44 protein-coding genes, 1 other RNA gene, 2 pseudogenes and 1 riboswitch are annotated in these 57,671 nt (G+C 31.5%); of the genes and pseudogenes, 41 read left to right on the top strand and 6 right to left on the bottom strand.

The annotated features are described in order from the left end of the window. The first annotated feature begins 197 nt into the window (after window positions 1-197). The 3 genes from CC89_RS10760 (at window position 198) to CC89_RS10750 (ending at window position 2,623) form a co-directional block, all read left to right on the top strand. Window positions 198-779: a LemA family protein gene (locus CC89_RS10760; RefSeq protein ID WP_035292050.1), complete on the top strand. Its 582-nt coding sequence runs from the start codon at window positions 198-200 to the stop codon at window positions 777-779. Window positions 780-988: 209 nt separating this feature from the next. After that, window positions 989-1,840 (top strand): TPM domain-containing protein, encoded by an 852-nt coding sequence (locus CC89_RS10755; RefSeq protein WP_051931722.1) that lies wholly within the window; start codon window positions 989-991, stop codon window positions 1,838-1,840. Window positions 1,841-1,867: 27 nt separating this feature from the next. Beyond that, a complete protein-coding gene (locus CC89_RS10750; protein WP_035292045.1) occupies window positions 1,868-2,623 on the top strand; it encodes a DNA alkylation repair protein in 756 nt (251 codons plus the stop codon). A gap of 197 nt (window positions 2,624-2,820) precedes the next feature. Here the strand turns inward: CC89_RS10750 and CC89_RS10745 are convergent, their stop codons facing one another. Further along, window positions 2,821-3,858 (bottom strand): M42 family metallopeptidase, encoded by a 1,038-nt coding sequence (locus CC89_RS10745; protein ID WP_035292043.1) that lies wholly within the window; start codon window positions 3,856-3,858, stop codon window positions 2,821-2,823. A gap of 194 nt (window positions 3,859-4,052) precedes the next feature. Here CC89_RS10745 and CC89_RS19565 point away from each other — a divergent pair. From CC89_RS19565 to CC89_RS10600, 28 genes and pseudogenes are all read left to right on the top strand, one after another. Further along, a pseudogene (locus CC89_RS19565) lies at window positions 4,053-4,596 on the top strand (peptidoglycan binding domain-containing protein); the annotation flags it as partial. Between the two features lie 90 nt (window positions 4,597-4,686). Beyond that, a complete protein-coding gene (locus tag CC89_RS19560; protein WP_051931717.1) occupies window positions 4,687-5,610 on the top strand; it encodes a VanW family protein in 924 nt (307 codons plus the stop codon). A 315-nt stretch (window positions 5,611-5,925) separates the two neighbouring features. Next, the gene (locus tag CC89_RS10735) at window positions 5,926-6,885 is read left to right on the top strand and encodes an AAA family ATPase (RefSeq protein ID WP_035292038.1); all 960 of its coding nucleotides are present in this window, start codon (window positions 5,926-5,928) and stop codon (window positions 6,883-6,885) included. Continuing rightward, window positions 6,869-8,029: a DUF58 domain-containing protein gene (locus tag CC89_RS10730; RefSeq protein ID WP_207641506.1), complete on the top strand. Its 1,161-nt coding sequence runs from the start codon at window positions 6,869-6,871 to the stop codon at window positions 8,027-8,029. The genes CC89_RS10735 and CC89_RS10730 overlap by 17 nt, the downstream gene beginning before the upstream one ends. A 96-nt stretch (window positions 8,030-8,125) precedes the next feature. Beyond that, on the top strand, window positions 8,126-10,435 hold the full coding sequence (locus tag CC89_RS10725) for a transglutaminase domain-containing protein (protein WP_035292034.1): 2,310 nt from the start codon (window positions 8,126-8,128) through the stop codon (window positions 10,433-10,435). Window positions 10,436-10,602: 167 nt separating this feature from the next. Continuing rightward, window positions 10,603-11,079: a tRNA (uridine(34)/cytosine(34)/5-carboxymethylaminomethyluridine(34)-2'-O)-methyltransferase TrmL gene (gene trmL / locus CC89_RS10720; RefSeq protein WP_035292032.1), complete on the top strand. Its 477-nt coding sequence runs from the start codon at window positions 10,603-10,605 to the stop codon at window positions 11,077-11,079. Between the two features lie 18 nt (window positions 11,080-11,097). Beyond that, window positions 11,098-11,958: a DegV family protein gene (locus tag CC89_RS10715; protein WP_035292031.1), complete on the top strand. Its 861-nt coding sequence runs from the start codon at window positions 11,098-11,100 to the stop codon at window positions 11,956-11,958. Between the two features lie 169 nt (window positions 11,959-12,127). Then, a riboswitch (glycine riboswitch) is annotated at window positions 12,128-12,239 on the top strand. A 156-nt stretch (window positions 12,240-12,395) separates the two neighbouring features. Then, window positions 12,396-12,770: a GrdX family protein gene (locus CC89_RS10710; RefSeq protein WP_035293544.1), complete on the top strand. Its 375-nt coding sequence runs from the start codon at window positions 12,396-12,398 to the stop codon at window positions 12,768-12,770. Window positions 12,771-12,783: 13 nt separating this feature from the next. Further along, entirely contained in the window at window positions 12,784-13,716 is a 933-nt protein-coding gene (gene trxB, locus CC89_RS10705) for a thioredoxin-disulfide reductase (protein WP_035292029.1), read from the top strand. A 222-nt stretch (window positions 13,717-13,938) separates the two neighbouring features. Beyond that, entirely contained in the window at window positions 13,939-14,271 is a 333-nt protein-coding gene (locus CC89_RS10700; protein WP_035292026.1) for a thioredoxin family protein, read from the top strand. 150 nt (window positions 14,272-14,421) lie between these two features. Continuing rightward, a complete protein-coding gene (locus CC89_RS10695) occupies window positions 14,422-15,708 on the top strand; it encodes a glycine/sarcosine/betaine reductase component B subunit (RefSeq protein WP_035292024.1) in 1,287 nt (428 codons plus the stop codon). A gap of 74 nt (window positions 15,709-15,782) precedes the next feature. Next, on the top strand, window positions 15,783-16,253 hold the full coding sequence (grdA, locus tag CC89_RS10685) for a glycine/sarcosine/betaine reductase complex selenoprotein A (protein ID WP_081897037.1): 471 nt from the start codon (window positions 15,783-15,785) through the stop codon (window positions 16,251-16,253). A gap of 37 nt (window positions 16,254-16,290) precedes the next feature. Continuing rightward, window positions 16,291-17,598, top strand: a complete 1,308-nt coding sequence (gene grdB / locus CC89_RS10680) for a glycine reductase complex selenoprotein B (RefSeq protein WP_081897036.1) — start codon at window positions 16,291-16,293, stop codon at window positions 17,596-17,598. A gap of 309 nt (window positions 17,599-17,907) precedes the next feature. After that, window positions 17,908-19,449 carry a glycine/sarcosine/betaine reductase complex component C subunit beta gene (gene grdC / locus CC89_RS10670; protein ID WP_035292013.1) on the top strand — a complete coding sequence of 514 codons (1,542 nt, stop codon included), beginning with the start codon at window positions 17,908-17,910 and terminating at the stop codon, window positions 19,447-19,449. Window positions 19,450-19,482: 33 nt separating this feature from the next. Beyond that, entirely contained in the window at window positions 19,483-20,643 is a 1,161-nt protein-coding gene (gene grdD, locus CC89_RS10665) for a glycine/sarcosine/betaine reductase complex component C subunit alpha (RefSeq protein ID WP_502685631.1), read from the top strand. Window positions 20,644-21,025: 382 nt separating this feature from the next. After that, entirely contained in the window at window positions 21,026-22,117 is a 1,092-nt protein-coding gene (locus tag CC89_RS10660; RefSeq protein ID WP_035292011.1) for a BMP family lipoprotein, read from the top strand. 232 nt (window positions 22,118-22,349) lie between these two features. After that, window positions 22,350-23,891, top strand: coding sequence for an ABC transporter ATP-binding protein (locus CC89_RS10655; protein ID WP_035292009.1), 1,542 nt, complete (start codon window positions 22,350-22,352; stop codon window positions 23,889-23,891). Further along, window positions 23,884-24,978 (top strand): ABC transporter permease, encoded by a 1,095-nt coding sequence (locus CC89_RS10650; RefSeq protein WP_081897035.1) that lies wholly within the window; start codon window positions 23,884-23,886, stop codon window positions 24,976-24,978. Before CC89_RS10655 ends, CC89_RS10650 begins: the two co-directional genes overlap by 8 nt. Beyond that, window positions 24,971-25,900: an ABC transporter permease gene (locus tag CC89_RS10645; RefSeq protein WP_035292004.1), complete on the top strand. Its 930-nt coding sequence runs from the start codon at window positions 24,971-24,973 to the stop codon at window positions 25,898-25,900. The genes CC89_RS10650 and CC89_RS10645 overlap by 8 nt, the downstream gene beginning before the upstream one ends. A gap of 713 nt (window positions 25,901-26,613) precedes the next feature. After that, window positions 26,614-27,990: an RNA polymerase factor sigma-54 gene (gene rpoN / locus CC89_RS10640; RefSeq protein WP_035292003.1), complete on the top strand. Its 1,377-nt coding sequence runs from the start codon at window positions 26,614-26,616 to the stop codon at window positions 27,988-27,990. 152 nt (window positions 27,991-28,142) lie between these two features. Continuing rightward, window positions 28,143-29,177, top strand: a complete 1,035-nt coding sequence (locus tag CC89_RS10635) for a sugar-binding transcriptional regulator (RefSeq protein WP_035292002.1) — start codon at window positions 28,143-28,145, stop codon at window positions 29,175-29,177. A gap of 83 nt (window positions 29,178-29,260) precedes the next feature. Then, window positions 29,261-30,268, top strand: coding sequence for a type I glyceraldehyde-3-phosphate dehydrogenase (gene gap, locus CC89_RS10630; protein ID WP_035292000.1), 1,008 nt, complete (start codon window positions 29,261-29,263; stop codon window positions 30,266-30,268). Between the two features lie 331 nt (window positions 30,269-30,599). After that, the gene (locus CC89_RS10625) at window positions 30,600-31,796 is read left to right on the top strand and encodes a phosphoglycerate kinase (protein ID WP_035291997.1); all 1,197 of its coding nucleotides are present in this window, start codon (window positions 30,600-30,602) and stop codon (window positions 31,794-31,796) included. 270 nt (window positions 31,797-32,066) lie between these two features. Beyond that, window positions 32,067-32,813, top strand: a complete 747-nt coding sequence (gene tpiA, locus CC89_RS10620) for a triose-phosphate isomerase (RefSeq protein WP_035291995.1) — start codon at window positions 32,067-32,069, stop codon at window positions 32,811-32,813. A gap of 237 nt (window positions 32,814-33,050) precedes the next feature. Further along, on the top strand, window positions 33,051-34,583 hold the full coding sequence (gene gpmI / locus CC89_RS10615) for a 2,3-bisphosphoglycerate-independent phosphoglycerate mutase (protein ID WP_035291993.1): 1,533 nt from the start codon (window positions 33,051-33,053) through the stop codon (window positions 34,581-34,583). 429 nt (window positions 34,584-35,012) lie between these two features. Next, window positions 35,013-36,314, top strand: a complete 1,302-nt coding sequence (gene eno / locus CC89_RS10610) for a phosphopyruvate hydratase (RefSeq protein WP_035291991.1) — start codon at window positions 35,013-35,015, stop codon at window positions 36,312-36,314. Between the two features lie 299 nt (window positions 36,315-36,613). Next, the gene (gene secG / locus CC89_RS10605) at window positions 36,614-36,844 is read left to right on the top strand and encodes a preprotein translocase subunit SecG (protein ID WP_035291989.1); all 231 of its coding nucleotides are present in this window, start codon (window positions 36,614-36,616) and stop codon (window positions 36,842-36,844) included. A gap of 24 nt (window positions 36,845-36,868) precedes the next feature. Beyond that, a complete protein-coding gene (locus tag CC89_RS10600) occupies window positions 36,869-38,899 on the top strand; it encodes a sodium-translocating pyrophosphatase (RefSeq protein ID WP_035291987.1) in 2,031 nt (676 codons plus the stop codon). Between the two features lie 200 nt (window positions 38,900-39,099). On the opposite strand, the gene CC89_RS10595 is transcribed toward CC89_RS10600, so the two are convergent. The 3 genes from CC89_RS10595 to CC89_RS10585 all read right to left on the bottom strand — a co-directional run bounded on the left by CC89_RS10595 (window position 39,100) and on the right by CC89_RS10585 (window position 42,998). Next, window positions 39,100-39,948, bottom strand: a complete 849-nt coding sequence (locus CC89_RS10595) for an ABC transporter permease (protein WP_035291984.1) — start codon at window positions 39,946-39,948, stop codon at window positions 39,100-39,102. Further along, window positions 39,948-40,901 carry an ABC transporter permease gene (locus tag CC89_RS10590; RefSeq protein ID WP_035291980.1) on the bottom strand — a complete coding sequence of 318 codons (954 nt, stop codon included), beginning with the start codon at window positions 40,899-40,901 and terminating at the stop codon, window positions 39,948-39,950. Before CC89_RS10590 ends, CC89_RS10595 begins: the two co-directional genes overlap by 1 nt. A gap of 501 nt (window positions 40,902-41,402) precedes the next feature. Beyond that, on the bottom strand, window positions 41,403-42,998 hold the full coding sequence (locus CC89_RS10585; protein ID WP_035291977.1) for an ABC transporter substrate-binding protein: 1,596 nt from the start codon (window positions 42,996-42,998) through the stop codon (window positions 41,403-41,405). 589 nt (window positions 42,999-43,587) lie between these two features. On the opposite strand from CC89_RS10585, the gene rnr reads away from it, so the two are divergent. From rnr to CC89_RS10550, 7 genes are all read left to right on the top strand, one after another. After that, the gene (gene rnr / locus CC89_RS10580; protein WP_035291974.1) at window positions 43,588-45,798 is read left to right on the top strand and encodes a ribonuclease R; all 2,211 of its coding nucleotides are present in this window, start codon (window positions 43,588-43,590) and stop codon (window positions 45,796-45,798) included. Window positions 45,799-46,501: 703 nt separating this feature from the next. Further along, window positions 46,502-47,353, top strand: a complete 852-nt coding sequence (locus CC89_RS10575) for an IS4 family transposase (RefSeq protein WP_051931713.1) — start codon at window positions 46,502-46,504, stop codon at window positions 47,351-47,353. A 471-nt stretch (window positions 47,354-47,824) separates the two neighbouring features. Further along, complete coding sequence (smpB, locus tag CC89_RS10570; RefSeq protein WP_035291971.1) at window positions 47,825-48,295, top strand: SsrA-binding protein SmpB; 471 nt, start codon at window positions 47,825-47,827, stop codon at window positions 48,293-48,295. Window positions 48,296-48,569: 274 nt separating this feature from the next. Continuing rightward, window positions 48,570-48,923: a transfer-messenger RNA gene (gene ssrA, locus CC89_RS19990) on the top strand. Window positions 48,924-49,299: 376 nt separating this feature from the next. Continuing rightward, window positions 49,300-50,007, top strand: coding sequence for a tyrosine-type recombinase/integrase (locus CC89_RS10565; protein WP_035291966.1), 708 nt, complete (start codon window positions 49,300-49,302; stop codon window positions 50,005-50,007). 876 nt (window positions 50,008-50,883) lie between these two features. Then, a complete protein-coding gene (locus CC89_RS10555; RefSeq protein WP_035291962.1) occupies window positions 50,884-51,411 on the top strand; it encodes a histidine phosphatase family protein in 528 nt (175 codons plus the stop codon). A 771-nt stretch (window positions 51,412-52,182) separates the two neighbouring features. Then, window positions 52,183-53,496 (top strand): NUMOD1 domain-containing DNA-binding protein, encoded by a 1,314-nt coding sequence (locus tag CC89_RS10550; RefSeq protein WP_185750739.1) that lies wholly within the window; start codon window positions 52,183-52,185, stop codon window positions 53,494-53,496. A gap of 110 nt (window positions 53,497-53,606) precedes the next feature. On the opposite strand, the gene CC89_RS10545 is transcribed toward CC89_RS10550, so the two are convergent. After that, entirely contained in the window at window positions 53,607-54,017 is a 411-nt protein-coding gene (locus CC89_RS10545; protein WP_035291958.1) for a hypothetical protein, read from the bottom strand. 239 nt (window positions 54,018-54,256) lie between these two features. Between CC89_RS10545 and CC89_RS10540 the strand changes: the two are divergent. After that, a pseudogene (locus CC89_RS10540) lies at window positions 54,257-54,520 on the top strand (propanediol utilization microcompartment protein PduB); the annotation flags it as partial. Between the two features lie 92 nt (window positions 54,521-54,612). Here CC89_RS10540 and CC89_RS10535 read toward each other — a convergent pair. Next, window positions 54,613-55,506, bottom strand: coding sequence for an FRG domain-containing protein (locus CC89_RS10535; RefSeq protein WP_035291955.1), 894 nt, complete (start codon window positions 55,504-55,506; stop codon window positions 54,613-54,615). Window positions 55,507-55,701: 195 nt separating this feature from the next. Here CC89_RS10535 and CC89_RS10530 point away from each other — a divergent pair, with 195 nt between their 5' ends. Both CC89_RS10530 and CC89_RS10525 read left to right on the top strand, forming a co-directional pair. Continuing rightward, window positions 55,702-56,460, top strand: a complete 759-nt coding sequence (locus CC89_RS10530; RefSeq protein ID WP_051931711.1) for an APH(3') family aminoglycoside O-phosphotransferase — start codon at window positions 55,702-55,704, stop codon at window positions 56,458-56,460. Window positions 56,461-56,683: 223 nt separating this feature from the next. After that, the gene (locus tag CC89_RS10525) at window positions 56,684-57,520 is read left to right on the top strand and encodes an AraC family transcriptional regulator (RefSeq protein ID WP_502685630.1); all 837 of its coding nucleotides are present in this window, start codon (window positions 56,684-56,686) and stop codon (window positions 57,518-57,520) included. Window positions 57,521-57,671: the final 151 nt, after the last annotated feature.

Raw genomic sequence — 57,671 nt, 5'->3', positions numbered from 1 at the left:
ATATACTTTATAATATATAGATAATTATACAAACTTATACATACCAATTAAATATTATAATAGAATAGGGCATTGATATATTTAATATTAATAATAACTATTTATATGACAAAATAACTGCATTTTATTTATAAATGTATTATAATAGATATATTATATTTAAAATTAGGAATAGAGTATTTTGGGAGGTGTATATTATGAACAAAACTTTAAAAACAGTTCTAATAGTTTTAGCAGTGATTCTAGTAATAGCATTACCTTTGGTAGGAACATATAACAAAATGGTTTCTTTAGAGCAAAAGGTAGAGCAAAGCCAAAGTGAAATAGAAAAGCAACTTCAAAGAAGAATGGATTTAATCCCTAATCTTGTGGAAACTGTTAAAGGATATGCTGCGCAAGAAAAAGAGATATTTACAGATATAGCTGAAGCTAGATCAAAATTAGCAGGGGCAGGAAATATGCAAGAAAAGGCCAATGCAGATGGACAATTATCATCAGCACTATCTAGATTATTAGTGGTTGTTGAAAAATATCCAGAGTTAAAGTCTAACGAGAACTTTAGAGATTTAATGACATCATTAGAAGGTACAGAAAATAGAATAACCATAGCTAGAGGAGATTATAACGATAGTGTTAATAAATATAATGTAAGCATAAGAAAATTTCCTAATTCTATAGTGGCAGGTATTTTTAGGTTTGAGAAAAAAGAATATTACAAGGCTTCCAATGGAGCAAAAGAAGTTCCAAAAGTAGATTTTTCTAATGTAAAGGGGAAATAATCATTAATATAAAAAGAGAAATTTGTAAAAAATCATAAAAATATTAGATTAATAGCTCAACTTTCGCAGTTATAAAATCACAATTATCTTTTTTATTTAGTGTTATAACCAAAAGGTATGAGTAATGATCAATGTATAAATGATCATTAAAATTTATGTGCCAAAGTTGAGTAAATAGAAATTAAAATAATTAAATGGGATGTATGATTATGAAAAAATCGAAAAATAGATTTTTATTTAGTTTGCTAAGTATATTTTTTGCATGTTTTTTATGTCTTCAACCGGTATATGGAGAGGCTCGTTATCCAAAGCCTACAGAATATAAGTATGTAAATGATTATGCAAACATAATAGAAAAAGATGAGTTAGAGACTATAGTATCTATAGGAAAAGAGCTAGAGGATAAAACTGGTGCTCAAGCAGTAATAGTAACTATAAAATCATTACAAGGTCAGGACTTAGATGACTATGCTAATAAGCTTTTTAGAACATGGGGAATTGGTCAGCAAGGTAAAAATAATGGACTTTTAATACTAGTGTCTAAGGAAGATAGAAAATGGAAAGTTGAAGTTGGCACAGGATTAGAAGGAGCTGTTACAGATATACAATCTAAAAGAATATTAGAAGAGTATTTTAAGCCAGAAGGTAAGAAAGGTAATTATGGTAAAGGGTTAAAGTATAGCTATTCCGCATTGGTAGATAAAATAGCTAAGGAATATAATGTAAGTTTAGATAAAAATAAAAAAGTTAACTTGCCTAAAAAACGAGCTGGAAGTAGTTCTAAAGGCTCGAGTAAATTTATAAGTATAATAATTATACTTATATTATTAGATGTTTTTGGAAATAAGGGTAGATTTTTAGGTAAATTAATGGAATTTATGTTTTGGGATTCCCTTTTTAACGGAAGAAGTGGAAGAAAAAATTTTCATGATGATGACGATGATCACTTTGGAGGCTTTGGGGGTTTTGGTGGAGGAAGTTCCGGTGGAAGTTCTGGCGGAGGCTTTGGAGGCTTCGGCGGAGGAAGTTCTTCTGGTGGAGGCTCTTCTGGAGGATGGTAAATTAAATAAATTTTTGGGAGAGATTATATGGATGTAGATAATTTAAGTATTATTCAATGGAATAAGGAAAGTTATGCAGAATTTAAAGAATTTTTATATTCTATAAAAGATGAGGAGTATAAAAAATTTAATGAGAAAATTATTCCTAACTTAGGGAAATCTATAGGCATTAGAATTCCTAATCTAAAGAAGATAAGTAAAAGTCTTTCTAAGAATAATGATTTGATGAATTTCTATAATTTTTTGGAAGAGGGGGATACCTACGAAGAAAAGCTTATTCAAGGTATGCTTTTTCCTAATCTGCCTTATGGAGATACTAAGGAAATGTTTAATAATATAGATTTATACATTCTAAGAATTCATAATTGGGCTTTATGTGATAGTTTTGTTGGGAGCTTGAAAAAAGTAGTCAAAAAGAACAGAGAAAGTTTTTTTATAAGGACTAAAAAATATATACGTAGCACTAACCCATGGGAGATTAGATTTGGACTAGTGTTACTAAACAACTATTTTACAGATAAAAAACACATAGAAGATATATTTCTCATGATAAGGTATGTGGACAGTAAGGAATATTATGTGGTAATGGGTATGGCTTGGCTTATAAGTACTTGTTATTTTGAGGATAAGTCATTGACTTTAGAATTTATAGAAAGTGAAAAGATTTCCCGGGAAGTTAGAAATAAATCTATACAAAAAATATTAGAATCTAAAAGGTTAAGTGAAGATGAGAGAGAAAATATAAAAAATCTCAGAAAAAACAATAGAAAGTTATCAATATAAGTAGCCCCTTTCTTATTCTAATAAACAAATTTTTAAGTTTTAGATGAAGCTTTTTTACTTTGTCTAAAACTTGGAGATTATTATTTATAGGTATAGTTGCCATCAGGTCTTATGACAGCAGCCATGATAAAAAAACTACCGAGTTTTAAGCAGAATATGCATAAAAAAACTTGGTAGTTTTTTATGTGAAAGGTTGTCTAATTGCAGGAACAATAGTTAAGAACAAGCTCCACAGTAGCTAAAATAGAATCCATATGAGTTCTTTCGTAAGCATGGGATGCAAAAACGCCAGGACCTATAAGACCAGTTTTTATATCCCAACCAGCCCTAAGTGCAGCTGAGGCATCAGAACCATAATAAGGATAAGTATCTATTTTATAATCTATATTATTTTTTTTACATATATTAGTTAGCTTTTTTCTAATATCTAAATCATAAGGACCGGAAGAGTCTTTGGCACATATACATACGCTATATTCAGAGGAATTTTGGTCTAATCCAGGAGCGCCCATATCAACGGATATAAATTCCCTGGTCTTTTTAGGTATATAACAAGCACCATGACCTACTTCTTCATAATTGCTTATTAATATGTTGGTTGTGTAAGGAAGTTCTAAAGAATTTTCTAATATGTATTTTATAACATAAAGAAGAATAGCAACGCTAGCTTTATCATCTAAATGTCTTGTTTTTATAAAACCTTTTTCAGTAAATGAAGTTCTGCTATCTAAGCATATAAAATCACCTACACTTATTTCTAATTTTTCCACATCTTCTTTGGAAAAAACCTTTTCATCTAAAACTACTTCCATATTTTCAGGGATTCTCTTAAGCTCCCTGGCATCATTACCACTTATATGTACAGAAGGTTTTTTTGTTTGAATTGTTCCAGTGAAAACTTTACCATCTATAGTTTCTATAGTACAATTTTCTCCTTCTATTGAATTCATCATATATCCACCTAGTGGGGTTAAAGCCAAAGTACCATTGGCATTAATGCCTTTAACCATAGCTCCTAACGTATCCACATGGGCAGATAAAGTTCTTTGGTTTTCATCATCTTTTCCTTTAATAGAAACAATTATGGCGCCTTTGTTAGTAGTGTAATAATAGGCACCCATAATGTGTAATTCTTCTTTTATATAGTCCATTATTTTATTAGTATAACCTGTTGGACTAGGTATAGTTAGAATGTTATTTAAATAGTATTTAATTTTTCCCTCATTTAAATTCATGTCAATTCCCCCTAAAATAGTTTCAAGTGTTTATAAATTAATTTTAGCATAATTAAATATTTTTTTAAATAAAATTATTATACTCAAATTGGTAATATAGAAAAAATATTATAGTATATTTAAATATAAAAATATATTAACATTAGCGGTTTTTGTAGTATAATGATTTAGGATATGTAAAGGAGAGAATTACTATGATAACAAGAAATGAAACGAGCAGACGATTTAGAAATATAGTTGTTACATTTATAGCAATAATTATATGTTTTTTAGTAGGATTTACTAGTTACGCCTATTTTAAAGTGAAAAAATACCAAGGAGTCATTTTACCGGGAATAAAGATAGGGGGCTTAGACTTATCAGGAAAAACTAAGGAACAGGCTTTGAAGATATTAGGTGAAAAGCAAAATTCCATAGAAAGAAATAACAAAATTACCATAAAGGCAGAAGGAAAAAGTTATTATATACAATACTCTAATTTGAATATTAAATATGACATTAATTCTGCTTTAGATGAAGCGTATTCCTATGGTAAAGAAGGCAATATTTTTAAAAAATACCTTGACATAAAGAAGGCAAAAAAAAAAGAATTTTACTCTTAAATTTACTTACGACTATGAGAAAATAAGAGATATAATTGCTGAAATCTCTAAAAGTGTAGATAAAGAACCTAAGGATGCAAAAATAAACTTCACTAATGCAGGTGGGATACAAATAATCTCAGAAGTTGAAGGCAAAAAGCTACAAGCAGATAAATTAGAGAAGAAAATAAAAGAGGAGATAGAAAAAAATAATGGTGAAGATTTTGCCTTAGATGCGCCACTACAAGTGGCAAAACCAAAGGTTACTAAGGAAAAATTGAAACAAATAGATACTTTACTAGCAACTTTTAGTACAAGCTATAGAAGTTCATCCTACCAAAGAGCCACTAATGTTAAGTTATCTACTGAAAGTATAAATGGTACGTTGGTAATGCCAGGAGAAGTATTTAGTTTCAATAATGTAGTGGGAAGAAGGACAGCAGAAAAGGGTTATATGGCAGCTGGAGTAATAGTTGGAAATAAGTTGGAGTCAGGATTAGGTGGAGGGGTATGTCAAGTATCTAGTACTCTTTACAATGCAGTACTAAAGGCTGGGTTAAGTTCTGTAGAAAGAGCTCATCATTCATTTCCATCTAGTTACGTGCCTTATGGTATGGACGCTACTGTAGATTATGGAAATATAGACTATAAATTTAAAAATACATTTGAATATCCTATTTATGTTGTAGGATACACAGGCGGTAGAGTGGTTACATTCAATATATACAGCAATAAAAGTTTAAAAAATAGAACTTATTCGTTAGAGAATACTGTGTATCAAACTTTGCAAGCAACAGTTCAGACCAAAGATGATCCGAATTTAGAAGAGGGAAAGACGGAGGAGATTCAACCTGCACATACAGGTTATAAAGTTAAAGTTTATAGAAATATATATGAAAACGGAAATCTTGTTAAAAAGGAACTAATATCAGATGACTTCTATAGACCTGTAAACGGCATAGTAAAAAAAGGAACTAAGAAACCAGAAAAAAAACCAGAAGAAACTCCTAAGCCAAGTACCAAACCAGGTGTAGAACCTGCTAAACCAAGTACGGAAACTCCTAAGACAGATACTAAACCAAGTACAGAGACTCCTAAATCAGGTACAGGAACTTCTAACCCAGGTAAGGAGCCAGCAACGTCAAGTACAGATACTAGTAAAACAAATTAAAAACATGATTAAATAAATATAGTGATTGAACAACAAAAAGGTACAATGTATTGGAATTATGAAATTTCTCTTCTATGACTTGTATAAAAGCTCGGAATAATTTTAACAAAATATAATTAAAAAAATAGTACTCATATTTTTATGAGTATTATTTTTATGGAAAAAATAGAAAAAGTCAGATTAAAGTTATATAATAGATGTAAATACCTATTAAAAATTAAGAAAATTTGGGATTGGGACTGGTTACTGGAAATTAGTTACTGGAGATTAAGGTTGGTGTTTGGGAATTAATCAAAAAAAGAGGGGGTAATAGAAGTGAGTAAAGAAGTTGAATTAATAGAAAAAATAATAAATAATATGGAAAAGGTTATAATAGGTAAAAATGCTGAAATAAGAAATATATTAAAGGGTATAATATCCAATGGAAATATCCTCATAGAAGATATACCTGGTGTTGGTAAAACTATGTTGGTGAAAGCTTTAGCTAAGTCACTTAATTTGTCCTATAGTAGGATACAATTTACACCAGACTTGTTGCCTTCAGACATAACAGGAGTGTCTATTTATAATCAAAAGACTATGGAATTTCAATTCATAAAAGGACCTATTTTTGCTAATATAGTTTTGGGAGATGAAATAAATAGAACTTCCCCTAAAACTCAAGCAGCACTGCTTGAAGTAATGGAAGAAAGACAGGTATCAGAAGGAAATAATGTATATAAACTGCAAAGTCCTTTTTTTGTTTTAGCTACTCAAAATCCTATAGAGTATGAAGGTACATATCCACTTCCAGAAGCTCAACTAGATAGATTCATGATGAAAGTTAGAATAGGTTATCCAAGTCAGGATGCAGAATTAAGCATATTAAATGTATATAGAAAAAATGAGCCTATTGAAGATATTGAAGCCGTTGCAGAAGCAGAAGATATAATGCTATTGCAGCATAAAGCTAGAGAAATATATGTTAGCGAGGACATAAATAAATATATAATAAATATAATTGATGCCACTAGAAATAATAAATTTTTAGTACTAGGTGCAAGTACTAGAGCAACTTTGGCACTACTTAGAGTATCGCAAGCTAATGCACTTATGAATGGGAGAAATTATGTAGTACCTGAAGATGTGAAAGATAATGCTCTATCAGTATTAAGCCACAGAATAATATTAACCCCTTCAGCAAGGGTAAGCAATTATACATCAGATGATGTAGTCAAAGATATTTTAAGTACTATAGCGGTACCAAAGGTAAATGAAAATGGTAAAAATAAATAAAAAATTTATATTTATTCTCATAATCTCCTTTATAGTAGCAATTATATTGGGAGGAAATCTTCCTTATGCTGTTTTTTATACCTTTGTGGTTACGTTAATTATTGAGCTTATATACATATATAAAGTAATGGAAAACTTACATGTAGTTTTTAGAGGCAAAAAGAATTCTTATACAGTAGGTGAAAGTGATGATTTGGAGATATTAGTAAAAGACTATAGTATCCCATATCTTTATATATTTAATAATAGCATTAAGCTATTCGATAAAAATTATAATGGACATTGCGTGTATGTAGATTCCAATACAAGTGGAATTATAAAGCTGAATTTGACATTTAATTCTAGAGGAGTGTTTGACTTAGGAAAGTTTAATATAATAGGATACGACTTATTTAATATATTTTCTTTGAAAAAGGAATATTACGTAGAAAATAAGCAGATAAAAGTATACCCTAAAATATACTCTATAGATGGTAAATGGGTTTTTGGAGATGGAACTTGTGATAGTAGAAGTATAAACAGAAACTTTAATGAAGACACATCTTTGTTAAAAGATATTAGAAAATATGTAAGTGGAGATAGTTTAAAAAGAGTTCATTGGAAGTTAAGTGCTAAACATAGACAGCTTTATGTTAAAAATTTTGAAAGTACTAGTGGAAAGCTTGGCAATGTGTTTTTGAATATGAGTAGAGGAAGCTACACATCCGATAATGGTAAATGGGTAGAGGATAAATGTATAGAGATAGCTGCTTCATTAATAAACTACATGAACATAAATGGAATTAAAAGCAAAATATTTATAAGTGATAGTAAAAATACCAAGCTAGAAGTATATAATCTCCAGTCTTTTAATGAATTTATGGAGGATATGGTTAGAGAAAAAAGTGATGGCAATATAGATTTTTGTGATTTTATAGATATGAATATAAAATATATTTCTTATGGTGGACTTATTTATATAGTTACTTCAGAAGTTCATGAGAAACTTTGGAATACTTTATGTTCACTAATAAACAAGAATTATAAAATAGTGTTATTATATTGCTTGGTTGACACCTATAATGCCAAATACATGGAATCCTTAGAGAAAATAGGGGTTAAGACTATAAATATAAATAGTATAGTACAGAACAATTTCAATTAAACATTGCAAAATTAACACTTAATATGTATATATTCCGCAAATAGAGTTAAAACATGGATTATAAATGGTGAACTGTTAGAGTTGGGGGGAAAAGTATTGAACTGGATAAAAGAGAGAGGGGCTTTAATTTTTGGAGTTCTTGTTAACTTGCTCTTTGCAATGAAGCTATTAAAAGATACTCTAATAATAAAAGGATTTAGTTATTTCTATATTATATTTCTATTTTTAATAAGTTTGCTTATATATTGGATATATAGTTATGGTTTAAAGAAAGGAAAATATAGAATAATAGCTACGGTGGCTATATTGTTATTCTTTTTTTTAATTGTATATAAGAATGAAAGTAATTTTTATGGATTTATTGAAAGGGAGCTTATAAACAATTTCAACGAGCTTTACACATTAACTGAAAAAGCACAACCAACGGCCTTAGCTCAATATAAATTTATGTTTATATTAGCTTTTATATTTGTAGTGCCATTAGTTTTAGCCATAAGCTATAAATTTAACAATTTAATAATATTTATGAATTTAGCTTATGTAACATGCATGTGGTTTTTGGGATATACTGACGATGTTAAGAAAAATTTAAAGCTTTTCTTATTTATCACTTTATTTTCTAGTGGTATTTTTGCTTATAGCAAGATGCGGAAAAAACTTCTTAAAGATAATATTGAAGTGAAGCTTAGTTTTAAAAAAGTAGTTATATTTTGTTGTATTTTTTCATTAATCGTTTCAACTATATCTATAGTTTTACCTCAAAATTTTAAGGGGAAATACTATACTGATTATAAAGGCAATTTTAAAAATAAATTTGCACAGAGTTTCCAACATAGTCCCTTAGATAAAGCTAAGATAAGCTCATATAATTTGAGGTTATCAGGGTACTCAAATAATGATAAAAAACTTGGAGGAAGAATACTGTTAGATGACAAGGTAGCCTTTGAGATGCAGGGGAGTTATATAAAATATATTAGAGGATCTATGAAAAATTATTATAATGGTGTTATGTGGAAAACTAAGAATATATCTTATTGGAAAAAAGAAAATCAAGGCATAAGAGAGCATAGCATTTATAATTCGGGAGAAGGTGAAAGGCGCCAAGTAAAAATTATTCCAAGAGAGATAAAAACAACGTCCATAATGGTTCCAATATATCCTTATGATATTGAAGGAGTCAATGGCACAGTATATTACGATAATACTCCAGTATTTATAAATTCCGAGATACAAAATTCGTTGTATTCCGTAAAATATGTAGATGGAGCGTTGGAAAGCATAGAGGATTTTCAAAAATATTTTAAAATAAATGGGAAGAGTCATACTGCTTATTTTTTAGGTGAAATGATATATTCTCCAGATCAAGAGAAAATATTCTCTAAGAATTCAGATAATGTTAAGGAGGAAAGCTTAGGGACTAATAGTAATGTAATGGATGATGATACTATAAAGGTTAAATACAGAGACTATTTACAGATGCCTAATTCTGTTCCAAGAAGAGTTTATGAATTAACTTATAATATAGTAAATGGAAGCAAAAGCAGTGAAGAAAAAGTAGAAAGAATAATGGATTATTTAAATAAAAATTATCAATATACACTAGAAGTTTTTGATGTACCAGAGGGAAAAGATTTTGTAGATTATTTTCTTTTTGATGAAAAAAAAGGATATTGCACATATTTTGCTACAGCTATGACTGTTATGTGTAGAATAGCGGGTGTTCCTGCTAGATATTCTGAAGGATTTAAAGTGGATAAAAAGGGAGATAAAAAATCTAGTATAAGTGTAACCAATGAAGAGGCTCATGCTTGGAGTGAAGTTTTAATTGATCCAGAAAGGGATATTTGGGCCATAGCTGACTCAGCACCTACACCAGTAGAATATAGAAGAAAAAAGAAGAAAAAGACTACAAACATAAATATAGATAATGTAAAAGTTAATAATAAGAAGAATAAAGTAACAAATATGCAAAATGAAGACTCTGTATCAGATAAACAAGGAATTAAATTCACTAGTAAGCAAATAAAAGTAATTGTTACTGCATTAGCTTTTATGTGTATTTTAGCATTGAGTTATGTACTGTATAGGATTAGAAAAAGAAAAATTATAAAATCAAATAGCATTATACCTCTTTATTGTTTCACAGCTAGAAGACTTAAGAGTATAGATATAATAAGAGGAGAAAGCATAGGAGATAAAGAGTTTGTGTACAGTATAAAGGATGAACAACTAAAAAATAATCTTTTAAGTATGGTAGATGTATATTATAAAGAGCATTATGGTAATATAGTCGATGACGAATTTAACAGGAAGGAATTCATAGAATTTATAGAAAAGTACATACTTTCTGTAGAAGGAAGATTCAAGTATTATGTGAAGCTATTTTTCTATAATTTTATACCATAGGGATTAGTGGGGCGTATATTAGTGTGCTAGAGTGCCAGTGTGCTAGTGGGCTAGGGAAGGGGCATTTTTGAAGTATTTGTTAATAAACTATTATGCGCCTTTACTATTATATATAATTAGGGTAATATAAAGTGGATGTATTCTCGAATTGAGCAGGAGGTAGAAAATTGGAAGAAGATATATTAAACATAGTACTATTTCAGCCAGAAATTCCTCAAAACACAGGTAACATAGGAAGAACATGTGTACTTACTAATAGTAAGCTTCATTTAATAAAGCCCTTGGGATTTGATATAGATGACAAACAGGTAAAAAGATGTGGTTTGGACTACTGGCCTCATGTAAAGTTAGAGTTGCATGAAAACTATGAGGAGATGAAAGATAAATATAAAGATGCTAATTTTTATTTTATAACAACTCATGGTGAAAATTACTATACTGATGTACAGTTTAAAAAGGGGGATTTTATAATATTTGGGAGAGAATCATCAGGACTTCCAGATTATATAAGAGAAAGTTTCCCAGAAAGATGTATAAGAGTTCCTATGGTGGAAACTACCACTAGATCTCTTAATTTATCAAACACTGTAGCTATAGTAGCTTATGAGGCTCTCAAACAGATGGGTTTTCCACACATGAAATAAGAGAGGAGAAATAGCCGCATGGAAAAGATCAAAATTATAACAGATAGCACAGCTGATTTGCCTAAGGAGATAGTAGAAAAATACAATATAGAAGTGCTTCCTATGTTTGTAAACTTTGGGAAGGAATCCTTTAGGGATGGGGTAGACATAAAGTTAGAAGAGTTTTTAGAAAAGATGTATACTTCAGGTGTTTTCCCAACTACTACTCAAGTAAATCCGCAGAGATTTTATGAGTGTTATAAAAAATATATAGAAGATGGATACAAAATAGTTTCCATACATTTATCATCAAAAATGAGTGGAACTTGTCAATCAGCTAAAATGGCTGTGGAGATGTTATTAAGTGACTCTATACTTAAAAATGCAGAAGATATAATAGTTATAGATAGTTTAAATGTCACTTCAGGACTAGGAATTTTAGTTATAGAAGCTTGCAAACTTAGGGAACAAGGAAAGACTATAAAAGAAATTAAGGATGGAATTATAGAAAGAATGCCTCATGTAAAAAGTTGTCTTGCTTTTTCAAGTTTAGATAACCTAGTAAAGGGAGGAAGATTGTCTAAAACAGCAGGAATGATAGGGAGTATATTAGGTATAAAACTTATATTAGAAGTAAAAGATGGGGAAATGGCTGTTATGGATAAAGTAAGAGGTGGAAAAAAGGCTGTAAAGACTATTTTGAGTTATATGGATGAAAAAGGAATTAAAGAAGGCTCAACAAGTATACTATTAAATGCAGATAATAAAGATATATTAGGAGAATTAACAAATAGGATTAATTCAATGGACAGAGAATTTATAGAAGCTCATGTGGGTTGCATAGTAGGCACTCATTCTGGCGGAGGTGCCTGTGGAGTGTTCTTTATAGAAGAATATTAAAAATACATTTATTTCAATTCGGACTTTTATAATTTTATAAATTATTTAACTATTTAATAAACTTATAGTATGTATACAAAAAACCAATGAACAATTTAGGTTTTTTTGTAGAAAATTTATCAATATTCAGTTATAATGTAATCAATAGAGAACTTAATATTTATTATGGATGATGTTTATGGGAGATAACTTACTATATAGTATAGTAAGTAGCCGAAGGAGTAAGTATTGTGAGCCGAAGCAATATGAATCTCTCAGGCAAAAAGGACCTAAAACTGACATAACTCTGGAAAGCCTTATGGGCACCGACGGAGCAAAACTCTCAGGTTATTGGACAGAGAATAAGAGGCACAGACGTAGTCTTTTATTTCTCTGTTTTTTTATATACTTTTTTATATGCTTTTATATGTAAAGGAGAATTTGTTGTGGTAGAAAATATGATAGTAATTACAAACAATCCCTTAGCTAAAGAAAATTTGCAAAAGGAAGAAAGAGTTGTAGAAGTAATATTTATAAATGATAACGTTATGAAAGTTTTTGAAAAAGTTAGGGATTATATACATATAGGACATAGACTTTTGACGCATCCACTTATGAGTAGTGTAAAACCTAATGAAACACCATACAGAACTGTATGTGTGTCAGTAGTAGCTGGGAAATCTTTAGATATGCAATCGTTAACTATTATTGAAAACGCTATAGCTACTACGGATAAGTTTCTGAAAATGGGGAAAACTCCTAATTGGACAGAAAATGTATTAAATGATTTCAAAGTTATAGACTATGATTTAATATATCATGTATTAATTTAAGGAGGATGAAAGGATGGCACATATTTACGATACTATAATAATAGGCGGAGGCCCAGCTGGATTATCAGCAGGACTTTATGCAGCAAGATCAAGAATGGATACTTTATTAATTGAAAGAGCAAAATTTGGTGGTCAAGCAACAACAACTGATGAATTAGAAAACTATCCAGGATCTATTGAAGAGTGTACTGGAAGTAGTTTATCAGAAAGAATGAGAAAACAAGCAGAAGAATTTGGCGTAAATTTTGTTAAAAATGAAGTAGCAGATGTAGATTTCACAGGAAAAATTAAAACAATTAAATGTAAAAATGGCGAAAGTTACGAAGCTAAAACTATAATAATAGCTACTGGAGCATATCCAAGATTAGGCGGATTCAAAAACGAAACAGAATTAAGAGGAAGAGGAGTTTCTTACTGTGCAACTTGTGACGCTGACTTCTTTACAGATTTAGATATCGCTGTTATAGGTGGAGGAGACTCAGCTATAACTGAAGCTATATACCTAACTAAATTTGCTGAGACAGTAACAGTAATTCACAGAAGAGACCAATTAAGAGCTGCAAAATCTCTTCAAGAAAAAGCTTTCAAAAATCCAAAAATTAAATTTATATGGAATTCTGTAGTAGAAGAAGCTAAAGGCGATGAAATATTAGAAGGTTTAGTAATTAAGAACAGAGAAACAGGCGAAGTTAGTGAATTAGAAGTTAATGGTGTATTCGTATTCGTTGGATACCTTCCAATATCAGAAGTATTTAAAGGAAAGGTAAAAATGAATGAAAGAGGAGACATTTTAACTGACGTAGAAATGAGAACAGATGTTGATGGTGTATTTGCTGCTGGAGATATAAGAGAAAAATCATTAAGACAAGTTATTACAGCTGCTGCAGATGGAGCAATTGCTGCTACAAATGCAGAACATTATATAGAAAACAATTTTGCTGAGTAATACATAAAAGCAAAAAAATCTTATAAAATTATAAAACAGGTTTAAAATTTTAATCATAAAGTTCGAAATAAGTCAACTAAAAAATTTATAAAAAAAATTTCGAAATAATTTTGATTAAAAAATTTAATAAAAAAGTTCAAAATAATTAAAATAAAAATTTTAATTATAAAGTTCAAAAAATTATAAGTATTAATAATATAAAATAAATAGGAGGTCTGTAAAATGGTAGAATTAGATAAGACTAATTTTGATGCAGAAGTTATTAATTACACTGACAAACCAGTATTTGTTGACTTTTGGGGAGACAAATGCGAAATATGTAAACAATTAATGCCAGGCGTACATGGTTTAGAGGAAAAATACGCTGACAAAATTAAATTTGCTAGCTTAAACATAGGTGGAGCTAGAAGAGTTGCTATAGGACAAAAAGTTTTAGGCTTACCAACAATGAAAATATACAATGGTGGAGAATGTGTGAAAACAATAACTCCAGATAAAGTAAGCTCAATTGACGATATAGATAACTTCATAAAAGAATACTACGAAACTTTATAATTCGAGTATAAAAACATCGTCATTTGTTTAAATTACAAATAAGATGTGTTAAGAAAAATGTTTTTAAAGACTTTCAGAGGCTTTAGCCTCTGAAGCCTTTAATATAAAAAATCTAATCAGTGTTTTAAATTTTTTAGGGAGGTGAACATCTTGCGTCTTGAATTAGGCAAAATATTTATAAAGGACATGCAATTTGGTAATGAAACTAAGGTTGAAAATGGTGTTCTTTATGTAAACAAAGAAGAATTGTTAAATGAAGTAGGCGGAGACGAAAGAGTAGCTAGTATCGATTTTGATATCGTTAGACCAGGAGAGGAAGTAAGAATAATCCCTGTTAAAGACGTAATCGAGCCAAGAGTTAAAGTTGAGGGTAAAGGCGGCATAATGCCAGGCTTTATGAGTAAAGTTGACATTGTTGGAAATGGAAGAACTCATGTACTTAAGGGTGCAGCAGTAATAACAACTGGTAAAATAGTTGGATTCCAAGAAGGTATCATAGATATGTGTGGAGAGGGTGCAAAATACACTCCATTCTCTAAAACTAATAACTTAGTTGTTATCTGTGAACCAAAAGAAGGAATAAATCAACATCAACATGAAGAAGCTATAAGAACTATAGGATTTAAAGCAGCTGCTTACCTTGGAAAAGCTGGTAAGGAAATCAAACCAGATGAAGTAAAGGTATTTGAAACATTACCACTATTACAACAAGCAGCACAATACCCAGAACTACCAAAAGTAGTTTATGTATACATGTTACAAAGCCAAGGCTTACTACATGATACATATGTATATGGCGTAGATGCTAAGAAAATAATCCCAACATTCTTATATCCAACAGAAGTATTTGATGGAGCAATCGTTAGTGGTAACTGCGTATCTGCTTGCGACAAAAACCCATCATATGTTCATATGAACCATCCAGTAATTGAAGAATTATATGAAAGACACGGAAAAGACTTCAACTTCTTAGGATGTGTAATCACAAATGAAAACGTATATCTTGCTGATAAAGAAAGATCTTCTAACTGGACAGCTAAATTAGTTGAATATTTAGGAGCAGATGCAGTTATAATTTCTGAAGAAGGTTTTGGTAACCCAGATGCTGACTTAGTTATGAACTGTAACAAGATAACAGACAAAGGAATCAAAACAGTACTTATAACTGACGAATATGCAGGACAAGATGGAAGTTCTCAATCATTAGCAGACTCAACTCCAAAAGGAGATGCAGTTGTAACAGGAGGAAATGCTAACGAAGTAGTTGTATTACCTCCAATGAAAAAAGTAATAGGACATCCAGAAGCAGCTAATATAATAGCTGGAGGACACGTTGGAAGTTTAAGAGAAGACGGTTCTATAGAAGCTGAAATTCAAGTTATAACTGGAGCAACTAGTGAAGTTGGATTCAATTACTTAACTGCAAGAGGATTCTAATATCAGTTCAATAACAGTTTAAAAAGAAAAATTCAAATGTCCATAATTAAAACAGAACAGAAAGGATGATTATAATGTTACAAGGAAAGAAAGTTATCGCTATAGGCGATAGAGATGGTATACCAGGCCCAGCTATACAAGCTTGTGTAGAAAGTGCTGGAGCAGAAGTATTATTTGCATCAACAGAATGCTTTGTTTGAACAGCTGCAGGAGCTATGGATCTGGAGATCCAACAAAGAGTAAAGGACTTAGCTGAAAAGCACGGCCCTGAAAATTTAGTAGTAGTATTAGGCGGAGCTGAAGGTGAAGCTTCAGGATTATCAGCAGAAACAGTATGTGCTGGAGACCCAACTTTTGCAGGTCCACTTGCAGGAGTAGAATTAGGTTTAGGTGTTTATCACGTAGTAGAGCCAGAAATTAAAGATGAATGTGATGCTGCAGTATATGATGAGCAATGTGGCATGATGGAAATGGTTCTAGATGTTGACGATTTAATAAATGAAGTTAAAACTGTAAGAGACCAATATTCTAAATATAACAAATAAGAACCCATAACTTTAAATCCTGAAAGGGGGAGAAAAAGTGATTAAAGTAGTTCACTATATAAATCAATTCTATGCCGGAATTGGTGGAGAAGAAAAAGCTGATTATAAACCAGAAGTAAGAGAAGGATTCGTAGGACCAGGAATGGGTCTTAATGGATTGCTTAAAAAAGAAGGAATGGAAATAGTTGCAACAGTAATATGTGGTGACTCTTATTTCAATGAAAATATAGATGAAGCTAAAGCAGAAGTAATAGAAATGGTGAAAAAATATAACCCAGATCTATTCATAGCAGGTCCTGCATTTAATGCTGGTAGATACGGTGTTGCTTGTGGAACAATAGCTAAAGAAGTTCAAGAAAAATTAAACATACCTGTATTAACTGCTATGTACGTTGAAAATCCAGGTGCTGATATGTACAAAAAAGACGTATACATCGTTGAAACTAGAAATAGTGCAGTAGGTATGAGACAGGCGTTACCAGCAATTGCTAAATTAGCTACTAAATTAGCTAAAGGTGAAGCTGTAGGAACTCCTGCAGAAGAAGGATATATTCCAAGAGGAATAAGAAAGAACTTCTTCCATGAAGAAAGAGGAGCAAAGAGAGCTGTAGAATTACTTGTTAAGAAGATAAAAGGTGAAGAATTCGTAACAGAATTCCCAATGCCAAACTTCGACAGAGTAGATCCAAATCCAGCTGTAAAAGATATAACAAAAGCTAAGATTGCTATTGTTACATCTGGTGGTATAGTTCCAAAGGGAAATCCAGATCATATCGAATCTTCAAGTGCATCTCACTATGGAAAATACGATATCGAAGGCGTTATGGATTTAACTGAAGAAACTTATGAAACAGCTCACGGCGGATATGATCCAACTTATGCTAACGAAGACTCAGACAGAGTTATACCAGTTGACGTATTAAGAGAAATGGAGAAAAACGGAGAGATTGGTTCTCTTCACAGATACTTCTATACAACAGTTGGTAATGGAACTGCTGTTGCATCAACTAAGAAATTTGGTGAAGAAATCGTTGCTGAATTAAAAGCTGATGGTGTAGATGCAGTTATACTAACTTCTACATGAGGAACTTGTACTCGTTGCGGTGCAACGTTAGTTAAAGAAATAGAAAGAGGCGGAATTCCAGTAGTTCATATGTGTACAGTAGTGCCAATATCATTAACAGTTGGTGCTAACAGAATAGTACCTACAATTGCTATTCCACATCCACTTGGAAACCCAGCTCTATCTAAAGAAGATGAATATGAATTAAGAAAAGGATTAGTTAAGAAAGCATTAAAGGCTCTTGAAACTGAAGTAGATGGCCAAAAAGTTTTTGAAGACTAATCTGATAAGAAAGTGTTTGGGAACCGTGTGTTCCCAGCACTTTTGTTTAAATAGACGAAACAACTTCTAGTTTAACTAGGATAAGGTCTGTTGAAAATAAAAATTTAGTAATAAGTTAAGAAATAAAAAATTGAAAGTTGAAGAGAAAACTTCCAAAGGAGTTTTTAACAAGATATAGATTAAAAATAAGTTTTGGTGGGGCTCCAATTTAATTGTATATTTTGAATTTTGAAAAGAGATTGTTACTAATTTTTTGTTTTTAATAAAATTATTAAGAATGTATTTTTGAAAATAAGAGGAGGTATTATAATGAGTTTCCCAGTTCTAAAAAAAGCAGCTTATGTGTTAGTAAACACACCAGACATGGTAATACATAATGGTACTACACAAATGTTAGAAAGAGAACAAAATCCAGATTCAGAATACTTAAAAGCTATAAAAAGCCATTTAAGAAGCTATGAGCAGGTTGTTGGATATGCGCCAAACCAAACTTATATAGGAAACATGACTCCAGAGGAATTAGCAAACACTGCAAAACCTTGGCATGCTGCAAATGTTGAGGGTGCTAATAGATTTGGTAAATTTGGAGAAATAATGCCACAAGATGAATTCTATGCATTAATGAAAATTGTAGACGTTTTTGATCTTGTACTTTTAGAAGAGTCCTTTGTTGAAGGCGTAAAAGGAAAAATAGAAGCACATGAATTATTAAAAGATAAGGTAGCAGCTTTAAAAGGTGTAGAAATAGCTGACGTAGAAAAAGCTGTAAAACAAAACGGAGCAGAAGGATTATATCAAGATGGAAAATTAGTAGGATGTGTAAAGAGAGCTCACGAATTTGACTCTAACCTTTCTGCAGAATTCATGCTTGAAAACTTAGCAGTTAAAGCTTCAGGAGTACTTGCTGCTATGTACATTATAAAAGAATTAGATGTACCAGCTGAAGAAGTTGGATACATTATAGAATGTTCAGAAGAAGCTGTAGGAGACATGAACCAAAGAGGCGGCGGAAACTTAGCTAAATCTGTAGGAGAAATAGCTGGCTTCAAGGGAGCTACTGGAATAGATATGAGAGGATTCTGTGCTGGACCATCTCATGCTCTAATTAATGCAGCATCACTTGTAAAATCAGGTATGTTCAAACATGTTTTAGTAGTAGCTGGCGGATGTACAGCTAAGCTAGGTATGAATGGAAAATCACATATAGGTAAAGATTTACCAGTGTTAGAAGATTGTTTAGGAGGTTTTGCAATATTAGTTTCTGAAAATGATGGAGTTAATCCAATCATAAGAACAGATGTTGTAGGAAGACATACTATAGCAAGTGGAGCTTCACCACAAGCAGTATTAGATGCATTAGTACTTAAGCCATTAATTGATAATGGATTTACAATACCACAAATAGACAAATTCTCACCAGAAATGCAAACTTCTGAAATAACTGAACCAGCAGGAGCTGGAGATGTGCCAACACAAAACTACAAAATGATAGGTGCATTAGCTGTTAAAGCAGGACAATTAGATAGAAAAGAATTACCAGCATTCGTAAAAGATCATGGATACCCAGGATTTGCTCCAACTCAAGGACATATTCCATCAGGAGTTCCAATAATTGGTCATGGAATAGATTTAATGAAAGAAGGAAAATTAAACAATTTCATGATCATAGGAAAAGGAAGCTTGTTCTTAGGAAGAATGACTAACCTATTCGATGGTATTTCTATATTGGTTGAAAAGAATACAGGAAAAGTAGAAGAAGAAGGCGGAATAAGCAAGGAAGAAGTTAAAGATATGGTTGCAGATGCTATGAAAGACTTTGCTAACTTCTTAGGAACAAAAGTAGAAGAATAATGCATTAATACATTATAGAAAGGGGTGTTTCGCTTGGCTAGCAACGCTACAAAGGCAATGATTGCTGAGGTGTTTAATGAAATCGCTGAAGGTATCAAAAGTGGAAGCTTTAAGAAGAAAGTAAGAATAGGCTTGACTATTTTAGGCTCAGAGCATGGGGCAGAAGAAATGGTTAAAGCTGCTAAATTAGCTAAGAGTAAATACGGTGATTTTGATATAGTTTTAATAGGATCAAAAATTACTGATGAGTTCGAAACTATAGAAGTAAGTGATGCAGAAGAAGGCCATAAGAAAATGGTTGAACTTCTTGAAAAAGGCCAAATAGATGGCTGTGTAACTCAACACTTTGACTTCCCAATAGGAGTATCTACTGTAGGAAGAGTAGTAACTCCAGGTTTAGGAAGAGAAATGATATTAGCTACAACTACTGGAACTACATCAACAAACAGAGTTGAAGGTATGGTTATAAATGCAATATCTGGTATATCTACGGCTAAAGCCCTAGGAATAGAAAATCCTAAAGTAGGTATATTAAATGTTGATGGAGCTAGACAAGTTGAAAGAATATTAAATGAAGTTAAAAACAGAGGATACAAATTTGATTTTGCTGAATCACTAAGAGCAGATGGTGGAGCTGTTATGAGAGGAAATGACCTTCTTGCAGGTACTCCAGATGTAATGGTATGTGATTCATTAACAGGAAATCTTCTTATAAAAATATTCTCTTCATTTACTACAGGTGGAAATTATGAAACAGTTGGATATGGTTATGGACCAGGAATTGGTGACAACTATGATAAACTAGTTAACATAGTATCAAGAGCATCAGGTGCTCCACTTATATGTGAAGCTCTAAGATATTGTGCTACTTGTGCACAAAATAAAGTTTTATCTATTGCTTCTGGAGAATTTAAAGCTGCTAAAAAAGCAGGTCTTCAAGAAGAAATAGATAAAGTTACTAAAAAAGCAGCTCCAGCTGCAGCTGAAGAAGTTAAAATGCCACCTAAAAAGGTTGTAACATTTGCTATTCCAGGTATAGATATACTTGAACTTGAAGATGCTTGTAAATCTCTTTGGAAAGAAGGAGTATACTCAGAAAGTGGAATGGGATGTACAGGTCCTGTAATTCTTGTGGCAGAAGACGAAAGTGAAAAGGCTCAAGAAGTACTTAAAAAAGCAGGTTATATAGGATAAAAACAAGTAAAAAATAATTAGAAAATAATTAAAAAAACACACTACTAAATTAAATAAAAAAACATGCGTTTTAATAAATAGGAACCAAAAATAAGTGAGATTTTTGGTTCTTATTTAATTTAAAATTGAATACAATTAAAAATATTAATCGTAAATATTTAATTATATTTATGATTAGTGCTAAATTTAAAAATATATTAATAAAATATTGAAAAGGTTTAATCTATAGGTTATAATACAAATAAAGTTTATAATAATTTATAAAAAAGGTGCCGGAAAATCATCTTTTTAGGTGGAGATATAGCACTTTTAATAATCTATTTCATAGATATTAAATGGAATGGAAACATATAAATTATAGTTAAAGGGAGGTAAAAACAAAATGAATAAAAAGAGAATAGTGGCAATGCTTGCTTCATTGGCAATGGTTGCGTCTTTATTTGTAGGGTGTGGTAAAGCCGAAAATGAAAACGCTACCAGTGGCGCAAAAGAAGGACAAAAGCAAGAACAAAAGGGTAAAGACATTAAGATAGGTCTTTCTACAGATGAAGGTGGATTAAACGATAAGTCCTTCAACCAATCAGCGGATAAGGGAATAAAAGATGCACAAAAAGCAACAGGTGTTCAATATTTCCCAATAGAATCAAAACAAAAAGAAGACTACGAGCAAAACTTACAAACATTATCATTAGATCAAAACTGTGATTTAACTTTTGCTATTGGATATCAAATGCAAGAAGCATTAGAAAAAATAGCTAAAGCAAATTCTGATAAGAAATATGCTATAGTAGATTCTGTTATAGAAGCACCAAACGTTAGATCATTGATGTTTAAAGAAGAAGAAGGTTCTTTCCTAGTTGGAGTAATTGCTGCTAAGACTACTAAAACAGGAAAAATAGGATATATAGGTGGAAAAGATGTTCCAAGTATAAATAAGTTTACAGCAGGATATATAGCAGGAGCAAGAGCCGTAAATCCTAATATTAAAGTAGTTGTTAAATATGCAGATTCTTTCTCAGACACAAACAAGGGTTATGAATTTGGTAAATCTTTATATAATGAAGGATGCGACGTAGTTTACCATGCAGCTGGTGGAGTTGGAATAGGATTATTCAAGGCTGCAGATGAAATTAAAAAAGCTGGAAAATCAGTATGGGCTATAGGTGTTGATCAAGACCAAGCTGTAACAGTTTCAGAATATAAAAATGTAATATTAACAAGTATGATAAAAAGAGTTGATATAGCTACTAAAGAATCTGTTGAATCTATTGTTAATGGAACATTTAAAGGTGAAACAAAAGTATATGGTTTAAAAGAAAATGGTGTTGGTGTAGCAGATACATCAAAAGCCAATGTACCAGCAGATGTTTTAGAATTAGTTGAAAAGTATAAGAAATCTATAGTAGATGGAAAAATAAAAGTTCCAGAAACTAAAGAAAAAGCAATGAAATTTACAACAGATGCAGTAAAATAGTAATTTAACTGAATAAAGCTAGATGTAATTACATCTAGCTTTTTATCCGATGACTACCTACCGGACTACTACCAATTTCTAATAAAGCTGGAGTTGACGGTGGCTGCGTCTTTTTATAAGTTATTCTAAGTTTCAGCGGGGATAAGGTATTTTTATTAAATAAATTCACATTGGAGTTAGGAATAACTTGACAAATATCTATAGCTATTTAAGGCAAATAGGAGGAAAAATAATGGAAAAAGTAGTAGAGATGAAAGGTATAACCAAGATATTTCCTGGTACTGTAGCTAATGACGATGTAGATTTTGAACTTATAAAGGGTGAAACACATGTACTTCTTGGTGAAAATGGTGCTGGAAAAACTACTTTAATGAATATACTATACGGCTTATATCAACCTGAAAAGGGAGAAATATACGTAAAGGGAAATAAGGTAAGTTTAACAAATCCTAATGATGCCATAAAATTAGGCATAGGTATGGTACATCAGCATTTTATGCTTGTGCATAATTTTACTGTTACTCAAAATATAGTCTTAGGTACAGAACCTAAAAAAGGATTATCTATAGATATAAAAAAGGCTAAAAAGGATGTTAAAGACATAGCTGACAAATATGGTTTTGCAATAGACCCAGATGCAGTAATAGAGGATATTTCTGTAGGACAACAGCAAAAGGTTGAAATACTTAAAGCTCTTTACAGAGGAGCGGAAATATTAATTCTAGATGAACCTACTGCAGTATTAACACCACAAGAAATTGATGAACTTGGAGTTATTATTAATAATTTAGAAAAGGAAGGTAAATCAGTAATTCTTATAACTCATAAATTAAAAGAAGTTATGAAAATGAGTGATAGAGTTACTATTATAAGAAGAGGAAAAGTTACAGGAATTGTTAATACCAAAGATACCAACATAGATGAACTTGCAGAATTAATGGTAGGAAGAAAAGTTCAATTAGTAGTAGATAAAAAAGAAGCACAATTAGGTGAAAAAATACTAGAAATACAAGATTTACACGTAAAAGACTCCAGAAATATAGAAGCAGTAAAAGGTATAGATTTAACTGTTCATAGCGGGGAAATAGTAGGGATAGCTGGAGTAGATGGAAATGGGCAGACAGAATTTATTGAGGCATTAACTGGACTTAGAAAACCAGAAAAAGGGAAAATAACCTTAAAGGGGAAAGATATATACGCTAAAAACCCAATGGATATTATAAATTCAGGATTAGGACACATACCTGAAGATAGACATAAAAGAGGACTTATACTAGATTATTCATTATATGAAAATTCCATTCTTGGAAGTCATCGCAGTGAGCCTTTCAGTAAAAAAGGAATTATGAATTATAGAAATATAAGAGAATATTGTAAAAAACTCATAAAAGAATTTGATGTAAGAACACCTAATGACGAAGTATCAGCATCATCATTATCTGGAGGTAACCAACAAAAGTTAATTGTAGCAAGAGAAATTTCTAAGGATCCAGAACTTTTAATAGCATCTCAGCCTACTAGAGGAGTAGATGTAGGAGCTATAGAATTTATTCATAAGAGACTTGTAGGAGAAAGGGATAATGGAAAAGCAGTTTTACTTGTTTCCTTGGAATTAGATGAAATTTTAGCTTTATCTGATAGAATAGCAGTTATGTATGATGGATATATAGTAGATGTACTAGATAGGAAAGAGGCAAATGAACAGAAACTAGGCATACTTATGGCAGGCGGAAACTTAAAAGATAAAGAGGAAGAGGTGTCAGACAGTGAATAATAAAGAGAAAACCTCCAATGCATTAACTAGAACGTTAAAAAGTTTGTTATTTCCATTTTTAGCTGTAATATTATCCATATTTGTTGCAGTTTTCTTTGTTATGTGGGCTAAGGGATATTCTATAACTCAATATTTCACGGCTCTAGGAACACTGTTTAAACTAATATGGAAAGGAAGCTTTGCAACTAAAAGAAATGCTTTAAATACTTTAGTTTTTGTAACACCATTAATATTTACAGGTGTAGCTAATGCCATAGCATTTAGATGCGGACTTTTTAATATAGGTGTTGAAGGACAGTTTATAGTGGGGATGGGAGCAGCAGCTTTAATAGGATTAATACCCGGATTAAGTCCTGTGATTCATATACCGCTAGTAATAATAATTGGTATTATAGCTGGAGGTATCTGGGGAGGAATACCAGGATATTTAAAAGCTAAATTTGGAACTAATGAAGTTATTAATACTATAATGATGAACTTTATAGGAATGTATATTGTAAATTGGATGATACTAAGAACTAGATTTGGGGTTAAGGCAACATCAAGTACACCAGTGGTACAAAGGAGTGCTCAACTTCTTAAATTTAGTAAAATAAGTAATGCTAATGTTAGTTTAATATTAGCTATAATTATTGCTATTTTTATTTACTGGTTATTATGGAAAACTACTGTAGGTTATGAAATAAGAGCAGTAGGAATAAACCCATATGGTTCAGAATATGGTGGAATAAATATATCAAAAAACATTATACTAGCAATGGTTTTATCTGGAGCTATAGCAGGAATGGGAGGAGCTACTCATGTAGCAGGAGTTATGCATCAAGTTCAAGATATGATGGCTTTTCCTAACTTTGGATTTGATGGTATAGCTGTGGCATTACTTGCTAAAAATAATCCAATAGGATGTATACCAGCGGCAGTACTATTTGGAGCATTGAATAGTAGTTCAAAAGTATTACAGTTAAACGGTATACCTAAGGAAATAGTTGCTTTAATACAAGCAGTAATTATTATATTTGTAGCTACAGATTATATAATTAAGTATTTTGAAGATAGAAAGAAGAAAGGAGCAATGATCAATGGATAATAATTTAATTATCTCACTTATAAATGCTACACTTAGAATGGCAGCTCCTTTAATTTTTGCAGGTCTTGGAGGGGTATTTTCTGAAAAATCAGGAGTAGTTAACATTGGTCTTGAAGGTATGATGATTATAGGAGCATTCTTTGCAGTGTTAGGTTCTTACCTTACTGGAAGTCCTATAATGGGTATATTTTTCGCCATGGTGGCAGGTGGATTTATAGCATTAATTCACGCGTTCTTGAGTATAACTTTAAGAGCGGACCAAGTTATATCAGGAACGGCTATTAACTTGTTTTCATCAGCTCTTGCCAGCTTTTTAATAATGAAAGTATTCCATAAGGGTGGTCAAACAGATATAGTTAATGGACTAGGATATTCAATTCCAAAATCTATTGAAAAAATACCAGTTCTAGGGCAATTTCTAGCTGGACTTAACTGGTTTGTTATAATAGCTGTAGTACTTGTTTTTGTAGCTAGCTATGTATTATATAAGACACCTATAGGGCTTAGAATAAGAGCTGTAGGTGAGCATCCAGCAGCAGCAGATACTTTGGGAATAAATGTATATAAAACAAGATACCTATGTGTTATATTATCAGGAGTTTTAGCAGGTCTTGGTGGAGCAGCACTTTCTATAGGTATAACTCCAGTTTATAGAGAAGGTATGGTAGCTGGACGTGGATTTATAGCTTTAGCAGCAGTTATTTTTGGTAACTGGACACCTAAGGGGACTATGTTAGCCAGCTTGTTATTTGCATTTGGTACTGCATTCCAAATGGTAGCACAAAGTTTTAGTTGGAATTTACCAACAGAGTTCTATTCAATATTACCTTATTTACTAACTATGCTTGCGCTAGCAGGTTTTGTAGGAAAAACTACAGCACCAGCAGCAGATGGAAAAGCTTATATAAAGGGAGAAAGATAGACAATATCTTAAGATAATATGTGCAAGTAATCCTTTAGTACAGTATAATGAGAATTAAATAAAAGCCCTAGCATAAATGGTATAATATAAGCTAGGGCTTTTTAATTATAAACTACAAACTCACTTTTTTATATGAAGTACAAGTACTATATTAAATTAATAACGTAAATGTATATATAGTTTTTAATTGAAAATTTAGAATGTAAAATTAAAAATAAAGTTCAAATTCTTAGAGAATTTCTTAAATTCATATTTAAAAAAACCTAAAGAAGTTTTATCTTTAATTTTTGATTTTTGATTCGTAAATGAGAAAGTTGAGTTATAAATTAAGCATCTAGAGCTATATTTGTTTAGTGACTAAGTAACTATATACTAGTTATATAATTGGATTTTATGTGCCAGTAGAAGTGGTTAGGGATTAGTGAGTAAAGAATGGTTATTAAGAATTATAAGATTTAATATTAACAATTTACAAAAATAACCCTAAATATATCAGTGGAATTTAATTAATACATAATGATATAATAAATTATAATACTATAAATGAGAAGGAGTATAATATAATTTTATAAACATAGTGCATAAATAAAGTTTTTATTAAGGGCTAGAAAACAAGAATTTGTAAGAAAAGTTTTTTCTGAACAGATTGTGCAAATATATATAGTTAATTTTTGTTTATAGTTATAATAGTAAAAAGACTGTGTGGTGAAAAAATGAAACTAGATTTTAATTTAAAGTTAACGCAAGAACAAAAGTTAGTAATGACACAGCAGATGCAGTTATCTATAAAGATGCTTCAAATGTCGGGATTTGAATTACAACAATATATAGGAAAGGAACTCCAAGAAAATCCTGTGCTAGATGCAACTTATAATGAGGAAAATTCTATAGAAAATAATAGGGATAAAGTAGACTATAAAAAATTTATAGAATATTTGGAATTTGACAATTATAGTAGTAAAAATTACGTAAATAATGATGAGGAAGAAGTATCACCTTTTAATTTCATATCCAATGAAAAATCTTTAAAGGATTTTTTGGAAGAACAGATATTAGAATTACAGGAACAAGAGTATATAAAAGAAATATGTAGATATATAATGGAGAATTTAGATAACAGGGGATATTTAGATAACACAGTAGAAAACATGGCAAAGGAGATTGATGCCAAAGAAGAACATATAGAATATGCACTTAAGATTATTCAGTCGTTGGAACCAGATGGAATAGGATGTAGGGATTTAAAGGAATGTCTTAAAATACAATTAATAAAAAAAGACATAGAGGATAAAAAGATATTTTTGCTTATTGATAATTATTTAGAACTATTAGCTGATAATAAAATAGCTGACATATCTAAAAAACTCTCTGTTTCTGTGGAGGAGGCTCAAAGGTATGCAGATTTAATTAAAACATTAGAACCTAAACCCTCTAGGGGTTTTTATACTGGAGAAAGTGTAAAGTACATTGCACCGGATGCCTATATAAAGAAAATAAATGGTGATTATCATATTATAATGAATGACAGTGTTCTTCCTAAATTAAATATAAACCCTATATATAGAAGTATAATTTTAAATGGTGAGAAAAAAGATGATACTGTGGAATATGTAAAGGATAAAATAAATAGTGCTATGTTTTTAATAAAGAGTATAGAACAAAGAAAAAGCACTATATATAGAGTTTTAGAAGAAATACTTAAACTTCAAAGAGAATTTTTTGATTATGGAAAAGAACATTTGAAGCCTATGACTCTAAAGGAAATAGCTAATGCAATTGAAGTGCACGAATCCACTGTCAGTAGAGCTATAAGAGATAAATATATATATACTAATCAAGGAACCATAAAAATAAAAGATTTATTTACTACAGCAATTTCATCCAGTTACTTAGGGGAAGACATATCTGTAATAAAAATAAAAAATAAAATAGAGGAATATGTAGATAAGGAAAATAAGAAAAAACCGCTATCAGACCAGAAAATATGCGAGATGTTAGTAGAAGAAGGCATGAATATTTCAAGAAGAACTGTGGCAAAATATAGAGAAGAATTAGGAATAAAGTCTTCTAGTAAAAGAAAAAGATTTTAAAATATAGGGATTTTCCCTATATTTTAAAATGTTAACATTTTGTTCACATTTTTTTTAAAAATATTGTTTAAAAATGTCTTCTTATATTTTATAATAGTATTGGGACATAAATTTAATATATGGGACTTAAAGTGACCAAAGAGGTGTTAAATTTGCATGATTTAATAAAGTTAGAACAAAAAATCGTTCCAGAGCTGCTGGAGGTTATAGAAAAAAGATATAACATATTAAGAAATATACAATACAATCAGCCTATAGGGAGAAGAATACTAGCAAATAATTTAGGTATTGGAGAGAGAATTGTACGTACAGAAGTAAATTTTTTAAAGAGTCAAGATTTAATAGATATAAATACACCAGGAATGACTGTAACAGAAGAAGGCATGGAACTATTAGAAAAACTAAAGGACTTTATGTATGACATAAAAGGTTTGGATGACATAGAAGATTATCTAAAGAAAAGTTTGAATCTACAGGATGTTTTAATAGTGCCAGGAGACCTAGAAGATGAACCAATAATAATAAATGAACTGGGAAAGACAGCAGCTAAATATGTAAAGGACAAACTGAAAGAAGATTTCATTATATCTTTAACTGGTGGAAGTACAGTTAAAGCTGTGATAGATAATATACCTAAGATGAGTAAATTTAAGAACATAACAGTTTTACCAGCCAGAGGAGGTATGGGTAGAAATTTAGAAACTCAGTCAAATACACTTGCAGCAAAATTAGCAGAAAAGATTGGGGGAAACTACAAACTTCTACATGTACCGGATGACTTAAGTGACCATGCATTAGAGACTATGTTAAATGAAAAGAACATAAAGGAAATAGTAGATAAGATTTATAAAACTAATATATTGATATTTGGAATCGGCAAAGCTGATGAAATGGCAGTTAAAAGAGGCATGTCGGAAAAAGAAGTGAATGAACTTAAGGAAAAAGGTGCCGTTGGTGAAGCATTTGGATATTATTTTAGTGGCAAAGGGGAAATTGTCCGCTTTACTCCTACCATAGGCATAAGAAGAGAACAACTGGAAAATATAAATCTCAGCATAGCAGTAGCAGGAGGTAAGAGCAAAGCAAGAGCAATATTATCTGCAGAGTTAAACTTAAATGCTAAAGTTCTTATAATTGATGAGGGAGCAGCTAGGGAGATTATGAAAATACTACAAGAAAATAATTAAAATTAATTTAGTTTACAATGAATTTTATATAAAGAAAAACAAAAAATAAAAAAAGATATATAAAAATCAGGAGGTAATCTGAAATGAAAAAAGTTGCAATTAATGGTTTTGGAAGAATAGGAAGAAATGTATTTAAGGCATTAGTTAAGAATTATTCAAACGAATTAGAAGTTATAGCTATCAATGACTTAACTGATCCAGCTACACTTGCACACTTACTAAAGTATGATGCATTATACGGAAAATTTAACGGAACAGTAGAAGCTAAGGAAGGTGCAATAGTTGTTAACGGAAAAGAAATAAAAATATATGCAGAAAGAGATCCTAAAAACCTTCCTTGGGGAGAAATAGGAGCAGAAATAGTTATAGAGTCTACTGGATTATTTACAAGCAAGGAAAAAGCTGCTCTTCACTTAGAAGCAGGTGCAAAAAAAGTTCTTATATCAGCTCCAGCTAAAGATGAAGATATAACAATAGTTATGGGAGTTAACGAAGAAGAATATGATGCAAAAAATCATAATATAATTTCAAATGCTTCATGTACAACAAACTGTTTAGCACCATTTGCTAAAGTTCTTGACAAAGAATTTGGAATAGTTGAAGGATTAATGACAACAGTTCACTCTTACACAAATGACCAAAAAATATTAGACGCTCCGCATAAAGATTTAAGAAGAGCAAGAGCTGCGGCAGAAGCTATGATACCAACAACTACAGGAGCTGCAAAAGCAGTTGCTAAAGTTCTTCCACAATTAAAAGGTAAATTAAATGGAATGGCTGTAAGAGTTCCAACTCCAACAGTTTCAATGGTAGACTTAGTTGTTACATTAAATAAAGCTGCTTCAGTAGAAGAAATAAACAATGCATTTAAAAAAGCTTCAGAAACCGAATTAAAAGGAATATTAGGATATAGTGAAGAACCACTAGTTTCTATAGATTATAGAGGAGATGAAAGATCTTCAATAGTTGATGGATTATCAACAATGGTTATGGGTGACAAAATGGTTAAAATAATTTCTTGGTATGACAACGAATATGGCTATTCAAACAGATTAGCTGACTTAACTAAATATGTTGCTGATAGACTTTAAAAATTAAGAATTTAGAATTAATAATTAAGAGTGAAAGGTTTTGCGTACTGAGGTCTGTATAACTTTTCACTCTTAACTTTAAAAGGAAAAAAATATATTCCCTAATTTTTGCTTGATTTTTTTCAATTAAAGACTTAAACTGACCATGGGTAAAAGGAATAGTATATCATAATACATAAAAGAGATACATTAATACTGTAAAAGGTAAAATAATATACGCTTTTTAAAAATAAAATGCGTATTTATATTAACACATTTATGTAAAAGTGGTAAAATGGTATGAGAATATTAAAATATTTTTTAATTCATCCATGTGAAAGGAGAGAAAAATATGCAATTTAATAAAAAGACAGTAGAGGATATAGAAGTAAAGGGTAGAAGAGTATTAGTAAGATGCGATTTTAACGTTCCTTTAAAGGAAGGCGTTATTACTGATGAAAACAGATTAGTTGGTGCCATGCCTACTATCAAATATTTAATTGAAAAAGGTGCTAAAGTAATACTTTGCTCACATCTTGGAAAACCAAAGGGAGAGCCAAAACCAGAACTTTCATTAGCTCCTGTAGCTAAAAGACTTTCAGAAATGCTAGGAAAAGAAGTAGTTTTTGCTAGAGATGAAAATGTAGTTGGTGAAAATGCTAAAAAAGCAGTAGCGGAAATGAAGGATGGCGATGTAGTATTATTAGAAAACACAAGATATAGAAAAGAAGAAACTAAGAACGTGGACACTTTCTCAAAGGAATTAGCTTCATTAGGGGAGATATTTGTAAATGATGCTTTTGGAACTGCTCATAGAGCTCACTGTTCTACAGTAGGAGTGACAGAATTTTTAGACACAGCTGTTTGTGGGTATTTAATACAAAAGGAATTAAAATTTCTAGGAAATGCAGTAGAACATCCTGAAAGACCATTTGTGGCTATTTTAGGAGGATCAAAGGTTTCAGATAAATTAGGAGTTATAGATAATCTATTAGAGAAAGTAGATACTTTAATAATAGGTGGAGGAATGGCGTACACATTCTTAAAGGCTTTAGGTCATGAAATAGGAAAATCACTTCTAGAAGAAGATAAGATAGAATATGCAAAAAATATGATAGAAAAAGCAAAAAATAAAGGAATAAAATTATTACTTCCAGTGGATGGAGTTTGTGCAAAAGAATTTGCTGAGAATGCAGAGCCAATAGTTTCAGAAGGAAGAGATGTACCGGCAGATTGTCTAGGATTGGACATAGGACCAAAATCATCTGAATTATTTGCTGAAGCTATAAAGGAAGCAAAAACTGTAGTTTGGAACGGACCAATGGGAGTTTTTGAGTTCCCTAATTTTGCAAAAGGAACATTAGCAGTAGCAAAAGCTATGGCAGACAGTAATGCCACAACTATTATAGGTGGTGGAGACAGTGCAGCAGCTGTTAATGGATTAGGATATGGAGATAAGATGACTCACATTTCAACTGGTGGTGGAGCATCACTTGAATTCCTAGAAGGAAAAGAACTTCCAGGAATAGCAGCACTTAATGATAAATAGTCAAGAGAAACAGAGAACAGTGTGTTAGTGTGCCAGTGGACTAGATATTAGTTTGCTAGTGTGCTAGAGTGCTAGGGAAGGAGGATTTTCCTTCGCGATGCTACGGAAAATCTTTGATTATAGTTTAGTTGGCGGGAAAAGCGGGGCTTTTCCACCAACTAGCCAACAAAACATGGGGAATTATGGGACTTGGAGACTAGAGCAAAAAGCTAGGAGAAGAAACCTAGCCCTCTAGCCCACTGACACACTAAATAAGGGAGGGTGTTTAAAATGAGAAAGGCAATTATTGCAGGAAATTGGAAGATGAATAAAACAGTTAAAGAAGCTGTTGCATTTATAGATGAGTTAAAACCATTAGTAAAGGACGCAAAATGTGACGTAGTTGTTTGTCCAACATTTGTATGCTTAGATGCAGTTTTAAAAGCTGTAGAAGGAAGTAATATAAAAGTTGGAGCTCAAAACATGTATTTTGAAGAAAGTGGAGCATTTACAGGTGAAGTGGCTCCTTCTATGCTTAAGGACATGGGAGTACATTATGTTATAATTGGACATAGTGAAAGAAGACAATACTTTAATGAAACTGATGAAACAGTAAATAAGAAGCTAAAAAAAGCTTTTGAACGTAATATAGCACCTATACTATGCGTAGGTGAAAGTCTTCAGGAAAGAGAAGCCAACATAACGGAAGAGGTACTTGCAAGACAAGTTAAATTAGATCTTCAAGGATTAACTGCTGATGAGGTAGCTAATTTAGTAATAGCTTATGAGCCTATTTGGGCTATAGGTACAGGAAAAACTGCCACATCAGAGCAAGCTAATGAAACTATAGGATTTATTAGAAAAACTGTAGAAAAAATATATAACAAAGAAACAGCAGAAAAAGTTAGAATACAATATGGTGGCTCTGTTAAACCAAATACGATAAAAGAACAAATGGGTATGTCAGATATAGATGGCGCTCTAGTTGGAGGAGCAAGTCTTAAAGCTGATGATTTTTCTAAAATAGTAAACTTTTAATCAGCAAAGGGAACAGATGTTAGTGTGCTAGTTTGCCAGTGTGCTAGAGGAGGAGGATTTTCCTTCGCGATGCTACGGAAAATCTTTAATTATAGTTTAGTTTGGCAGGAAAAGCGGGGCTTTTCCGCCAACTAGCCAACAAAACATGGGGAACTACGGGACTTAGAGACTAGAGCAAAAGCTAGAAAAAAACCTAGCCCTCTAGTCCCCTAGCCTCTAAAGAAAAGGGGTGTTCAAATGAAAAAAAAGCCAGTTATGTTGATGATATTGGATGGATACGGGATTTCAGATAAAGAAGACGGCAATGCAGTAAAAGCAGCTAATAAGCCAAACTATGATGCACTATACAATAATTATCCTCACACCCAATTAAATGCTAGTGGTGTAAGCGTTGGACTTCCAGAGGGGCAAATGGGTAACTCAGAAGTTGGACACTTAAACATAGGAGCAGGTAGAATAGTATATCAAGAGCTTACTAGAATAACTAAAGAAAGCAAAGAAGGAAAGTTTGAACAAAATGAAGCTTTCTTATGGGCTATGGATAATGTAAAAGAAAAAGATAGTTCATTACATTTAATGGGATTATTATCTGATGGAGGAGTTCACTCTCACATAGAACATTTAAAAGGATTATTGAACCTTGCGAAGAATAAAGGATTAAATAAGATTTATATTCATGGATTTTTAGATGGACGTGATGTTCCGCCATCCTCTGCAAAGGGCTACATAGAAGAAATTCAGGAATATTGTAATAAAATTGGTCTTGGAAAATTAGCTACTATAGCTGGAAGATATTATGCTATGGATAGAGATAATAGATGGGAAAGAGTAGAACTTGCGTATAATGCTTTGGTTTTAGGTAAAGGTGAAGAAGCCAATAGTGCAGTGGAGGCAATAGAAAAATCTTATAATGATAATAAAACTGATGAATTTGTTCTTCCTACAATAATATTAGAGGAGGGAAAACCTACAGCTACTATTAAAAATGGCGATTCAATTATATTCTTTAACTTCAGACCAGATAGAGCTAGGGAATTGACAAGAGCAATAAATGACAAAGTGTTTGATGGTTTTAAAAGAGAAGCATTAGATTTACACTTTGTTTGTATGACTCAATATGATAAAACTATAGAAAATGTAAAGATTGCATATAAACCACAAACCTTGGAGAATACTCTTGGAGAATATGTAAGTAGTTTAGGCAAAAATCAGTTAAGAATAGCTGAAACAGAGAAATATGCTCATGTAACTTTTTTCTTCAATGGAGGAGTTGAAGCACCTAACAAAGGTGAGGATAGGGCACTTATACCTTCACCAAAGGTTGCAACTTATGACTTAAAGCCAGAAATGAGTGCTTATGAAGTTACAGAAGAACTATTAAAGAGATTAGATGAGGATAAATATGAACTTATAATATTAAACTATGCAAACCCAGATATGGTGGGGCATACAGGCGTTTTTGAGGCCGCCAAGAAGGCTATAGAAGCAGTGGATGAATGTCTTGGTAAAGTAGTAAATAAAGTTTTGGATAAGGATGGAACAGTATTTATAACAGCAGACCATGGAAATTCAGAGCAAATGATAGACTATTCCACAGGAAAGCCTATGACAGCACATACTACAGGACCTGTACCATTTCTATATGTATCTAATAATTCCACCAGTAAGGCTTTAAGAGATGGCGGAAAATTGGCAGATATAGCCCCAACTATCCTTAAGGAAATGGGAATTTCAAAACCAGAAGAGATGACAGGAGAAGCGCTTATTTAGTGTGCTAGTGGGCTGTATTTAGAGTGCTAGTGTGCCAGTGGGCTAGAGAAGGAGGATTTTTTAGCTACGCTAAAAAAATCTACAAATTTAAATAAAAACTAGAGCCTTATTATTACCTAAACTTTAAAAATGGTGATTGGTGACTAGAGATAAGATTAAGTACGAGCACTACATATAAATTAAGTACTAATAATAAATAAGAACTAGGTGAATAATAAGTAAGTAAATAATAAGTCAGTAAAAAAATTTATATATAATAATAATTAATATTGTGGTAATTAATAAATTATTATTTCAACTTTCGTAGTCGTAAAAAAAGAATCTAAAATTAAAAATGTTTATTCATCTAATGTAGAGTTTGAAATTTATGTGTGAAAGTTGAGTTATTCACTATTAATTATTAATTAAAAAAAGCGGAGGGATAATTAAATGAAAAATTATATTGAAATCATTGATGTTTATGCAAGACAAATATTGGATTCAAGATCAAACCCAACAGTAGAAGTAGAAGTTACATTAGAAGATGGTGTAGTAGGAAGAGCAGCAGTTCCATCAGGAGCATCAACAGGTATATTTGAAGCAGTAGAATTAAGAGACGGTGATAAAGAAGTTTACCTTGGAAAAGGTGTTTTAAAAGCAGTTGAAAATGTAAATACATTAATAGCTGATGAATTAGTTGGAATGAATGTTATAGATCAAGTATCTATAGATAAAGCTATGATAGAACTTGATGGAACACCTAACAAGGGAAAACTAGGAGCAAATGCAATGCTTGGAGTTTCATTAGCTTGTGCTAGAGCAGCAGCTGAATCTTTAGGATTAAGCTTATATCAATATATCGGAGGAGTTAACGGTAAAGTTTTACCAGTTCCAATGATGAACATAATCAACGGTGGATCTCACGCTGACAACAATGTGGATTTACAAGAATTTATGATAATGCCTGTAGGAGCTGAAAGTTTTTCACAAGCGTTAAGAATGTGCTCAGAAACATTCCATGCATTAAAATCAATATTAAATAAAAAAGGATTAGCAACTGGTGTTGGTGATGAAGGTGGATTTGCTCCAAATCTAAGTAGTAATGAAGAAGCTATAGAAGTTATAATAGAAGCTATAAAAGCAGCAGGATACGAGCCAGGAAAGGATTTATTCATAGCTTTAGACCCAGCATCATCTGAGTTCTTTAATACAGAATCAAATATGTATGAATTAAAAGGTGAGGGCAAGACATTAACTCCAGCTGAAATGGTTGAATTCTATGCTAACTTAGTAGAAAAATATCCAATAATCTCTATAGAAGATGGTATGGCTGAAGAAGATTGGGATGGTTGGAAACTTATGACTGAAAAGCTTGGTAATAAAATTCAGTTAGTTGGAGATGACCTATTTGTTACAAATACTGAAAGATTAAAAATGGGTATTGAAAGAAAGACAGCTAACTCAATACTTATAAAGCTTAATCAAATAGGAACATTGACAGAAACATTAAATGCTATAGAAATGGCTGAAAGAGCTGGATATACAGCAGTTGTATCTCATAGATCAGGAGAAACTGAAGATACTACTATAGCTGACCTAGTTGTAGCTGTTAATGCAGGACAAATTAAAACAGGAGCTCCTTCAAGAAGTGAAAGAGTTGCTAAATACAATCAATTATTAAGAATAGAAGAAGAATTATGTGAAATGGGAGAATATAGAGGAATAAAAGCATTCTACAATATAAATAGATAATTACAGATTATAAAAAATCTGTTTATCTACAGGCATAGTTGCCATAATTCCCAATTCTATTGTAAATGGAAATCTTACGATATATATTTATTTTCATAGATGGTGAGAATAGTATAATAGGTACCCATGAAATAAAATAAAACGGCAATAAATATTGAATAAATATTGTATTTTGTGATATAATTGTAAAATAAATAAGAGAATAAAGGGGCACATAAGGTACCCCTTTATTGTTATTGTAATTTTATGTGGGGTGTGCTAAAATAGTCATGTGTTTTATCACACGGGGAGGTGAAGCTATGCAAAAACTATTAGTTGCCATGCAAATAATTTTTTCAATTGCAATTATAGTATCAGTAATGATGCAACCAAGTAAAGCAGATGGTTTTAACAATTTTGCAGCACCAAGTCAAGATACTTTCTATGCAAAACACAATATAAGAACATCAGAGAAAGTTTTAGCTAGAATTACAGTAATATCAAGTATATTATTTGCTATTGTTACAATAGCGATAAATATAATAAAATAAAATTTAATATAGGAGGAATAAGAATTGAATACTAATATTTATGCAGCTATTGCAGGTATTTTAGCACTAGTATTTGCTTTTATTCTAAGCGCCGCTATATCTAAAGAAGAAGCTGGTACTGATAGAATGAAGGAAATCGCAGGTTACATACATGAAGGTGCTATGGCTTTCTTAGGAAGAGAGTATAAGTCATTATCAATATTTATAGTAATAGTATTTGTACTTATAGCAGTTGCTATTGGTTGGCAAACAGCAGTATGTTTCGTAGTAGGAGCTATATTCTCAATATTAGCAGGTTACTTTGGAATGAGAGTTGCTACTAAAGCAAACGTAAGAACTGCTAATGCAGCGAGACATGGACAATCAAAAGCTCTTGAAATTGCATTCTCTGGCGGAGCAGTTATGGGAATGTCAGTTGTTGGTCTTGGAATAATAGGACTAAGCGTGTTATACATGATATTTGGTGGAAACACTGAATTCTTAACAGGTTTTGGACTAGGAGCCAGCTCAATAGCTTTATTTGCACGTGTTGGTGGTGGAATATACACTAAAGCAGCAGACGTTGGAGCAGACTTAGTTGGTAAAGTAGAAGCAGGAATACCAGAAGATGACCCAAGAAACCCAGCAGTTATAGCAGATAACGTTGGAGATAACGTTGGTGACGTTGCAGGTATGGGAGCGGACTTATTTGAATCTTATGTTGGTTCTATAATTTCAGCTTTAACTCTTGGAGCATTATTTACTGGAAGTGTTAACCTTGAAAAAGGAGCTATATTGTTCCCAATGTTATTATCAGCAATAGGAATTATAGCCTCAATCGTAGGTGTTTTAATAGCTAGAAAGAGTAAATCTTCAAACCCACAAAAGGCTTTAAATACAGGAACAACTATAAGTGGTGTTCTAGTTATAATTGTAGCCTTTATATTAAGTAACTATGTATTTGGAAACCTAAAAGCTTTTGCTGCTATAACAGCAGGATTAGTTGTAGGTATGTTAATAGGTAAAATAACAGAAATGTATACTTCTGATGAATATAAATCTGTTAAAAAGATTGGTATGCAATCAGAAACAGGTGCAGCTACAACAATAATATCTGGATTAGCAGTCGGAATGTACTCTACTGTATTACCAATAATCCTTATAGGTGTTGGAGTTTTAGTTTCATTCTTTATAATGGATGGAGCAACTACTGTAGCTCATGGATTATACGGTATATCTTTAGCAGCTGTAGGTATGCTTTCAACTACAGGTATAACTGTTGCAGTTGACGCATATGGTCCAATAGCAGACAATGCTGGTGGTATAGCTGAAATGTCAGGACTTCCTCACGAAGTAAGAGAAATAACTGACAAACTAGACTCAGTTGGTAACACAACTGCAGCTATAGGTAAGGGATTTGCAATAGGTTCAGCAGCTCTTACAGCTCTTGGATTATTTGCATCTTATGCGCAAGCAGTTAAATTAGAAACTATAGATTTATTAAATCCAGTAACACTTACAGGATTATTAATAGGAGCGATGCTTCCATTCTTATTTGGTGCTTTAACAATGGAATCAGTTGGTAAAGCAGCTAACCAAATGATAGAAGAAGTTAGAAGACAATTTAAAACAATTCCAGGAATCATGGAAGGTAAAGGAAAACCTGATTATAAGAGCTGTGTTGATATATCAACAGGAGCAGCATTAAAAGAAATGTTATTACCAGGAATACTTGCTATAGTAGTTCCTCTATTAATAGGTTTATTATTAGGACCAGAAGCTCTAGGCGGATTAATAGGTGGAGCTGTTGCAACAGGAGTTCTTATGGCTATATTCATGGCTAACTCTGGTGGAGCATGGGATAATGCTAAGAAATACATTGAAGGTGGAGCACATGGTGGAAAAGGCAGCAATGCTCATAAAGCAGCAGTTGTTGGAGACACTGTAGGTGACCCATTCAAGGATACATCAGGCCCTGCTATGAACATATTAATAAAACTTATGACAATAGTTGCACTAGTATTTGCACCAGTAATGGTTCAATATGGTGGAATATTATTAAATCTTTTTAAATAGAAATAGAAAAAGCGCACTGTGCAGTGCGCTTTTTTTATTTCTATTATGCTAGCAAATGGCACCTACTTGTAGGGAAAAGTTCATCTTAGACTTATAACAGTGCTTATTAGCCTAAGAGGGCAGTACGCTGAGAAAGTGATGAAAGATAAGGGTAAAAAATTTTCTGAATTTTAGCACTTAGGAATAGCTTTTACGAGTTATTAAATTTGTTCGTTGATTTTTGGGTCTAGAGCAATCCTAATGGTATCACCTAGTACATTAAAGCTGAGTACTGTAAGTAAAATAAACAGTCCAGGACATATAGCCATATGAGGTTTATCTGTTATGTAGCTTTGTGCATTTTGCAGCATACTCCCCCAAGAAGCCATGGGCTGCTGGACACCAAGTCCCAAGAAACTTAAAGAGGATTCTGTAAGTATGGCTCCTGCTATATTCAAGGTAGACATGACTATAACAGAGGAAATAACATCTGGTATAATGTGTTTAAAAATTATGTGAAGATTATTTGCCCCCAAGGATTTAGAACATAAAACATATTCTCTTTGTTTATAAGATAAAGTTTCGGAACGTACTACTCTAGCAACACCCATCCAACCAAATAGACCAATTATAGCTATTATATTGTTTATGCTTGGTTCTAGATAGGCATTAGCTATTAATATAAGAAAAAAAGTTGGTATACACATGAGTATGTCTATAATTCTCATAATAAAACTATCAACTATACCGCCTAAATAGCCACTTATAACACCTATTATAGTTCCAAGGGAAATGGATACTAGCATTGATAAGAAGCCAACCTTAAGTGATATTCTACCACCATAAAGTGCTCTTGTGAAATAATCTCTTCCTAGTTCATCAGTACCAAATATATGTTGAATACTGGGAGATGCCAATTTATTTGAAACGTTTATCTTATTTGGATCATAAGGAGATAAAAAGGCAAGTAGAGAGCTTAATATAATTATTGATAATATAATGGAAGAAATTAAAGCTAATTTGTTCTTTTTAAAATGTATTTTTAAATTTATAAACAATCTATTTTTCATTATTTATCCACCACCCTAATTCTTGGATCAACAATTCCGTACAAAATATCTGAAATTAAGTTTCCTAAAATAAGCAGTGAAGAAGATATAAGTGTCATAGCCATAATTACAGGATAATCTCTATTAAATATGGCTTCTACGCCAAATCTCCCCATGCCTGGCCAACCAAATATAGTTTCTGTAATGAAAGCTCCTGAAACAAGCTCTGGAAGACTCATGCCTAGTATAGTTATTAAAGGGAGAATGGAGTTTTTTAAAACATGTTTATATAGTACAGCTTTAGTAGAAAGACCTTTGCTCAAAGCAGTTACTATATAATCTTCTTTTAGTTGTGATAAGGCACTAGAACGTATATATCTTGTAAGTACAGCTATATTTGGAAAACATAGCACAGCGCAAGGCATTATGCTGTGTTTTATTAAATCTAGGGGAGAATTTACCCCTATACTTCTCATACCTGAAGAAGGTAGTAGCTTTAGTTTACTAGAGAAAAGTATAATAATAAGCATAGCAAACCAAAAACTAGGGATGGATATACCTATATAAGAAATACCTGTAATAATATTATCAGTTTTGGAGTTTTTCTTAAGTGCCGAAATCATACCTAATGGAATAGATATAATCACAGACATAAGCATGGTTACTCCCATAAGCCCTAAAGTAGTCGGAAGACGAACCCCCATTTCTTTTAGCACAGGTTCATGCGTTATATAGGAGTATCCGAAGTTACCCTTAGTACAGTTTTTTAACCATTTTGTGTATCTTATAGGTACAGGATCGTTTAATCCTAGTTCTTCCTTTATTTTAGCCACTTGTTTAGCATTCATTTTAGGGGTTATAAAGGCATGAGCAGGATTTCCGGGAGCAAAGTTCATAAGAGCAAAAGAAATTATAGATATAACAAATAACATTGGTAGAGCCTGTAGAATTCTTTTAAATATGTATTTTTTCATAAAACACCAACCTTTAATGCACATCTGAGAAGTGCAAGTTTTTAAATAATTTTTTTACAATAAAGGGCATGGATGGATATTAATCCAAGCATGCCCCTTAATTTATAATCTACTTATGAATATGATTAAACCACAATAAGGTATAATGTGATGAAATTATGAAATTTCTCCTCCATGACTTGCATAAGAGCTCGGAACAATAAATTTAATTTAAGAAATTCTAATCTTTTAGCCATATAAAATTATCTAACGCTCACATTCAGCGTCCTGCCTCAGGTTCGCTAGCCTGGCGTCCTTTTAAGGGTTACGATAATTTTATCTGTCTAAAAGAAGAATTTCTAAAATTAAATTTAAACAGTTCCTTCGCTTCTTATGCAAGTCATTCCAGAGAAATTTCATAATTCAGGTAATGTAATGCTTTTTGTGGGATAATCATGAATATAATATGTTTATAATATTACTGATTATATATGATATTGCATTGGATTCGTTTATATCATATTATTTTTCAATAAAATACAATTTAGATAAGTCTTCAAACATGTATATTGGAACTGTTTTAGCTTTTTCTACTCCACCTATATTTGCACTTACGCCTATCATTGAAGCAGAGTAATCTATATTGTATTGAACAGCATCTTCAGCTAACTTCTTTTGAATAGTTTCATACATTTCTTTTCTTTTAGCTTCATTAGTTTCTATAGCAGCTTTTTTCCATAGTTCATCTAATTCAGCATTAGAATAGCCACTCCAGTTCATAGCGCCGCCTTTTACAAATAATCCTGAATAAGCGTCAGGTTCTGTACCACAAACATAAGCATTTAAAGTTAAATCAAAAGTTTTAGGAGTTTCTCCGAATACTTGAGAGAAAAATGCTTGCTGTTCAAGTGGTACTGGTTTAACATCTATTCCTATAGCTTTTAAATTTTCTTTAATAACATTAAACTGATTTACATCTTTTTCGTTTCCAGCTATATATCCAAATTTTAAAGTTGCTTTTTCTACATTAGCCTTTTTCATCAAACCTTTAGCTTTTTCTATATTGTAATCATAATGTTCAACTTTATCTGTGTAATATAAAGTGCTTGGTGGGAATACAGAATAAGCTGGTTTAGCATTTTCGATATTTTCAAATATACTCTTTAATAAATCCTGCCTATTTATGGCGTAACTTATAGCTTGCCTAACCTCTTTTTTGCCTAGAAGCTTATTTTCAAAGTTAAATACCATATATTCTGGCATAGATTCATCAAACTTATAAGTTTTATACTTATCATCTTTTGAATAAGTGTTGAATTTTTTCTCAGTTAAATAAGTTGCATTTACTTCACCATTTTCAAAAGCTATAGCACCACTATTTTTATCAGCAGATACTTTATAAACTATTTGATCTATATGAGGTTTTCCGCCAAAATAGTCATTAAATCTTTCTATAGTTAAGTGATCTCCCTTTTTCCATTCTTTAAATTTATAAGGACCTGAACCAACTGGTTTATTATTTTTCTCTGATTTAGCTAGGTCTTTTTCACTTTCATAAACGTGTTTTGGAATTGGACGTAACCCCCCAATAACTCCTTTAAAAGGCATATAAACTTGAGGTAATTTAATCTCTAAGTTTAAGTCATCTACTTTTTTCATTTCAAATTTTTTGCCGCCAATTAAGAAACTCTCTCTATCGCCTATACATTGTTTTTCATCCCATATAGTATTTATAGAGAATATAATATCATCAGCGGTTATTTTCTTTCCATCGTGCCATTTAAGATTGTCTTTTAACTTAATTTTATAAGTCAGTTTATCGGCAGATTCTTCTACTTTTTCTGCTAAATAATATCTAGTTTCATTGCTATCCATAATAAATAGTGGACTAAATAAAGCATTGTTAACAGTAAAAGTTACTCTGTTATCTTGATAAAATGGATTTAGTTTTGTAGGATCACTACCAAATGCAAAAACCATAGTTCCACCATCTTTAATTTTTTCTTCTTTAGCAGCAGCAGTTTTTGAATCTTTTTTGGACGTAGAATTTCCACAAGCTACAAGACCTAGACTGCATGTTACTGCAAGAAGAAGACTTAGTATTTTCTTCTTTTTCATTTAGCTTCCCCCCTATAATTAATGTCGGTTTAACCCGAAATTAATTATAGATTAGGTGGCAATATTTATCAATATGAAAAACACATTATAGAAAATTTGTATGAGAACAGCGGTATCTATAGTAAAAATGTATAAATAAATCGTATTTTGCAAAACATAAGTAAAAATATTCCTAATATCTTTGGAATATTTTAAATTTTGGAATTGTTATAATAAAAAATATGAAATATAAATATTTTTAAAGTATATAAATGTGGTTGTGCTTGCAAAATGTTAATGTATTAAGAAATCTATGGCAAAGTATGTAGTATAATGGTAATATGAGAATAATAAATATTGTTTTTGAAATAATATTAATGTATAAATTAGTATCATTTACAATCCAGCGAAAGGTAAATACGAGAGAAAATAAATTTTAGCCATAAGTTACAATAATAAAAGATATGGAGAGGAGGAAAAGTTACTGATTTACTAAGATTCAATGTGAAATATAATATTATAAGAGGATTTTAGCTGTAAATTCAATGTAAATATAGTATTATAAATTGATTTCAGATATGGATTTTAGATATATAAAGTAACGATAATTATGAATATAAGAGAAATTATTCTTTCCTTTATGAAGGAAAAAGCATATAAACCAATGGATATAACAGAATTAGCTAAGGTGTTTGGCATAGGCAAGAAAGAAATAAAAGCCTTTAAAAGCACTTTAAAAAGCATGGAGAAGGATGGTCAGATAGTTAAAACCAGAACAGAGCATTATGGACTTCCAGATAAAATGGGATTATTGCCTGGGAAACTTCAAAGTCATGCTAGGGGATATGGATTTGTCATAACTGATGAAGAAGGTCCAGATGTTTTTGTATCTTCATCCAATATGAATGGAGCCATGAATGGCGATAGAGTAATGGTGAAAATAACAAAAGAAAAAGCGGAGAATAAAAAATGTGAAGGGGAAATAATAAGAATATTAGAGAGAACTAATTCAACTATAATAGGAACTTATGAAGACAGTAGAAATTTTGGATTTGTAATCCCACATGACAAGAGAATAATACAAGATGTGTTTATACCAAAAGGAGAAAAAAATGGTGCTAAAAGTGGTGACATAGTAATCATAGAAATTACTCAATGGCCAGAGCCTAGAAGAAATCCAGAAGGTAGAGTGGTAGAAATACTAGGAAAAAAAGGTGAAAAGGGCATTGATATATTATCTATAATAAAGAAATATAAGCTACCAGAGGATTTTCCGCCAAAGGTGCTTAAATACACAGATAATATAGAGATGGAGATACCGGAAGGGGAATACAAGAGAAGAAAAGATCTTAGAGATGTAAGAATGGTCACTATAGATGGAGAAGATGCTAAGGACTTAGATGATGCAGTTTCTATAGAAAAATTAGAAAATGGAAACTATTATTTAGGAGTACATATAGCGGATGTTTCTCACTATGCAAAGGAAAATTCGCCTTTAGATAAGGAAGCTTTGAAAAGAGCTACATCTGTTTATTTAATAGACAGAGTAATTCCAATGCTTCCTAAGAAGTTATCTAATGGCATATGTAGTTTAAATCCAAGAGAAGATAGATTAACCTTGAGCTGTCTAATGGAAATAAATAAGGATGGAAAAGTTGTTAATTATGAAATAGTAGAAAGTATAATTAAAACAGATGAGAGAATGACATACACTGATGTAACCAAAATACTTAGGGATAAGGACAAAGAGCTTATGGAAAAGTATGATTACTTAGTAGAAGACTTTAAGGCTATGGAAGAGCTTTGTAATATACTTTATAACAAGAGGTTAAAAAGAGGAGCTATAGATTTTGACTTTGAAGAGTGCAAAATAATATTAAATCCACAGGGAAAACCTATAGACATTAAACCATATGAAAGAGCTATAGCTAATAGAATTATAGAAGAATTTATGTTAGTTTGTAATGAAACAGTGGCTGAGCATATGTTCTGGGCTAATACTCCTTTTGTATATAGAGTTCATGAAGATCCAGATGAAGAAAAACTAATGCACTTTAGTGAATTTGCTCATAATTTAGGGGTAGCTATAAGATGGGGAAATGAAATACATCCTAAAATGCTTCAAGGTGTAATAGAGCAAGTGAAAGGAAAGGATGAAGAAGTTGTCATAAACACACTTTTACTTCGTTCCCTAAAACAAGCTAGATATTCACCAGAATGCATAGGTCACTTTGGTTTGGCAGCTAAATACTACTGTCACTTTACATCACCAATAAGAAGATACCCAGACCTTATAATTCATAGGATTATAAAGGAATTTATAAATGGAAGATTAGATGAAAAGAAAACTAATAATTTAGTAAAAGCTGTAGATTATGCATCTATGCAATCTTCAGAAAGAGAAAGGGTAGCTGATGAAGCAGAAAGAGAAGTAGACGACTTGAAGAAAGCTGAATACATGAGTGAAAGAATTGGAGAAGAATATGATGGCATAATTTCCTCAGTAACAAACTTTGGAATGTTTGTAGAGCTTCCTAATACTGTAGAAGGACTTGTTCACATAAGTACATTAGATGATGACTATTATATTTATGATGAAAAACATCTTTGTCTAATAGGTGAAAGAACCAAAAAAACCTATAGATTAGGCAACAAAGTAAAGATTAAAGTAGAAAGCGTTGACTTAGATGCCTACGAAGTTAACTTTAAATTATTAAAGGAAGAAAAGCCTGAGGAAGAGTCAACAGAGTCTAAAGAAGAGGCTATACAATCTTATGAATATAAAATAATATCACTAGAAGATCTCGAAAGCGAAGAGTAAGAATATATTGAGAAGCAAGTGCCATAAGAAAAATCTGTCTTTAAGTTCACAATAAATATATTTTTTAGACTGTTCGCAATACGCCAAGAAATTCTAATGTTTTCAAATTTCAATACCCTAAAGCTTTCAAACTCGCTTCTGACGGCGCTCAAACATGAAAGCTTCTTAACGGGTATTGAAATTTGAAAACAAAGAATTTCTAAGGCTAGCTCAATAGTCTAAGAAAATATATTTATTGTTACCTTAAAGACAGATTTTTCAGTTCATGCATAGGCTATCAGAGGAGGAACACAGCTGACTAAAGGATGATTTTCCTCCGCTTCGCTATGGAAAATCTTTAATTTATAGATAGGAAAGGGTTCATAATCTTTTTTAGGCGGAGCCTTTCGTTTTAGTCCTTAGTCTCTAATCCCTAGTCCTCAATCACTCGTTATAAATCAACGGGCTCACGCCCAATGTCATTAAGTTAAAATGTAATAAAAAGTAAAAAATTCCTTTCAAAAACACTTTACATTTTAAAATTATCACAAATAATCAAAAAGAGCACATAAATTTTGTGTATTTCTAATGATTAAAGGTGATAAAAATGAAATTAAAAAAAAGCTTTAAAAAAGCCATGTTATAAAGTCAAATAATGATTGAGGACTATATATTTAAATGTTCGAATAGAACAAGTCCATCATACTTTACGAGGGCAGGAAAAATGGGATTTAAAGAAACAATGCTATTTATGCTAAATATGATAAACAAGTCTTTACAAGTAGAATTAAACAATTTTTTTGAAGTGATTTTGAAAAGAGAAGATACAATTTCAAAACAAGCTTTTTCAGAAAACAGGCAAAAAATTAATCCTAATGCATTTATTGAGCTAAATGATAAAATAGTAGATGTTATTTATGAAGAATGTGATGAATACAAGCTTTGGAATGGATACAGATTAACTGCCATTGATGGTACTACAATAGAGTTACCTAATACAGAAACCTTGAGAAATGAGTTTGGATATGCAAAAAATCAACACACTAGCGTAGCCATTGCTCGCGCAAGTGCTTCATGTCTCTTTGATGTGCTAAATAAGATTGTTATAAAAAGTAAAATATATCGTTTTGAAACTTCTGAAAGAAAAATAGCACTAGAATTAATTTCTGAAATAAAAAAAGTTTCTTCAATAAAGGACTTGATATTATTTGATAGGGGATACCCAAGTATTGAGCTGATGTCTACGTTGATTGAAAGCAATATTTATTTTGTCATGAGACTAAAAAATAATGTATTCAAGAAAAAAATTAATGTAGAAAAGCAGGATCAAATAATAGAAATTACACATGATAAAAAAACATATAAAGTTAGAGTTATAAAATTCTATCTTGACTCAGAAACTGAAGAAGTTTTAGTAACTAATTTATTTGATGAATCTATGAAAATTCAAGAATTTAAAGAATTATATTTTAAAAGATGGGGCATAGAGATAAAATATGATGAATTTAATCATAAAAACTTCTTGAGTTTTATCATTAACTCTTACTTCTTACTTTTTACCTCTTACCTGTTCTAACTTACAAATTTTCATTTATACAAATAACTGCCTTACGGCAAAATGAATTGAATTTTAGTTGTTATTTTATTTTAATAGGTACCATATAACTTTTCGAAAGGCTCCGCCTAAAAAATATTAGGAGCGCCTTTCTATCATAAATTAAAGATTTTCCATAGCGTAGTGGAGGAAAATCATCCTTCTTGTTTGAGGGATGCAAGGAGCGAGTTAAGGTTTTAGGGGATTGAAATCTGCAAACATGTAGAAGTTCTTAGCGTATTGTGATTAGTCCCAAATTACAATTGTTTCACGGACTTAAAGTGTGATTTTTCTTATTGCACTTGCTTCACAATATTCTTATGTTGCTAATTGAAAAGTGTACTACAAAATGATATACTATATAATAGACTAAAAATATACAAATGAGTTGCTCAGATGTGAGTTGTTCACATGAAGTGGCACAATTCAACTAAAATTTTAGGGGTGAGATAGATGCCTAAAGAAAAAGGAACGAGAACCTTAGCGGAAAATAGAAAAGCAAGACATGATTATTTCATAGAAGAAGTCTATGAAGCTGGAATAGAATTAGTAGGAACAGAAGTAAAGTCCATAAGAGAAGGAAAAGCTAATTTAAAAGATAGCTATGCTGATATAAGAAATGGAGAAGTGTTTGTAGTAAATATGCATGTAAGTCCATATGAAAAGGGAAACATATTTAATAAAGATCCATTAAGAGATAGAAAACTGCTTCTTCACAAAAATGAAATACTTAAATTAATAGGATTTACAAGCCAAAAGGGATACACACTAGTGCCATTATCTTTATATTTAAAAAATGGCATGGTAAAAGTAAGCTTAGCAGTGGCAAAAGGTAAGAAAAACTACGATAAAAGAGATGCTATGCTTGAAAAAGCTGCCAAGAGAGATATTGATAGGCAGATGAAAGAAAGAATGAGATTATAGGCATAATGTAATTGCTTTTTACAAGTATTTATACTTGATTAATTATTATATATATTGTATTATAATAACGTATCATGATTTTGACAGTTTGCTATATATAGGTGTATAATAATAGATACATTTTATTTATAGTGTAGTCGAAGTTATGCTTATGTTTTAAAAACTAAATATCGGTGGCGTTTCTATGTAATACATTTGGACTATAAACAGTAGGTTATGTATTTAGGCAGTAATTGCTTATTTTAAATGTTTATTGTTCAATATAAATTATCATGGGGGCGTAATGGTTTCGACGGGGGTACGTAGCTCCTGGGAAGCGAGTCGAGGGACCCATGGGCCCGCGTTAAAAAACTATGGATTTAAATATAAACGAAAACGATAATTTAGCATTAGCAGCTTAGTATAGTTGCTCGTCAGCCTAAGAGTCCCGCGACTTAGGGTCTGGCGTCGACAGCGGGGAAACGAGCCCTACAAAGCTTTGAGTAGGGAACGGAAATTATGAAGCTACCAAAACCAAAAGCCTGTCCTTAGGCGTTTGGCAGAGGGAATTTTAAAATAAGGACTGCACTCGGAGATGCTCAGGGGATGCGGCTTTCGGACAGGGGTTCGATTCCCCTCGCCTCCACCAAATACATAGTGTTATCAATGGTTTATAGCACTTTAATGATTAAGATTACTAGTTCGATTCGGAAGAAATTCTTCTGTGTCCGATACCTGTAATCTTTTTTATTTGAGGTGTTAAAATGGCTAAAAGACTACAATTAACAAAAAATGTTACTCCGATAGGGTTTGATAACGAGGTAACAGCAGAATACTTCTCCGTACAGGACTTTATTGAAAAACAGAAAGATTTTATCATCTGTAAGAGGTCACAAAACCTGTCTACAAGGACTTTGTATGATTATGACAGGGCATTTCTTTACATGAATAACTATATTTCTGAGTATTATTCGGACACCCAAATTCGATATGATATAACGCTGATAAGAGGGTATATTTCGTTTATGTTGGAGAAGGTAAGTCCTAACACTACCAATATCAGAATACGCTATTTAAAGGTATATCTAGCCTTTTTAGAAGATGAAGGATTTGTTAAGGATAGAATCAATGAAAGAGTAAAAAAGGTTAGGGAAGTTAAGAATGAAAAACAACCTTTAACTCAAAGTGATATAAAAAAGTTACTCAAGGTAATAAACATGACTTCATACGCAGGATTAAGGGATTACGTTATAATACTTCTCATGCTATCCGTAGGTACAAGGGTAAATGAAACTGTGAATATAAGGGTTAAAGATGTGAATTTAAAGGATAAGTACATCATCATAAACGGAGAAACTGCAAAGAACAGGACTCAAAGGATTGTACCATTGAACAATAAGTTACAACCATATGTTAAGAAGCTAGTGGAAATTGCTAATGATGTTAATAGCGAGTATTTGTTTTTATCAAGTGTATCACATAGCAAAGTAGCTTTATCTCATATTAAGAGTCAACTAATAGAGTATGGAAAGAAGGCAGGTTTGGATAAAAGTACCTCGCCCCATAAGTTAAGGCATACAGCATTAACTAACATGATAAAAAATGGAAGTAATCCATTAGATGTCTGTAGAATAGCGGGACATTCTTCTTTAGAAATAACCATGGCATACTATCATAACAGCATAAATGATTTACATAAGGCTATACAAAAAGATACTTTATCTGATTTATAGCACAAAAAGCCATAAAAAAGAGTGGTTAAGGATTTTATTTCCTCACCACTTTTTTACTATTGCTGTTACTATATATAGACAGAGTTTTGGTGACATATATTGACATTTGTAAAACCATTAGGAATACTCATTCTAGAGGGGAATTGTGTTGATTTTATAGTGGGAAAAATAGGACTTTCCTTGAATACAAATCCGTAAATTTTCCATTCATTCATACCAACAACAGAAAAGGGAAGAATTTTAGACATCCCCCTCCTATTTAAAAGAATAGTCCCATTAGTATTAATTAACTTGTTAAACTATTATAAGACAGGTTTTATTAAGAGGAGTTTTAATACTTATCTGCTTCGTTATCACTCAGCAATTACCTATTGCTTAAATTAATTTCTAAAGTATCTGAATCCGTCAAGATTCTATGTATTAACTAAGGGGCTTGCTAACCAATGCTTAATTACTAAGTGCTATATAACGGAGATTCTATTTAATGAGTATTAACCTATTTATAATTTAGCCATCCAATGAAGTAAAGGGGACATAGCTAAATCCTCATTCCCCAATAGCACTCCTGCTATCTTCTCCCATGTTTGTTTTAAGGTCAATTCCTTAGGGTTCAATCCATGTAAAAACCCAACACCCATTCAATAAGAATGAATCCGTAGAAGTTATTGCATCGGCATCTACGATTACCTTGGAGTTTTATAGGAAACTCTCAGCTTCTAACCTTTATAAAAAAACTTCTTCCTACTATATATAACAAGTTAATGCACTGTAAATGGGACATCCTATTTCAATTTGAACTATTGTAATTATATGGTATAATTTAATCAATATATTGATTCGACTTTGTAAAAAAGTGCGTATTAAAGGGGGAGAATTATGACAGTATTTTATTTAATTAGGCATGGAGAACCAACATATCAACCTGTTAATGATAGAAATTTTATTGGACATGGGTTGGATTTAGCACCATTAACTGAAATTGGAATACAGCAATTAAAAGAAACATCAAAAGACAATCGACTTAAAAATTGTGAAGTTATTGTTTCATCACCTTATACAAGAGCACTTCAAAGTGCATCAATTTTATCCAAGGAATTAGGAATAGATATAGAAGTTGATGTTGACTTACATGAATGGATACCTGATATAATAAACTTTCAACATAGAACCTCAGAAGAATGTTTTTCCTTGAGTAGAGATTTTGATTTACATAATGGAATACATCCTAAGGGTGAGGTCAAAGTGTGGGAAACTAAGGAAAATATGAAGAAAAGAATAAATGGGGTATTGGAAAAGTATTTGAAGTATAACAGAGTGATTGTAGTTTGTCATGAAATGGTTATAAAAACAATTGAGTATCAAGAGAAAGTTGCATATGGTGAAATTATTGAATATAGCAGATAAATAAGCAATAAAAAAATAATAAACTTGATGAACAATTTTCTTATAAGATGCATCAAAGTATAATTGCAGAAAATAGGTGAAAAGTCTATCCGTCAATGGCTAGAAGAAAATGGGGTTGATTATACACCTCTCAATACGGAATGTTTACTGGGTGTTATATTCGGCTTACTATACTTACATTTTTATAAGATATTTCTACGCATTTAGACCTATTGGTTTACTCCAAGTCTACGTTATGATAAAATGAAAATTAACAGCAAATCGGATACTCCGAATGGGACTTTTGATGAATAACTGCTACAAGCATTGATATAACTAGAAAAGTTAAGGCAAGTGGAAGCTTTCGGACAGGAGTTCGATTCTCCTCGCCTCCACCATGAAAACCACGACAGCTTTGACGTGGTTTTTTTTAATGCTTTTTAAACCTAATAAATGCTTAAAAGCATTTTATATTTTAGGATGTAATTTAAATAAAATAATATAAATTGGGTAATATTCCCATATAAAATCTTTCTTATATTCCTTTTCAGTTAATAAATCTTCTTAAATTTTTTATGATTTTATATCTTTTAAATATGTAACTTTTTGTTGGCTTATATATTTACAAGTATATTATTTGTGTATCTTATACGGTATTTCCTCTAAACTTATTTATATTTTCAGAAAAATTCAAGCGTTAAAAAATACCTTTGCTTAATAATATATAGCTTTATTAGTGGATACAAAACGTAATAAAGAACTGTTTCAAATTAATATACATGAATAATTTATATGATTGTACAAAAGATAATAACAAAAATATTATTAGGTGATAGTATGTCAAGATATATTCAAGATGATTCATATTTTGAAAAAATAGATAACGAAAGAAAGGCATATTGGTTAGGACTTTTATATGCAGATGGTTGTGTAAGTGAAAAAAGTGAAAATAATAAAATTATTATAATACAACTACATCCAGATGATAAATATATATTAGAGCAACTATTGAAAGATGTAAAGTCTAATAGGCCATTATATGTAAGTAACAAAGGATATGTTTCTATTAATATTAGTAGCACTAAAATGGCAAATGATTTAATAAAATTAGGTTGTATACCAAGAAAATCATTAGTATTAAAATTTGCAAATGAAAATATAGTTCCCAAACAGTTAATTAAACATTTTATTAGAGGATATATGGACGGCGATGGATGCATATCAACTTATATGAAATTAAGAAAAAATAGGAAAAGTCCAATGCTCATTTGTGAGATAAAATTTATTGGAACATACGATATGCTTTATGGAATAAAAAAATTCTTTAATTCAGAAAAAAATGTTTTAATAAATAAACATTCACCAAATATTTGTCAGATAAGCTTTACAGGTAGAAAATACAGAGATGTAGTAGATTCTTTATATGATAATGCTACTATTTATATGAAAAGAAAAAGAGAAAAATGGGAGAAATTTAAAAGATGTATAGATAGTAAAGAATGTAAAAGACAAGAAAAGTTGGGGAGAAAAATAGTTAAATTAGATAAAGATGCAAATTATATAGGAACATATGCTTTAAAAGATTTAAAAGAAGAGTTTGATATAGGTTCGATTAAAAAATGTTGTGAAAAAGAAAATCATAAATCACATAAAAATTTTATATGGCTATATTTAGATAAATATAATGAGTTTTTGGCAGATGAAATAGATATAAAAGCTAGATTAGGATGTAATAAAAAAACTATTAATAAAAAGTCAAGACAAATTAAAAAGGTAGAGCAATATGATTTAGAAGGAAATTTAATTAATACTTGGGATTCAGTTAATTTAGCAGCAGAACACTATAACACGACACCTAAGGCAATTCGCAGGGTTTGTACGGGAGAAAGAAAAACTTGCTGTAATTTTATATGGAGATATGTTGGCAAAATAGAAACTAAAAAAAATAGAGAGGTAATGCAGTATGATGTAAATGGAAATTTTATTAAAGAATGGAATAGTTTAAGGGAAGCAGCAGCTTTTTATGATGTTACATTTCAAGCTATTGAAAGAGCTATTAGTGGAAAATATAAAACTTCTTGCGGCTTTATTTGGTCTGATAAATGATGTGGACTATAAAGGTTACTAATTTAAGTATTTACTAAATTTGTACATTTTGAAGAGTGCGATTTGTCTTCAACAATAAAAAACCCATCACAAAAACGTGATGGGTTTTCCTATTTTATACTTATAAAATCTTCATAAAATTGTTCTTTTGCTTTAAGCATTTCATTAGAATATCTTCCATTTCGAGGAGTAACTGCTTTGTATTTCTCTAATATTAGTTTAGCTTTTTTCTTTTTACTTTTAACTATTAAATAGGGTTCAATTTCTAGTAAAAGATTTATTGTATCATTATGCTTGATTGTATAAATAAAGGAATTAGCATGTTTTTCTGAGTTACTATTTTCCTTATTTTTTATTGAACCCATTTTTGATACATCTTTTATCCATTTTAATAATTCAATTGAGGTTGAACTTATGCTTATGCAAGGAGACGGAAGTTCATTATTATTAGACTTTAAAAGCATAATACTACCTTTACTATCTATAATCCCACCTATATAGGCTTTTTCTTTAGAAGTCATATATATCATCATCCTTATTGATTTTATATTAGTATTTGCAAATATATATATAAATATAAGTAATTGCAGGAAAATAAGATAAAATTTTTTAGGATGTTTGAAGGGAACTATAGTATTATAATATGTATTTTGAAGTAAAAGAATTAAGTAACAAAGAAAATTTGACTCTAAAGAATTAAATTAGTAAAATTATAAAATCAACAGATAAAAAATTAATCTCAAAAGGGGAAAGATAAGTAATGAATAGACCAGCACCAATAACTGAATTTGTAGGAATAGTAAAATATGGAAACACAGTAGGGCTTGTTATAACAAATGTAGATAGCGTTTTGCGAGATAAAATGGGATTAGACAAAAGCCATAGAGCCATAGGCATTATAAGCAACAGGACTGGAGCAGGCTCCCAAATTATGGCTACTGATGAAGCAGTAAAAGCTACGAATACCAAAGTAGTAAGTGTTGAGCTTCCAAGACATACAGTGAATTTTTTAGGTATAAATTGTTTATAGCTATATTGAAAATAAGGAAAGGCTATCCCTAAGTGTTAATACTTAGGGGTAGCCTTTAAACTACTAAAATAAAAATTTTATCTTAATTAAGCTGAAGGTATCTGTCCTTCTTGTATTAGCTGGAGACTAATCTCCTCTGCTATATTGCAGAGGTCTGGAAACAAGGCAAATCTTGTTATACCATAACGTGTTAATTGGCGCTTGATGGAATCGATGCTTTCTGCAGCAATGCAAATCTTTAACAAATAATTAGAAGCGTCAGTGAACAGGTTCAAAGGCGTAACATCCTCAATACGAGGGAATACTGTGAAAGTTCCCCTTTGGGCTACTATCCTAGGGTTGTTCATAGGGCCAATTACGGCAGCAGGTTTTGTAGTGCCGAGTATTTGTGCATTAGGACCAAAGTAAAGGTCCACCACTGGTTCATCCACATTAGGGATATATCCAGGATTTACGAAGCTGTGGAATGAAAAAGCTTCATTCAATATTACGGGGTTGAGTACCCATACTGCAGCATCGTTTCCTACATCAGCAGCCGCTTGGGTAACGGCAAAAAACAAGCCTACAAATGCATCACGGGACCAATCCATTAGCCTGGTGGGTACGCCATAGTGCTGCATCTGGAACAGCCAGTGCCAGTAAGCCGCAGGTCCGTTGGGAATAGGGAATGATGGTAAGAACTGGACATCAGGTATTGCAAGAGATTTAAATTTCGATAGAAACAATATCTCATCCTTTGGGTTTAAAGGTGATCTTGCAATTCTTGGTATAAGATTAAATGACGCCTGAGGTTGACCACGGTACCATAATTCACAGTTTCTATTGCTTGGACAAATATCTCTGAATGTTGTGTCTATTATTCTCAAATAGTCCTGCACGGAGTTGGCACGGCCTATACATTGAACAACAGGGGCATCTATATTAATTTCATTGGAGCATTTTTTAGATTCAATTTCTATAGAATTTTTTAGATTACTCACTTTTGCACCTCCTCTAGTATCAGAATATGTACTACATGTCTATATTGCTACTGGGTTCAATAAGTTTAGACTGAAGTTTCATGGAAAGGATATTATTTTGGCACAATCATGAAATAAGGTATATAATAGATAAATAAAATAATATTTGGATAGTTTAAATTTATATGCTAAAAACATTAAGAAAGGTTGAGTAACATGTACTTACCAGAAAATATTCGAAATTTTATTAAGGGTATGGAGTTTCATAATGACAACGAAGGAATGTCAAAAGCAAAAGTAATAAAATGTAATGGAGAAAACAAAGAACTATATCTAAAGATAGAAAAAGTATCTGATGAGACAGAGAGAGAATATGGTATTTATAAGTGGCTTCAGGGGAAACTTCCAGTGCCAAAGGTCATTTGCAGGGTTATTGAAAACGGTACTTCGTATATGCTGATTGAAAAAGCAGAAGGTATTATGCTGGAAAACAATCTGTATAGAGACAACCCTCATTTGTTAATTAAGCTTGCAGCAGATGGAATAAATAGATTACAAAGTATAGATATATCTGAATGCAAATTTGACAGCACAATTGATTATAAACTAAAAAAGGCAAAAAAACGTGTAGATAATGGTCTTCATCTAGAAGTGGATCATAATAAATACACTGAGGGCATTGAAAATACAGATGAAGCATATGAGTATTTAGTGAAGAACAAACCAAAAGAGACATTGGTATTTAGCCATGGTGATTATTGTTTTAATAATTTCTTTACTGATGGAAAAAACATAACAGGATATATAGATATGGGACGCGGTGGTATTGCTGATAGACATCAAGATATTGCATTGTGCTTGCGTGAACTTTTAGATTTTCCTCCGGAATATACAGATAGATTTTTAAAAAATCTTAAATTTAAGCCAGATATGAATTTAATAAGATATTATATATTACTTGATGAATTGTTCTGATTATGAACATACTTGGAAACTATTGATATATACAAAAGAAAACGCATACGTGTACAGAGGAAAGACATATACCTATAAAGGGAAATACATAGGGTTGCAAAATGAAACAAGTATAATTATTTTTATGTTCTGTCAGCACATAGCATAGGAAGACAGGTATTTACTTCCTAAATATATTAACATTAGATATGAAAGGAGAGGGGATATGGATTGGTTAAACTCTATGAATAAAGCAATAGATTATATTGAGGACAATATTACGGAAAAAATAGAGATAAAGGAAATTGCAAAAATAGCTTTGTCCTCAGAATTTCACTTTCAAAGGATGTATTACATGATAACAGGGGTTACAATAAGTGAATATATAAGGAGAAGAAGGTTGTCTTTAGCCTCACAGGACCTATTTATGGGGGCGCGGGTAACTGATGTAGCTTTTAAATATGGATATGAATCCTTGGAGTCATTTTCAAAGGCATTTAAGAAAATGCATGGAATAAATCCGTCTAAGGTAAAAAAGCAAGGAGTAAAGCTAGTTTCTTATCCTAAGCTATCCTTTCATATTTCAATTAAAGGAGATAAAAGTATGGATTATAAAATTGAAAAGAAAAAGGGGTTTAAAGTAATAGGTAAGCAGAAAAAAATTAATATGAATGGAGGAGAAAACTTTAAGGCTGTTCCTATGTTTTGGGATGAATTAATGAAGGATGGAAGTTTTAAATTTTTTGATGAAAAAGCTGGGCAAATGGGCGTTTTAGGCGTATGTAAGGATTTTGATATGATTAAAAATGAGTTTAATTATATGATTGCTATAGAGGATACAATGGAAGCTTTACCCAAGGGGTATATAAAAGCTACTATCCCTGATGTAACATGGGCTATATTTGAATCAATAGGACCACTGCCTGAAGCTATTCAAACTTTAACAAGAAGAATATTCACAGAATGGCTGCCTTCATCTGGTTATCAACATGATTGTGCACCGGAGCTTGAAGTTTACTATAGTGGCGATACTAAATCAGAAGATTATAGATGCGAAGTGTGGATACCAATTAAAAAGTAAATATTTATCCGATGACTACCTGCCGTAACACTCCCACTTCTAACAAAGTGGGAGATAACGGCAGCTACGTCCCTGGATAACGATCTCTAACCTTCAGTTGGAGTAAAAAACCCATCACAAAAGCGTGATGGGTTTATATATTTTATGCTTA

The organism is Clostridium sp. KNHs214 (assembly GCF_000744935.1).
Lineage (GTDB): Bacteria > Bacillota > Clostridia > Clostridiales > Clostridiaceae > Haloimpatiens.
This window is presented reverse-complemented; position numbering and strand designations above follow the sequence as displayed.

Coding starts and splice junctions, on each gene's coding strand:
- CC89_RS10555 (WP_035291962.1), top strand. CDS start 50,884: ATGACAGTATTTTATTTAATTAGGCATGGAGAACCAACATATCAACCT.
- smpB (WP_035291971.1), top strand. CDS start 47,825: ATGCCTAAAGAAAAAGGAACGAGAACCTTAGCGGAAAATAGAAAAGCA.
- gap (WP_035292000.1), top strand. CDS start 29,261: ATGAAAAAAGTTGCAATTAATGGTTTTGGAAGAATAGGAAGAAATGTA.
- CC89_RS10575 (WP_051931713.1), top strand. CDS start 46,502: ATGGGATTTAAAGAAACAATGCTATTTATGCTAAATATGATAAACAAG.
- CC89_RS10655 (WP_035292009.1), top strand. CDS start 22,350: ATGGAAAAAGTAGTAGAGATGAAAGGTATAACCAAGATATTTCCTGGT.
- trxB (WP_035292029.1), top strand. CDS start 12,784: ATGGCACATATTTACGATACTATAATAATAGGCGGAGGCCCAGCTGGA.
- rpoN (WP_035292003.1), top strand. CDS start 26,614: ATGAAACTAGATTTTAATTTAAAGTTAACGCAAGAACAAAAGTTAGTA.
- eno (WP_035291991.1), top strand. CDS start 35,013: ATGAAAAATTATATTGAAATCATTGATGTTTATGCAAGACAAATATTG.
- gpmI (WP_035291993.1), top strand. CDS start 33,051: ATGAAAAAAAAGCCAGTTATGTTGATGATATTGGATGGATACGGGATT.
- CC89_RS10745 (WP_035292043.1), bottom strand. CDS start 3,858: ATGAATTTAAATGAGGGAAAAATTAAATACTATTTAAATAACATTCTA.
- CC89_RS10525 (WP_502685630.1), top strand. CDS start 56,684: ATGAATAAAGCAATAGATTATATTGAGGACAATATTACGGAAAAAATA.
- CC89_RS10755 (WP_051931722.1), top strand. CDS start 989: ATGAAAAAATCGAAAAATAGATTTTTATTTAGTTTGCTAAGTATATTT.
- CC89_RS10585 (WP_035291977.1), bottom strand. CDS start 42,998: ATGAAAAAGAAGAAAATACTAAGTCTTCTTCTTGCAGTAACATGCAGT.
- CC89_RS10590 (WP_035291980.1), bottom strand. CDS start 40,901: ATGAAAAAATACATATTTAAAAGAATTCTACAGGCTCTACCAATGTTA.
- tpiA (WP_035291995.1), top strand. CDS start 32,067: ATGAGAAAGGCAATTATTGCAGGAAATTGGAAGATGAATAAAACAGTT.
- CC89_RS10530 (WP_051931711.1), top strand. CDS start 55,702: ATGTACTTACCAGAAAATATTCGAAATTTTATTAAGGGTATGGAGTTT.
- grdC (WP_035292013.1), top strand. CDS start 17,908: ATGAGTTTCCCAGTTCTAAAAAAAGCAGCTTATGTGTTAGTAAACACA.
- secG (WP_035291989.1), top strand. CDS start 36,614: ATGCAAAAACTATTAGTTGCCATGCAAATAATTTTTTCAATTGCAATT.
- CC89_RS10550 (WP_185750739.1), top strand. CDS start 52,183: ATGATTGTACAAAAGATAATAACAAAAATATTATTAGGTGATAGTATG.
- CC89_RS10625 (WP_035291997.1), top strand. CDS start 30,600: ATGCAATTTAATAAAAAGACAGTAGAGGATATAGAAGTAAAGGGTAGA.
- CC89_RS10645 (WP_035292004.1), top strand. CDS start 24,971: ATGGATAATAATTTAATTATCTCACTTATAAATGCTACACTTAGAATG.
- CC89_RS10595 (WP_035291984.1), bottom strand. CDS start 39,948: ATGAAAAATAGATTGTTTATAAATTTAAAAATACATTTTAAAAAGAAC.
- CC89_RS10730 (WP_207641506.1), top strand. CDS start 6,869: ATGGTAAAAATAAATAAAAAATTTATATTTATTCTCATAATCTCCTTT.
- CC89_RS10565 (WP_035291966.1), top strand. CDS start 49,300: ATGTTGGAGAAGGTAAGTCCTAACACTACCAATATCAGAATACGCTAT.
- CC89_RS10660 (WP_035292011.1), top strand. CDS start 21,026: ATGAATAAAAAGAGAATAGTGGCAATGCTTGCTTCATTGGCAATGGTT.
- CC89_RS10700 (WP_035292026.1), top strand. CDS start 13,939: ATGGTAGAATTAGATAAGACTAATTTTGATGCAGAAGTTATTAATTAC.
- rnr (WP_035291974.1), top strand. CDS start 43,588: ATGAATATAAGAGAAATTATTCTTTCCTTTATGAAGGAAAAAGCATAT.
- CC89_RS10545 (WP_035291958.1), bottom strand. CDS start 54,017: ATGACTTCTAAAGAAAAAGCCTATATAGGTGGGATTATAGATAGTAAA.
- CC89_RS10750 (WP_035292045.1), top strand. CDS start 1,868: ATGGATGTAGATAATTTAAGTATTATTCAATGGAATAAGGAAAGTTAT.
- CC89_RS10760 (WP_035292050.1), top strand. CDS start 198: ATGAACAAAACTTTAAAAACAGTTCTAATAGTTTTAGCAGTGATTCTA.
- CC89_RS10715 (WP_035292031.1), top strand. CDS start 11,098: ATGGAAAAGATCAAAATTATAACAGATAGCACAGCTGATTTGCCTAAG.
- CC89_RS10710 (WP_035293544.1), top strand. CDS start 12,396: ATGATAGTAATTACAAACAATCCCTTAGCTAAAGAAAATTTGCAAAAG.